The organism is Gallaecimonas xiamenensis 3-C-1 (assembly GCF_000299915.1).
Taxonomy (GTDB): Bacteria; Pseudomonadota; Gammaproteobacteria; order Enterobacterales; family Gallaecimonadaceae; genus Gallaecimonas; species Gallaecimonas xiamenensis.
Window position 1 is genome coordinate 1 of record NZ_AMRI01000015.1, and the last position, 57,671, is coordinate 57,671.

44 protein-coding genes (1 of these 44 running past the window's edge) are annotated in these 57,671 nt (G+C 60.7%); 8 read left to right on the top strand and 36 right to left on the bottom strand.

The features are described from left to right. Positions 1 to 523: 523 nt before the first annotated feature. Positions 524 to 817, top strand: a complete 294-nt coding sequence (locus B3C1_RS11335) for a hypothetical protein (RefSeq protein WP_008484935.1) — start codon at positions 524 to 526, stop codon at positions 815 to 817. An 8-nt stretch (positions 818 to 825) separates the two neighbouring features. Here the strand turns inward: B3C1_RS11335 and B3C1_RS20190 are convergent, their stop codons facing one another. Then, positions 826 to 1,353: a hypothetical protein gene (locus B3C1_RS20190; protein ID WP_156804532.1), complete on the bottom strand. Its 528-nt coding sequence runs from the start codon at positions 1,351 to 1,353 to the stop codon at positions 826 to 828. A gap of 234 nt (positions 1,354 to 1,587) precedes the next feature. Beyond that, a complete protein-coding gene (locus B3C1_RS19415) occupies positions 1,588 to 2,505 on the bottom strand; it encodes an aldo/keto reductase (protein ID WP_008484936.1) in 918 nt (305 codons plus the stop codon). Positions 2,506 to 2,572: 67 nt separating this feature from the next. Here B3C1_RS19415 and B3C1_RS11345 point away from each other — a divergent pair, with 67 nt between their 5' ends. Beyond that, entirely contained in the window at positions 2,573 to 3,202 is a 630-nt protein-coding gene (locus B3C1_RS11345; protein ID WP_008484937.1) for a TetR/AcrR family transcriptional regulator, read from the top strand. A 4-nt stretch (positions 3,203 to 3,206) separates the two neighbouring features. Here the strand turns inward: B3C1_RS11345 and B3C1_RS11350 are convergent, their stop codons facing one another. The 7 genes from B3C1_RS11350 to B3C1_RS11380 form a co-directional block, all read right to left on the bottom strand. Then, positions 3,207 to 6,260: an efflux RND transporter permease subunit gene (locus tag B3C1_RS11350; RefSeq protein ID WP_008484938.1), complete on the bottom strand. Its 3,054-nt coding sequence runs from the start codon at positions 6,258 to 6,260 to the stop codon at positions 3,207 to 3,209. Then, positions 6,257 to 7,333, bottom strand: coding sequence for an efflux RND transporter periplasmic adaptor subunit (locus tag B3C1_RS11355; protein WP_008484939.1), 1,077 nt, complete (start codon positions 7,331 to 7,333; stop codon positions 6,257 to 6,259). The genes B3C1_RS11350 and B3C1_RS11355 overlap by 4 nt, the downstream gene beginning before the upstream one ends. Positions 7,334 to 7,491: 158 nt before the next feature. Further along, positions 7,492 to 8,607, bottom strand: coding sequence for an ABC transporter permease (locus tag B3C1_RS11360; RefSeq protein WP_008484940.1), 1,116 nt, complete (start codon positions 8,605 to 8,607; stop codon positions 7,492 to 7,494). After that, complete coding sequence (locus tag B3C1_RS11365) at positions 8,597 to 9,517, bottom strand: ABC transporter ATP-binding protein (RefSeq protein ID WP_008484941.1); 921 nt, start codon at positions 9,515 to 9,517, stop codon at positions 8,597 to 8,599. Before B3C1_RS11365 ends, B3C1_RS11360 begins: the two co-directional genes overlap by 11 nt. Beyond that, the gene (locus B3C1_RS20750) at positions 9,514 to 10,449 is read right to left on the bottom strand and encodes an HlyD family secretion protein (RefSeq protein ID WP_008484942.1); all 936 of its coding nucleotides are present in this window, start codon (positions 10,447 to 10,449) and stop codon (positions 9,514 to 9,516) included. Before B3C1_RS20750 ends, B3C1_RS11365 begins: the two co-directional genes overlap by 4 nt. After that, entirely contained in the window at positions 10,446 to 11,087 is a 642-nt protein-coding gene (locus B3C1_RS11375; RefSeq protein ID WP_008484943.1) for a TetR/AcrR family transcriptional regulator, read from the bottom strand. Before B3C1_RS11375 ends, B3C1_RS20750 begins: the two co-directional genes overlap by 4 nt. Before the next feature lie 139 nt (positions 11,088 to 11,226). Next, positions 11,227 to 12,795, bottom strand: coding sequence for an esterase-like activity of phytase family protein (locus tag B3C1_RS11380; protein ID WP_008484944.1), 1,569 nt, complete (start codon positions 12,793 to 12,795; stop codon positions 11,227 to 11,229). 150 nt (positions 12,796 to 12,945) lie between these two features. Between B3C1_RS11380 and B3C1_RS11385 the strand changes: the two genes are divergently transcribed. Next, positions 12,946 to 14,946 carry an AAA family ATPase gene (locus B3C1_RS11385; RefSeq protein WP_008484945.1) on the top strand — a complete coding sequence of 667 codons (2,001 nt, stop codon included), beginning with the start codon at positions 12,946 to 12,948 and terminating at the stop codon, positions 14,944 to 14,946. 78 nt (positions 14,947 to 15,024) lie between these two features. Further along, a complete protein-coding gene (gene fabA, locus B3C1_RS11390) occupies positions 15,025 to 15,543 on the top strand; it encodes a 3-hydroxyacyl-[acyl-carrier-protein] dehydratase FabA (protein ID WP_008484947.1) in 519 nt (172 codons plus the stop codon). 46 nt (positions 15,544 to 15,589) lie between these two features. On the opposite strand, the gene rmf is transcribed toward fabA, so the two are convergent. The 6 genes from rmf to B3C1_RS11415 all read right to left on the bottom strand — a co-directional run bounded on the left by rmf (position 15,590) and on the right by B3C1_RS11415 (position 22,750). Then, positions 15,590 to 15,769 carry a ribosome modulation factor gene (rmf, locus tag B3C1_RS19810; protein ID WP_008484948.1) on the bottom strand — a complete coding sequence of 60 codons (180 nt, stop codon included), beginning with the start codon at positions 15,767 to 15,769 and terminating at the stop codon, positions 15,590 to 15,592. Positions 15,770 to 15,960: 191 nt separating this feature from the next. Further along, complete coding sequence (locus B3C1_RS11395) at positions 15,961 to 17,607, bottom strand: DUF3466 family protein (protein WP_008484949.1); 1,647 nt, start codon at positions 17,605 to 17,607, stop codon at positions 15,961 to 15,963. 24 nt (positions 17,608 to 17,631) lie between these two features. Next, on the bottom strand, positions 17,632 to 19,524 hold the full coding sequence (uup, locus tag B3C1_RS11400) for an ATP-binding cassette ATPase Uup (protein ID WP_008484950.1): 1,893 nt from the start codon (positions 19,522 to 19,524) through the stop codon (positions 17,632 to 17,634). Beyond that, a complete protein-coding gene (locus B3C1_RS11405; RefSeq protein WP_008484951.1) occupies positions 19,512 to 19,736 on the bottom strand; it encodes a glutaredoxin family protein in 225 nt (74 codons plus the stop codon). Before B3C1_RS11405 ends, uup begins: the two co-directional genes overlap by 13 nt. Further along, positions 19,733 to 21,856: a bifunctional 23S rRNA (guanine(2069)-N(7))-methyltransferase RlmK/23S rRNA (guanine(2445)-N(2))-methyltransferase RlmL gene (gene rlmKL / locus B3C1_RS11410; protein WP_008484952.1), complete on the bottom strand. Its 2,124-nt coding sequence runs from the start codon at positions 21,854 to 21,856 to the stop codon at positions 19,733 to 19,735. Before rlmKL ends, B3C1_RS11405 begins: the two co-directional genes overlap by 4 nt. A gap of 54 nt (positions 21,857 to 21,910) precedes the next feature. Continuing rightward, positions 21,911 to 22,750 carry a DMT family transporter gene (locus tag B3C1_RS11415; protein ID WP_008484954.1) on the bottom strand — a complete coding sequence of 280 codons (840 nt, stop codon included), beginning with the start codon at positions 22,748 to 22,750 and terminating at the stop codon, positions 21,911 to 21,913. Positions 22,751 to 22,840: 90 nt separating this feature from the next. On the opposite strand from B3C1_RS11415, the gene B3C1_RS11420 reads away from it, so the two are divergent. Beyond that, positions 22,841 to 23,710, top strand: a complete 870-nt coding sequence (locus tag B3C1_RS11420; protein WP_008484955.1) for a LysR family transcriptional regulator — start codon at positions 22,841 to 22,843, stop codon at positions 23,708 to 23,710. Here the strand turns inward: B3C1_RS11420 and B3C1_RS11425 are convergent. The 17 genes from B3C1_RS11425 to B3C1_RS11505 form a co-directional block, all read right to left on the bottom strand. Further along, positions 23,707 to 25,380 (bottom strand): sulfatase family protein, encoded by a 1,674-nt coding sequence (locus B3C1_RS11425; RefSeq protein ID WP_008484956.1) that lies wholly within the window; start codon positions 25,378 to 25,380, stop codon positions 23,707 to 23,709. The genes B3C1_RS11420 and B3C1_RS11425 overlap by 4 nt on opposite strands. Before the next feature lie 117 nt (positions 25,381 to 25,497). After that, positions 25,498 to 26,049 (bottom strand): cell division protein ZapC domain-containing protein, encoded by a 552-nt coding sequence (locus B3C1_RS11430; protein ID WP_008484957.1) that lies wholly within the window; start codon positions 26,047 to 26,049, stop codon positions 25,498 to 25,500. 90 nt (positions 26,050 to 26,139) lie between these two features. Next, positions 26,140 to 27,150, bottom strand: a complete 1,011-nt coding sequence (gene pyrD / locus B3C1_RS11435) for a quinone-dependent dihydroorotate dehydrogenase (protein ID WP_008484958.1) — start codon at positions 27,148 to 27,150, stop codon at positions 26,140 to 26,142. A 56-nt stretch (positions 27,151 to 27,206) separates the two neighbouring features. Beyond that, positions 27,207 to 32,057 (bottom strand): NAD-glutamate dehydrogenase, encoded by a 4,851-nt coding sequence (locus B3C1_RS11440; RefSeq protein ID WP_008484959.1) that lies wholly within the window; start codon positions 32,055 to 32,057, stop codon positions 27,207 to 27,209. 229 nt (positions 32,058 to 32,286) lie between these two features. After that, on the bottom strand, positions 32,287 to 34,605 hold the full coding sequence (locus B3C1_RS11445) for an efflux RND transporter permease subunit (RefSeq protein ID WP_008484960.1): 2,319 nt from the start codon (positions 34,603 to 34,605) through the stop codon (positions 32,287 to 32,289). Continuing rightward, on the bottom strand, positions 34,602 to 35,618 hold the full coding sequence (locus B3C1_RS11450; RefSeq protein ID WP_008484961.1) for a WD40/YVTN/BNR-like repeat-containing protein: 1,017 nt from the start codon (positions 35,616 to 35,618) through the stop codon (positions 34,602 to 34,604). Before B3C1_RS11450 ends, B3C1_RS11445 begins: the two co-directional genes overlap by 4 nt. A 47-nt stretch (positions 35,619 to 35,665) precedes the next feature. Continuing rightward, on the bottom strand, positions 35,666 to 37,030 hold the full coding sequence (locus B3C1_RS11455; protein WP_008484962.1) for a DUF1329 domain-containing protein: 1,365 nt from the start codon (positions 37,028 to 37,030) through the stop codon (positions 35,666 to 35,668). Positions 37,031 to 37,042: 12 nt separating this feature from the next. Beyond that, a complete protein-coding gene (locus tag B3C1_RS11460; RefSeq protein ID WP_008484963.1) occupies positions 37,043 to 39,052 on the bottom strand; it encodes a DUF1302 domain-containing protein in 2,010 nt (669 codons plus the stop codon). 231 nt (positions 39,053 to 39,283) lie between these two features. Next, a complete protein-coding gene (locus B3C1_RS11465; protein WP_008484965.1) occupies positions 39,284 to 39,505 on the bottom strand; it encodes a DUF2835 family protein in 222 nt (73 codons plus the stop codon). A gap of 34 nt (positions 39,506 to 39,539) precedes the next feature. Beyond that, a complete protein-coding gene (gene pepN, locus B3C1_RS11470) occupies positions 39,540 to 42,044 on the bottom strand; it encodes an aminopeptidase N (protein ID WP_008484966.1) in 2,505 nt (834 codons plus the stop codon). Between the two features lie 42 nt (positions 42,045 to 42,086). Further along, positions 42,087 to 43,541 (bottom strand): Na+/H+ antiporter NhaC, encoded by a 1,455-nt coding sequence (nhaC, locus tag B3C1_RS11475; RefSeq protein WP_008484967.1) that lies wholly within the window; start codon positions 43,539 to 43,541, stop codon positions 42,087 to 42,089. A gap of 42 nt (positions 43,542 to 43,583) precedes the next feature. After that, positions 43,584 to 44,960 carry a sodium-dependent transporter gene (locus tag B3C1_RS11480; RefSeq protein ID WP_008484968.1) on the bottom strand — a complete coding sequence of 459 codons (1,377 nt, stop codon included), beginning with the start codon at positions 44,958 to 44,960 and terminating at the stop codon, positions 43,584 to 43,586. Between the two features lie 82 nt (positions 44,961 to 45,042). After that, positions 45,043 to 47,067 carry a carboxy terminal-processing peptidase gene (gene prc, locus B3C1_RS11485; protein ID WP_035481971.1) on the bottom strand — a complete coding sequence of 675 codons (2,025 nt, stop codon included), beginning with the start codon at positions 47,065 to 47,067 and terminating at the stop codon, positions 45,043 to 45,045. A gap of 3 nt (positions 47,068 to 47,070) precedes the next feature. Beyond that, on the bottom strand, positions 47,071 to 47,682 hold the full coding sequence (proQ, locus tag B3C1_RS11490) for an RNA chaperone ProQ (protein ID WP_008484971.1): 612 nt from the start codon (positions 47,680 to 47,682) through the stop codon (positions 47,071 to 47,073). 71 nt (positions 47,683 to 47,753) lie between these two features. Continuing rightward, on the bottom strand, positions 47,754 to 48,227 hold the full coding sequence (locus tag B3C1_RS11495) for a GAF domain-containing protein (protein WP_008484972.1): 474 nt from the start codon (positions 48,225 to 48,227) through the stop codon (positions 47,754 to 47,756). A 112-nt stretch (positions 48,228 to 48,339) separates the two neighbouring features. Continuing rightward, positions 48,340 to 49,005, bottom strand: coding sequence for an SIMPL domain-containing protein (locus tag B3C1_RS11500; RefSeq protein ID WP_008484973.1), 666 nt, complete (start codon positions 49,003 to 49,005; stop codon positions 48,340 to 48,342). Further along, the gene (locus B3C1_RS11505) at positions 49,005 to 49,271 is read right to left on the bottom strand and encodes a YebG family protein (protein ID WP_035481974.1); all 267 of its coding nucleotides are present in this window, start codon (positions 49,269 to 49,271) and stop codon (positions 49,005 to 49,007) included. The genes B3C1_RS11500 and B3C1_RS11505 overlap by 1 nt, the downstream gene beginning before the upstream one ends. A 118-nt stretch (positions 49,272 to 49,389) precedes the next feature. Here B3C1_RS11505 and B3C1_RS11510 point away from each other — a divergent pair, with 118 nt between their 5' ends. After that, positions 49,390 to 50,004 (top strand): DsbA family protein, encoded by a 615-nt coding sequence (locus tag B3C1_RS11510; protein WP_008484975.1) that lies wholly within the window; start codon positions 49,390 to 49,392, stop codon positions 50,002 to 50,004. 24 nt (positions 50,005 to 50,028) lie between these two features. On the opposite strand, the gene prpF is transcribed toward B3C1_RS11510, so the two are convergent. The 4 genes from prpF to prpB all read right to left on the bottom strand — a co-directional run bounded on the left by prpF (position 50,029) and on the right by prpB (position 55,966). Continuing rightward, positions 50,029 to 51,213, bottom strand: a complete 1,185-nt coding sequence (prpF, locus tag B3C1_RS11515; protein WP_008484978.1) for a 2-methylaconitate cis-trans isomerase PrpF — start codon at positions 51,211 to 51,213, stop codon at positions 50,029 to 50,031. A 41-nt stretch (positions 51,214 to 51,254) separates the two neighbouring features. Next, positions 51,255 to 53,846 carry a Fe/S-dependent 2-methylisocitrate dehydratase AcnD gene (acnD, locus tag B3C1_RS11520; RefSeq protein ID WP_008484979.1) on the bottom strand — a complete coding sequence of 864 codons (2,592 nt, stop codon included), beginning with the start codon at positions 53,844 to 53,846 and terminating at the stop codon, positions 51,255 to 51,257. Positions 53,847 to 53,951: 105 nt separating this feature from the next. Beyond that, positions 53,952 to 55,079, bottom strand: a complete 1,128-nt coding sequence (gene prpC, locus B3C1_RS11525; RefSeq protein WP_008484980.1) for a bifunctional 2-methylcitrate synthase/citrate synthase — start codon at positions 55,077 to 55,079, stop codon at positions 53,952 to 53,954. Between the two features lie 14 nt (positions 55,080 to 55,093). After that, a complete protein-coding gene (gene prpB / locus B3C1_RS11530) occupies positions 55,094 to 55,966 on the bottom strand; it encodes a methylisocitrate lyase (protein ID WP_008484981.1) in 873 nt (290 codons plus the stop codon). A 172-nt stretch (positions 55,967 to 56,138) separates the two neighbouring features. Here prpB and B3C1_RS11535 point away from each other — a divergent pair, with 172 nt between their 5' ends. Both B3C1_RS11535 and B3C1_RS11540 read left to right on the top strand, forming a co-directional pair. Further along, positions 56,139 to 57,347: a paraquat-inducible protein A gene (locus B3C1_RS11535; RefSeq protein ID WP_008484982.1), complete on the top strand. Its 1,209-nt coding sequence runs from the start codon at positions 56,139 to 56,141 to the stop codon at positions 57,345 to 57,347. Next, a protein-coding gene (locus B3C1_RS11540) for a PqiB family protein (protein WP_008484983.1) crosses the window boundary here: on the top strand, positions 57,310 to 57,671 show its 5' end (the start). Its footprint extends 2,170 nt past the window's final position; 362 of the gene's 2,532 nt are visible here — the first part of the coding sequence; it begins with the start codon at positions 57,310 to 57,312; its stop codon lies beyond the right edge, outside the window. Before B3C1_RS11535 ends, B3C1_RS11540 begins: the two co-directional genes overlap by 38 nt.

The window sequence follows — 57,671 nt, forward strand, 5'->3', positions numbered from 1 at the left end:
ATACCCGCACCGAAGAGCGCCACCAAAGCGCCCAACACAAGGCCCTGGATCGGCTGCAAGGAGTAGGGGACTGATGGCATAAGTGCCTTAGAAGACGGTACTTCATTGCGCTGTATAGGGCGCAGTCGTAGCGAATAAGGCTGCGGCTGTGGTGACGGCGGTTCTTGTTTGCCTGCACCCATCACGGCCCCGCCATAAAAGAAACCCGATCACCGTTTTTGGTATCCGAGTCTAAGCGGTTTTGGACGATAAATGGCACTCTACATTGGTGCCGATAACGTGATTTATCGGCATTTGCACACATAAACAGTCGAGATAAAGGAGAACCAACTGAGGATGGACAAGGACTCGTATTAGTTCCGAGTTGGAAAAAGTAAAATTTATTTTTTCTATTTATATCAGATGGCTGACACATTAAATGTGAATCAGTCAACTGTTATTTCAATTATTAGAAAAGACTAATTTGCATGCTAGGTATGTGCCATGTAAGCTATTGGTGAAATTGAAAAAATAGGGTGGGTAGATGCTATATAGAGTTGAGATAAAGTTCAAAAAACAGGATGACTCCATATCCGATAGTCTAAAAGAAATGCTGGAGCTAATAGGAGGGAAAGCTATTTCAGGCACTGAGTTAACAGTTGAAACGGAATATAGAAAGATAGCACTTTCAGATAAAGAAGAGTCAAATGGAAATAAGGACTCGTATGAAACTGAACTTTACAACATGCTTTGGTTCAATCTTAACGTAGACGACCGGTTCTCTATATATAAGAAGACCGAGGGTGTGGATGAATTCACACTTGTTCTTCCAAATTAAAAAGCCAATTATTTCGGCTTTTTAATAAATGGAAAACTGAAATTAAACTTTCGCATCATTTTCTCAGATAAAAAGTCATGAACACCACCAGAGTAGCCGAGTAACCTTAACTCAATCTCTACGCAGTCTTTATAAATTTTTGTCTTTTCATCTGGACTCATTTGAGAGTATAAGTCCGATGATTTAATTTCATCTAAATTAAATTTTTCTCGCACATCAATGAAAACGTTATCAACATACTTTCTTACCGATTCATCATTAAAGAAAAATGATGATTTATGTGCCTCTATTTGTAGTTGAGTTAATTCTGAGACACGACCTTTATCATTCGAAGTGCCGATGTTAATAGCAGTTATCAAGCATGGATATAGATTAGCCTTGTAAGGAAGTTGGCTCAGGTAAACTTGCTTCCTTGATATATGAATGGCAAAAACAGAAATGATAAGAGGAAAAACTCCCGTGCAAAATTGATATAAATAATCGAACATAGATGATTGTTCGCTAGGAAATGACAAAATAATAGGCTCAGGAATCATAGAGTTATAGCTCCGTTAAGTAATAGGGCCATAATACTTCTTCACACTCTAACAGGGTAGTGTGCGTTTGGTTCTCCCTGTAGCTTAGGAAGCCCCGAAGCCCCACAGTGAGGAATATACATAACTGCGCATAATGTATATTATGTTAAATGCGATATGGGTAAACCCGAGACCTTAGACCCGCACCTTTCCTTTGGCTACTCAGGCTTCCCCTGCCTTTTCTCTTGTTTGGTATCACGGACCTGATGGCGAAGCGGTGCTTTCCTCTATGGCGCCAGGTTCCGCCTCGGCGCCGCTGTTGTCCATCCTTCCCGGGAACAAGCCCAGCTCTTGCTGGTAGCCGGCGTCCAGTACCGGTAACACTTTGGCCCCGGCCAGTGTCGGCGCTGCCTTGGCAAGAAAAGCGGCCAGCACGGCGGCGCGGCCTTTAAACACCAAGGCGATCCCCAAGGTTTGGCACAAGGCCAACAGCCGTGGGTCCAGCACCACGTCGGCGCTGTGGCCCAGCTGCCATTGCACCGCCGATACCTTCAGTACCGCCTGGGTGCGGCGCAGCTGGTCAAGGCTGGGGGCGCAAAGGCCAAAGGCCGCTACCTTGCCGGCCTGCACCAGGTCGGCGACGGCGCCCGCCACCTTTTCCATGGGGACTTTGGGGTCCTGCTGCTCTTGGTACAAAAGGTCCAGGCGGTTGATGCCCAGGCGGGTCAAGGAGGCTTCCACCACCCCCTGGATATGGTCCGGGCCGCTGTCGGGCCCGGCCAGGCTGCCGTCCTGGCGGATGCGATAGCCAAATTTGGTGGCGATATGGACCCGCTGCCTGACCTTGGCCAGGGCTTCCCCCAGCAGCACTTCCTGGTGAAATGGCCCCTCGGCTTCGGCGGTTTCGAAATAACGCACCCCCAGGCTATAGGCCCGGCGGATAAGGCGTAGTTTATCGTCCCTGGAACCGGCCAAGGCCAAGGTGCCCAGGCCCAGCTGTTTAAGGCTGGGCTGGCAAGGGCAATGGCTAAGGGCCGGCAAGGGCCCTTTGGGGGTATAGATCCCCTGCCCTGGCGCCGCCACCAGGCTTGGCCACCGGGGCGGCGCAACAGCCTGTTCAACCACCGGGCCGGTGCAAAGCACCGGCTGATACTGGTAACCTTGGCTATTCACGGTGCCAACTCCTTTTGTAAAATCCCAAGGCCGGCCGGCCCTTTGGCAATAAACGGATACCCAGCGAATGACCACAGCAAGCAAAACCCCTGCTGCGCCCAAGGCCCGCCGTGGCCGCCCCCAGGGCGACCATGAGGCCCGCAAGAAGGCGGTATTGGCAGCGGCTTTTACCGTGATTGCCGAAGAAGGCTACGCCAGCGTCTCCCTTCGCAAGGTGGCCGCCCAGATGGGGGGCACTACCGGCACCGTCACCTATTACTTTGCCAACAAGGAAGAGCTGCTGGCGGCCTTGGCCAATGATCTGTATGCCCAGTACGACCACCTTATTCAGATGCCGGATGACGCCCCGGTAGACCTGGACGCCCTGGCAAGCAACTGGCTGACCTGGAACTACGACCATTCCCCTGATCTTTGGCGGGTGATAGTGCAGCTGCTGGCCTACGCTCCCCAGGAACCGGCCTTTGCGTCCCTGGTGCAACAATGGACCCACCATTTCCTTGACGCCTTTACCGCCTTGCTGGCCCGTGGCCAGCAAGAAGGAGTGGTGCGCAAGGATATTGAGGCTAGCCTGCTGGCCGATCAGTTCAGCGCCATGGGTGACGGCCTGGTGATGCTGATGGCCACCGATCCCAAGCGTTTTGACCCCGAGCGCCTGCGGGCCCTGACCGCGGCCGCCATTGCCCTGCTCAAGCCCTGAGCGGCTAGCCTTTGGCCCCATGGCCACCCTCCTCTACCGGCGCCTGGTAGGCAATGGCGTAAAACACCGGCAACACCACCATGGTCAGCAAGGTTGCGAACAATAGGCCGCCGATAATGGTGGTGGCCATGGACGCGAAAAAGACGTCAAAGATCAGTGGGATCATGCCAAGGGCCGTGGTCAGGGCGGCCATGGCCACCGGCCGCAAGCGGCTCACTCCCGAGTCCAGGATGGCGTTATAAAGCCCTTTGCCTTCCTGCTGCTCGAGATTGATCTGGTCCACCAGCACTATGGCGTTCTTGATGAGCATGCCCATCAGGCTTAAAAAGCCCAGCAAGGCCATAAAGCCGAAGGGTTGGCCGGTGGCCAGCAGGCCGGCGGTGACGCCAATCACTGCCAAAGGCACGCACAGCCAGATCACCAGGGGCTGGCGCAGGGAATTGAACATCATTATGGTGATAAGGATCATCGCCACCACAAAGGTGGGAATGGTGCCGGCCAGGCCCGCTTCGGCCTTTTGGGCCGCCTCATACTCGCCGCCCCAGGCCAGGCTGTAGCCGGCGGGCAGCGCTATGGCCTCTACCTGGGGTTTGACCCTGGCCAGCAGCGCGCTGGCGCTGCCGGTTTTGGGGTCGGCCAGCACCGTGATGGTGGGTTTGCGGTCGCGGCGCAAAATCAGCTCGTCTTCAAAGACGGTGTCAAAAGACGGCACCACCTGGCGCAGCGGTATCATCTGCTGGGCCACCGGGCTCCAGATCTGCAAGTTGGCCAGGCTGTCGATGTTGTGGCGGGCATGTTGGTCGGCCCGCACCATGATCGGCAGCAGCAGATCCTGTTCCCGGTAGATGCCCGCCGTTACCCCCTGAAAACCTTCCTGCATGGCCTGGGCCACCATGGGCCTGGTAATGCCGTTGAGGTTGGCCTGCTCTTCGGCCAGGTTGGCCCGCACCACTTTGACCTTCTGACGCCAGTCGCTGCGCACCGCCTTGGCGTCCGGGTCTTGCTGGAAAATGTCCTGCACCTGGTCGGCCAGGCGGCGAAGCTCGTGGCTGTCGGGGCCGCTCAGGCGCGCCTGCACCTTGCCGGACACCCCGGTGCCCAGCTCAAAAGGCGAGGCAAAGACCAGGGCATCGGGGAAGCGGCGGGTCAGGTCCTCCTCCACCTTGGGCAAGAGCCCGGCAATCTTTTGATGATCGTCCACGCTCACCAGGAACTGGCCGTAGGCGCTGTTGGGTTGCTGGGGCTGGAAGGTCAGCAGGAACCTCAGCGGCCCTTCACCCAGGGTGCTGGACACATGGGTAACACCGGGCTGGGCCAGCAGGTATTGTTCTATCTGGCCGGCGTCTTCGCGGGTTTTGTCGATGTGGGTGCCTTGGGGCAACCAATAGTCCACCATAAACTGGGGCCGGGTGGCGCTTGGGAAAAAGCTCTGCTCCACAAAGCTAAAACCCCAAACGGCGATGGCAAAGAGGCCGCCGACGGTGGCGCAGCTAAGGTAGCGGTGGCGGATGCAGCGGCGCAGCAGGCCCCGGTAACCTTGATAAAAGGCGCCCTGGTAGGGATCGCCCGCGTCGCCTTTGGGGGCTTTTAGGAACATCACGCACAGCAGCGGCGTCACCGTGACTGCCGTCACCCAGCTCAGCAGCAGTGACACCATCACCACTTGGAACAGGGAGCGGCAATACTCGCCGGTGTCGTCGTTGGAAGTGCCGATGGCGGCAAAGGCCAGGATGGCTATCAAGGTGGCCCCCAGCAGCGGCCAGGCCGACTGCTTGACCACGGTGGCGGCGGCCTGTTCGGCACTTTCCCCTTTTTGCATCCGCACCAGCACCCCGTCCACCACCACTATGGCGTTGTCCACCAGCATGCCAAGGGCAATGATAAGGGCGCCCAGGGACACCCGTTCCAGGGCCACCCCCATGGGGTCAAGAAACAAGAAGGAGCCGGCTATGGTCAGCACCAGCACAAAGCCGATAAGCAGGCCGCTGCGCATCCCCATAAATAGCAGCAGCACCGCCACCACAATAACCACCGCCTCGACCAGGCTGCTGACAAATCCGGCAATGGCTTGGGTAACCGCCTCCGATTGCAAGGATACCATGCCAAACTCGATGCCAAGGGGCCGTTCGCTTTCCAGTTCATGGAGGCGGGCCATGACCGCCTGGCCCATGGTCACCACGTTGCCGCCGGGCTGGGTGGCGATACCCAGGCCAATGCCGCTCTTGCCGTCAAAGCGGATCTCGGCGCTGGACGGCTCCACATAGCCGCGCCGTACCGTGGCGACGTCGCGCAGCAAAAACTGGCGGCCGTCGCTGCCGCTAACCAGCAAAGAGGCCACGTCCGCCACCGACTGCAGGGCGCCGGAGGGGGTCAGGGTCACGAAGGCGTCCCCTACCCTGGCCCGGCCGGCGTCGGCGGCCAGACCTTTTTGGTTCAAGGCATCAAGCAGGCTTGCCGGGGCTATGCCCAGTTGCGACAAGCGGTCACGGTTGAACTCCACAAAGAGGGCTTCCTGGCGCTCGCCAAAGGTGCTGACCTTGCCCACGTCCTTGACCAGCAGCAGCTCCTTTTGCAGGGCGTCCACATAGCCTTTGAGTTCGGCGTAGCTAAAGCCATCACCGGTGACCACCATGAAAATACTGTAAACGTCACCGTAATCGTCCAGCACCATTGACGGGCCAGCACCGGGGGGCAATTGCCCCTGGGCGTCACGGATCTTGCTGCGCAGCTTGTCCCAGACCTGGGGCAGGCTGTCTTTGCCGTAACTGTCCTTGATGGTAACGGTCAGGGTAGACAGGCCCCGCTCGGACTTGGAGGTAACCCTGTGCAGCTCCCCCAGTTGCTGGACGGCCTTTTCCAGCTTTTCGGTGACCTCTTGCTCCACCTCCTGGGCCGAGGCGCCGCCGTAGGGGGTGATCACCAGGGCGTCCTTGATGGTAAATTCCGGGTCTTCCAGGCGGCTCATCTTGTTGTAGACCAGCAGCCCCGCCACCAGCATGACCAGGGTCAGTACCAGGGTGACCACCCTGTTATTGATGGACCAAGTGGCGATGTTCATGGGCGGCTCTCCAAGGGGCGGACCGCCGTGCCTTCACTGAGGCTGTGGATACCGGAAATGGCGATACGCTGGCCGGTGGCCAGGCCGCTGAGCACCCTTAGGCGGTCGCCGCTGGGCTCACCCAAGGTCACCGGGCAGCGATGGGCCAGGCCTTTATCTATGCACCAGACATAGGGGTTACCCTCGGGGCCGGCGACCACGGCGTTGGCCGGTACCCAAAAGCCCTGGCCCTGTTGGGCCGCCGGGGCATGGTAGGCCACGTGGCCGGTCATTCCGGGGCTGATGGCGAGACTCTTAGGGGGCGTAAAGCGCACCTTGACCATAAAGGTGCGGGTGACCGGGTCGGCCACAGTGCTAAAGGCCGACAGCCTGGCCGGGATCGGCTTATCCGGCAAGGCGCTCAGCACCACGCTTATCCCTTGGCGGGCGGCGGCCTGGTCGGCCGAATCCAGGGGGCTTTCCTTTATCCAATCGCTTTCCGGCACCGCCACCCGCATTTCCAGCTCATTGTCGCTTTGCACCAGCAGTACCGGCTGCTTGGCCTGCACGTTGGCAAAGTCTTCCACCAGTTTGCGAGCCACTCGGCCGGCAAAAGGGGCCCGCAGCTGGGTGTCTTCCAAGGCCTTTTCGGCCTGGCGCAGGCCGGCTTCGGTTACCTCGAGGGCACGCTTGGCGCTGTCCAGTTGCTGGGGCGTAATGGCCTTGGCGGCAAAGGCTTTCTGGTAACGGTCAAAGTCGCTCTTGGCGGCGTCCCGCTCGGCCAGGGCCCTGTCCCGCTGGGCCTGGTAGTCCCTGGGGTCGAGGCGGGCCAGCAAGGCGCCGGCCTTGACCCTTTGCCCTTCGGTAATGGCCAGCTGCACTACCCTGCCCGGCACTTCAAAGGCCAGTTGTGACTGCTTCACCGCCGACACGCTGCCGGGAAAGGTGAGGATGGGCCCCTGGCCCTGCTCCCCCAGGGTGAAGGTTTTGACCGGCCGCACCACAGGCGCGGGTGGCTCGGCCTCTGGCTGGCCACAGGCGACCAGCACCAGGGCCAGCGGCAAAGCGGTAAACAGGCGTGAATGGTTCCCCATGGGAGTCTCCGTGCTACTGCCAGGAGGCGCATCAGGCTCCCGACCAAATTAACAAAACGGTCGTTATGATAAATATAAATACGGGACCCAGGAAAGGCTTTTCACCATCGCCTTTGGGGCGCGGCCCGAAAGCCGCTGATAAGTTTTTGTTTTTGCTGTTAATCCAGGCGCTTTCGGAACTTCAAGGTGGCCACCATCAGGCCAAGGGCGGTAAAGCCCAGCAGCCATAGGGCGTCACCGTGCAGCTGGCTGACCTCGGCGTCTCGCAGCACCACAGCCCGGACCATGCGCATGTAATGGGTGGCGGGCAGGCCTTCGGCTATCCACTGGGCGGCCTTGGGCATGGCTTCATAGGGGAACATGAAACCCGACAGCAGGATGGAAGGCAGCAGCACAAAGACGGTCATCTGCATGGCCTGCAGCTGGGTTTTGGCCAGGGTTGAGATCACCAGGCCCAGGGTCAGGCTGGCGAAGATAAACAGCAAGGAAGCCAGGGCCAGGGAGTCCAGGCCGCCCCTGACCGGCACCCCGAACAGCCAATGGCCGGTGCCGAGGATAATGGCCACCTGGATAAAGCCCACCAGGATATAGGGGGCGATCTTACCCAGCATCAGCTCAAGGGGCCTGACCGGGGTGGTGATCAAAAACTCCATATTGCCCTGTTCCCGCTCCCGCACTATGGCGGCGGAGGTAAAGAGCACCATGGTCATGGTAAGGATCACCCCCAACAGCCCCGGCACTATGTTGACCACGGTGCGCTGCTCGGGGTTGAAGTACTGCACCAGCTCCAGGCTGGGGGCGGGCCTGGTAGCCGCCTGCCCTGTGACTTCCTCCAGTGGCATCTGCCGAAGGGCCTTGATGGCGGAGGCCACCAGGGTGTCGGAGCCGTCCACCAGCCACTGGCCAAGGGGCCTTGAAAAAGCGGTGCTCTGTTGCTGGTACTGTAATAGCCGCTGGCCAAAATCGGCAGGCAGATACAGCACAGCCTTGATGTCGCCTCGGGTCAGGGCGGCTTCGGCCTCGGTGGCACTGTAATAGCGTTTGTCAAAGTCCACCACCTGGGTGGCCTCCACCGCCTGGACCAGGGCGCGGCTGTAGCTGGTCTGGCTCATGTCCACCAGCCCGGCCGGCAGGTGGCGCACGTCGGTGTTGATGGCATAGCCAAACAGCATCAGCTGCACCAGGGGGATCATCACTATCATGCCGAAGGTGAGCCTGTCCCTGGCCAGCTGCTTGAGCTCCTTGATAAGGATGGCGCCTATCCTAAGCCACATGGCGGCCTCCGGTGCTGGTGACAAAGACGTCTTCCAGGCTGGGCCTGACTTCGGCCAGGGTTCGCTGCCCTACCCTGGGCTTGAGCCAGGCCAAAGGGTCGCCGATGTCCTGGCTGACCAGCACCCTGAGCCGGCTGCCGATTTGGGCCGCCGACAGCACCTGGGGCAACTCTTGCAGTTGCTGCTTTAACTGCCTTAGCCCTTCCCCTGCCACTTCCACCACCCTGGCGCCCATGGCCGCCATCAGCTGGCCCGGGGCGCCGTCGGCCTTTTTCTGGCCCTTTTCCATGATCGCCAGGCCATGGCAGCGCTCCGCCTCGTCCATGTAATGGGTGGACACCAGTATGGTGGTGCCCTGGGCACAGAGGTCGAACAGCCTTTCCCAAAATTCCCGGCGGTTTTGCGGGTCCACCGCCGAAGTGGGTTCGTCCAGGAACAACAGCTCCGGGCTGTGCAGGGTGACGGCGGCCAGGGCCAGGCGCTGCTTTTGGCCGCCGCTCATGGAGCCGGCCATCTGGCGGCGCTGGCCGGCCAGTTCATAAAGCCCCAGCAGTTCGTCGATGCGGCGCTTGGCCCTTTGGCCGGCCAGGCCATAGATCCGCGCCACAAAGGCCAGGTTTTCGTCGACGCTGAGATTGTCGTAGAGGGAGAACTTCTGGGTCATGTAGCCCATGCGGCGGCGCAGGGGCTCTTCGTTTCCGGCCAGGGGCTGGCCCAGCACCTGGATTTGGCCGCTGCTGGGGCGCAGCAGTCCGGTGAGCATGCGGATGGAGGTGGACTTGCCGCAGCCGTTGGGGCCGAGGAAGCCGTAGATGCTGCCCTTGGGAATGGCCAAGTCCAGCTGGTCGACAGCCACCAGGCTGCCAAAGCGGCGGGTCATGCCCTGGGTGTGGATGGCAAGGTCGGTCATGGCAGCACCACTTCCAGGCTAAGGCCGGTGGCAAGATCTGCCCCCTGTGGCCCAAGGTCGATGTCGGTCAGGTACATCAGGCGGCTGCGGTCACGCTCGTTAAGGGCGTAATAAGGGGTAAAGGCCGGTTCCCCGCGAATGCGCCGCACCGTGCCGTCCAGCAGCCCTTCGCTGCCGTCGATCCGGAGCTTAACCTGGCTGCCGGCCTGAAGCTTGCTAAGCTTGCTGGCCGGCAAGTAGGCCCGCACATAGGGCCTTGCCAGGGCCAGCAGGCTCACCAGTTGGCTGCCGGCATTGACCCTGTCCCCTTTGCGCCAAGGCAGCACATCCACCAGGGCCGCCTGGGCGGCCACCAGGGTCAAGTCTGCCAGGGCTTTTTCGGCCTGGGCCAGCTCGGCGCTGGCCGCCGCCACCTGGGCCTGGCCCTGGGCCAGCTGTTCGGCGCGGGTACCGTTATTGAGGGCCAGCAGCTGTTGCTGGGCCGAGTCCAGGCTGGCCCTGGCGCCATCGCGGGCGGCGGTGGCGCTGTCGAGATCTTGGGCGGTCAGCACCTTGTCGGCCACCAGGCGCCGGGTGCGCTGCCATTGGCGCTCGGCCTGCAACAGGCTGGCCTGGGCCCCGGCCACCCTAGCCTTGGCTTCGTCGATGTTTTCCTGGCGCGGCCCTTTGACCAATTCTGCCAAGGCCGCCTGGCTTTGGGCCAACCTGGCCTGGGCCGCGTCCCGCCTGGCCTTGGCGGCGGTGTCGTCAAGGCGCAGCAACACTTGCCCCGGCTGGACCCTGTCCCCTTCGGCCACCGCCACCTCGGCCACCAGTTCGGCGGCGGGGGCCACCAGGGTCAAGCGGTCGCGTTCGACGGTGCCGTAAATGGCGTCCGGCTCCTGGCTACAGCCTGCCAGGGCCAGCAACAGCACACTCAGCATAGCTTTCATCCGGCACGCTCCTGGGGCAGCAGCAGGCCCTTTTCCATCACCTGCACATTGTGGGCAATAAGATCGGTGAGTCCCTGGGGATTGAGGTCCACCCCGAACAGCCGCACCAGGGGTGTTGGCGCTATCAGGGGAAAGACCATCAGGCTGGCAAAGCTGAACTGGGCCAGCTGCGGCTCCACGTCGGGGCGCAGTCGCCCCGAGGCCATCAGGGCCTGGGTCAGCCACTGGCGCGACAGCTGCATGATCTCGCCAAAGAGCCCCATCACCACCTGGTGCAGGGCCGTGCCCTCTTCTTCCTGCAAGACCCGCAGCACCAGCCTGGGCAGGCCGGGGTTGGGCACCATGATGCTGTAGTAGGTCTGCATCAGGCTGGCCAAATCCAGGGGAAACTGGGGTTTGGGCTGCTGGCGAAAACGCGCCAGCACCGGCGCCAAGGTTTCTCGGAACATCTGTTCGAACAGGCCCAGCTTGCTGCCGAAGTAATAACGGATAAGGGCGGCGTCCACCCCCGCTTCCCGGGCCAACTGGCGGGTAGACACCTTGGCGAAGGATTGATGGCTAAAGCAATGCAAGGCGGCGGCAATGAGCCTGGCCCTGGCGTCAGAGTCCCCTTTGGGGCGGCCTGCAGCGACGGACACGGCGTACTCCTACAAATTCATCACATGATGAGTATGGTAGAAAGCAATGCCTTAGCTCGGCCAGGTGAAAAATTCCGCGTTTTCGCGGCGGTGGAGAAAAGGGGCAAAGAAAAAGCCGGCGGTGTGCCGGCTGTTGAGGTTATTCAAGGCCTAGGTTGAGGTCCTTGACGATATAGAGGGTGTTACCGTCGATGCGGGACTGGGCCTGGTCCAGGTATTTTTGCTCAAGGGCGCCGGCGGCGTCGGCCCAGAGGGCGAAGTCGTCGTCGTTCAGCACGCCGATACGGCTGTTGTCGATGACCCAGAGCCCTTCCATCTTGTCGTGGGGATAAGCCACCTCTGCCACCATGTCCACCAACAAGGTCTTGGCCACCGGCACTATGCCGGCATTGGCCAGGAGGTTCCAACCGGCGCTGCTGTCGTTGCCGGCCAGGTTGTCTTTGACCAGTTGCTCCAGGGTTTGGCCGCCAAGGGTCAGGCCCAGGGCGGGGTCTTGCAGCCGGTCTTGGGTGTTTTCGAGGCTTTCAAGGTTGGTAGCGCCACTGATGTCGATGGCGTAGATGTGCTTCATGGCGCCGGGGTTGTCCTTTAAGAAGGCGCCGTCCCGCTCAATCACCAAAAAGCGGCTGGCACTCAAGGCCTTGATGGCGCTGTTGGAATTTTGCAGTTTCTCCTGGCGATATAGGTATTGGCCAGTGGCACCGGTGTCGAGGTTGATGGTGACGATGCGGGTGAGATCGGTGCGGGTTTTGCCGGGGTTATCTAGGCTCGATTGCATGATCCCCACCAGGGTTTTCTGGTCCGGGGTGACGGTCAGCCCTTCCATGCCCCTGTTGGCCCAGCGGTGGGCAAACTCGGCGGGCAAATTGACGTCGTTGCGGCTGTCGGCACTGAAGGGGTTGATGCGGCCGATTTCCTTGCCGCTGGCATCAAAGTGCACCAGGTGCGGGCCGTATTCGTCGCTGACCCAGAAGCTGCCGTCCTTCATGGCCACCAGGCCTTCGGCGTCCAGGCCGTAGTCGTCGGTGCGGGTGGGGTTGGTGCTGGCGTCATAAGGCTGGGCTGGGTCGACCAGTATGGGGTTGCCGTCGGTGTCGTAGGGGATCTCATTGGTGCCCCCCAGTGCAGCGCTGTTGGGCAGGCCGCTGATGGGATTACCGGCGCGGTCTTTTAGCAGCAGGGTGCTTACCTGGCGCACCGTGCCTGAGGGCTGGATCTCAAAAAGGCCGATGCGCGGCGTGTAGTCCGGGGTGGGGAAAATCTTGCCGGCCCCCAGGCTGCCGGTGAAGCTGGTATTGGGGCCCCGGTCGGTCAGGGCGTAAAAGCGCAGGGGGTTGGCCGGGTCGGCGTCCATGTCGGAGCCGTAACCGCCGTTACGCAGCTCCAGGGTGGAGCCCGGCCTGGCGGCGTTGGCCAGATCGTTGCGCATCACCGAATAAGGCAGGGCCACGCCGCTTGTTGCAAAGTTGTCCGGGTTGCAGACATAGGAGGTGCTGGTAACCTCCCCCGGCTCCAAGGCGCCGTTGCCATTGCTGTCCAGGCCACTGTCTATTTGTACGCCCCCCAGCCAGCACTGGTCGTTGCCGGCGGCAAGGGGGGTCTGGTTGACCAGGCTGTTAAGGCCATTGCTGCCGTTGTCGCCGTCATCGCTACAGCCAGCCAAGGCCGCCAGTGTGGCCAGGGCCACTAGGGTGAAGGTCCTTTTCATCGTTGTTTTCCTGAAGGTTTAAGGCTCGCCACTGTAAGGGGCCAATGCGTCAGCCAGATGACCTTTTGATGTCAGCACCAGGGGCCAACGACACCAGGGCCGGGCTGCCCATGTTATGATTTGCACACTTACCTTCAGTTGACCTTTTCGATGGATCAGACCACCAGTACCGCACCGGCTCCCCTGGCCGCCGACCGCCTCAGCCCCAGCTTGGCCCTGACCGAGCTTGAGTGCCGCTCGCGCTTTTTGCTCGGCCAGGACGCCGGCGTCACCGAGCTGGCCCAAGCCTCCAGTGACCAAAGCCCCCTTGGGCACATCTTTATGAGCGCCCCGCCCTACCTGGACACCATTGCCATGTTCAAGGCGGCGATCCGCCAGTTACCCGAGGGCTCCCGTTGGCACAAGCTGTGGGATTGGTGCTACGCCGAGAACCTGGACGATCCGCGCCGCCCGCTGTGCCTGCGCCTCAAGGCCGGCAGCGGCGACCGCTTTTGCAGCGACATCACGGCGCTGTTGCAGGCCAAACTGGAGGACAAGGACACCGACCAGGCCTTAAAGGACCTGGTGGCCTGCCAGCCCCAGGAAAAGCGCCTGGCAGGCTACCTGGCCACCTTGCTGGCCAGGGTGGCGGCCGGGGAAGACTTTGCCCACCCGGTACTCTTTAACCTGCTGGTTAACCACCAGGACCCGGCCCAGGTGCCTATAGTCCACAACCGGGACCTGTCCGATGTGGGGCTGTTTGGAGAGATCACCTTCGAGACCCAGGAAGGCACCGTCTCTGCCAACCAGCACCTGCTGCGCCCCGGTGACTTGCACAGCGCCAACGGTGGCTACCTGCTGCTAAGCGCGGCAGAGCTTCTGGAAAATCCCGAGCTGTGGACCCGCCTCAAAGAGTCGCTCTTTGCCCAGAGCATCCACTGGACCCAGTACCGGGGCCAGGTGCCCGGCAATCCGCTCTTTATGCCAGACCCCATGCCCCTGGATGTGAAACTGGTGCTCTTCGGTGACCGCCAGGACCACCTGGAGCTGCTGACCCAGGACCGGGACCTGTCCCAGCTCTTTCCCTACTTTGTGGAATGGAGCCCCTTCGTACCGGTGGCGCAGGCAAGCGACCTTGCTGGCCACCTGCTGCGCCAATGCCAAAAGGCCAGCCTCAAGGCGCCGACCACCGAAGCCCTGGCCTGCCTACTGCGCCACGGCTGCCGCTTGTCGGAAGATCAGGAACGCATCGCCCTGGCCCACCACAGGTTCAACGAGCTGCTGACCCGGGCCCATTTTTTTGCCAAGGGCAAAAATATAGAAGTGGCGGATATCCAACAGGCCATCTCGGCCCGGGAAAACGCCCAGGCCCTGGCCCGGCAGCTGAGCCGTGACTCCATGGCCCGTGGCCAGATCCTGATTGAAACCCAGGGCCGGCGCATCGGCCAGGTCAACGGCCTGACGGTTTTGGACATGGGCAGCGTCGAGTTCGGAGAACCGTCACGTATCACTGCTACAGTGCACTATGGCGACGGCGACATCATCGACATCGAACGCAAGGCGGAGCTGGCCGGCAACATCCACGCCAAGGGGGTAATGATCCTCACCGCCTTCCTGGCCAGCCGTTTTGCCCAAGAAGGACCCATGCACCTGTCTGCGTCCCTGGTGTTTGAGCAGTCCTACCATGAGGTGGACGGCGATTCAGCCAGCGCCGGCGAGCTGCTTTGCTTGCTGTCGGCCCTGGCCGAGCTGCCGGTGCGCCAAGGCATTGCCATTACCGGCGCCGTGGACCAGTTCGGTAATGTGCAGGCCATAGGTGGGGTGAACGCCAAGATTGAAGGCTTCTTCGAGGTCTGTAAGGCCAGGGGATTGGACGGTGAGCAAGGGGTGATACTGCCTCTGGCGAACCTTAGCCAACTTAATCTGTCCGACGAGGTGATCGCCGCCGTCGCCGATGGACGTTTCCATCTGTGGAGCGTCGAACACGTGGACCAGGCCGTGGCCCTGATGATGGACGCCACTGCCGGTGAGCCTGACCGCCATGGGAACTACCCGGACGATTCAGTGTACGGGCGTATTCATGCCAGGTTGGCCGCTTTGGTGGAGCTGGAAGAGCCCATAATGACCTTAAGCCGCCGTTTCTGGGGCTGGTTGGGTTTTGGCAAACACTGACTGTCACGCTGGTCTGCGTTGTTTGGCGTACAGTTGTTCGCTAACCTGTCGCCGTTCGCGATATGAAGGAAGACCAGAGTGCTGACAGATAAACACAGTTTCAGTCGAGAAGAGTTGCTGGCCTGCTCCCGTGGAGAGCTTTTCGGGCCAGGTAACAGCCAACTGCCTGCCCCCAACATGTTGATGATGGACCGTATTAGCCACATCCACCTGGAAGGGGGCGAGTTCGGTAAAGGGCAAATCGTTGCCGAACTGGATATCAACCCTGAGCTGTGGTTCTTCCAGTGCCACTTCCCCGGTGACCCCGTTATGCCGGGTTGCCTGGGCCTGGACGCCATGTGGCAGCTGGTGGGCTTTTTCCTCGGTTGGCAAGGGGGCCCCGGCAAGGGCCGCGCCCTGGGGGTAGGTGAAGTGAAATTTACCGGCCAGATCCTGCCCACCGCCAAGAAGGTAACCTACCGCATCAACATCAAGCGCCTGATCAACCGCACCCTGGTGATGGGCATTGCCGACGGTCAGGTGGAAGTGGATGGCCGGGTGATCTATACCGCCCAGGATCTGAAGGTTGGCCTGTTCAAGGACACCTCCAGCTTCTAAGCCTGGCCCCAAAATAGAGAAAGCCCTGCGATGCAGGGCTTTTTCGTTACTTGAGGGACACGCCGTTAATGACTCTGTCTTCTACCGCCGTTCGCCAACCGGAGAACCAGTAGCTGCGGGCATCGAGGTTTTGATAAGGGCACGATTCTCTGGGTTTCCCGCCAATCCCGGCTTGATAACCACGAGATTGTGCCCTTTCCAGACGGTCACGTTTTTGTCTTCTCATTACAGACATCCTTCTTCGACATGATGGCTGAGAACGGGGCAAGCCATGGCCCCGTTACTTCAACCTTTAGGTGAGGACATCTGGGTGATCAAACCGGATCGACAAATATAGCAGTTGACAAAATCCAAGCAGTTGACTTCTTTTTGAATTTTCTTTGACAAAAAAAGCCGCACTGCAGTGCGGCTTTCTTGTCAGCGGCGTCGGCGCCAGCCAAGCAGGCCAAGCAAGCCCAAGCTCAGCAGGCCCATGCTGCCGCTGCCCTTACGCTGATAGGGCTCGTCTTGATCGGTCACGCAGCTGGCCGGCTCCTCGTCGGTAGGCACCAGTTTTACGGCCCGCAGCACGTACTGGGTGGCTCCGTCGTCGTCCAACACCAGGTTGCCGCTGGTGTCACGCAGGGTGGTCACCGCAGTAGCCACGATTTCACCGTTATCGTTAATATCCCTGGCGTACTCCAGGGTCCAGTCTTCACGGGCGGCGCAGGTGTCGCCGTCATAGCGCTGGGTCAGCAGTGAACCGTCGAACTGCAGCAGATCGTTAAGATCCTTGAAGCTGTCGTTGTTCAAGTCATAGACAAAGGCATGCTGGCGGCGGCTGGACGAGGGCGGTACCCGCTCCCAGTCGGCAGCCCCCACCACCAGGCCGCTGTTATTGACGGCATAGGCAATGGAGTTGGCGCTGTCGTAGAAGGAGGCGGGATAAGTGATGGTGTCGTCGTTGGTGTTATAAACAAAAAACTTGGATGTAGAATAGGTGCTTGGGAAAACAGCACGGCCAACGGCAATACCGTCATCGTTGATATCATTAGCGATAGAGCTGCTGATGGTATCGTTCGTCACCGTCAGTGCTTTGAGTGCTTTGCCTTCATTCACATCGAATAAGGTTGCGACGTTACGCAGATATCTGCCGTCCCTAACCACGGATTGCCCTACAGCCAAGCCATGGATGTTGACCGCCTGGGCGCTGGAGGCAAAGTTAGCCGGATCGTCATCGTCTTCAGGTTCAGCCAGCAGGCCTATGGCCTTGGGCGTAGAAGGAACGCCGTCGACCAAAGTCCAGGCCGTCGCTTCTGACTGATAGCTCAAACTTCTCAGGCAAGTACGGATAGGTATGATGGAGTCTTCGTCTTGACAGTTCTCATAGATTGACTCCCCGCCAGTACCTAAGCCAATAGAGCTCTGACCAACTACCCACTGACCAGCCCCACCGTTGGCCAGGGAGACCCCGCCAAAGTGCTCATCAGCATTGAGAACTTCCTGATCACCTCGGCTGGTGGTAGGAATGGTGTAGATAGGCATCAAGGCATGGGACTGGGTTAGGTCCGTGACATAGCCTCGGGTAGTGAAATCTCTGACGTAGTGGGTTTCTTCTTCATCACTGCTGTTGGTGAAGGTCACGGTAGACCAGGGGCCGCTGGAGTACCCGAAATAAAGACCCTCGCTCTCGCCGTTGACGGCTGTATCGACAGTAAGATCTTCATCTTCTGCCCCCAAACCCGGTAGCAGCGTCAACGTTGGCTCGCCAATATAGGCCACATTGGTAGAAAGGCTACGGTAACGACCTGTGGTTTCGTCAACGATATCGTTATACAGGGCGCCGACTGTCTCGTCATCGTAGCGGCCCAGCTCGTCGTGATAGACCACCTCTTCGTCAACCGTCTTGGCAGAAAGGCGGGTGGTAATACCACCGCCGATAGTGCCGTCTGTCGCTATGGTGGTACCCGTGGTCTGGTAAGCCCCCACCGGCTGGTCGATCACTTCCAGGCGATAGCTGGTGGCGGCATGGGCCTGGGTCGTTGCCAGGGCCACGAGGGAGAGGGAGAAAAGGCGTTTAGTCATGAATTCGGTTTTCCTGCACACTGCTTATTGTTGGGCGTCCAATGCTTCCCACCGGGCAAAGGCCGTTTCCAGGGCCTGCTCCAGTTCGGCCAACTTGTCCAGTACTGGCTGGGTTTCGCTGACGGGGCGTGTAAAAAAGTCCGCCTGGTTAATGTGGTTCTGCACTTCGACCATCTGATTTTCCAGTTGTTCAATCAGGCCGGGCAGCGTTTCCAGTTCCCTTTTGTCCTTGTAGGACATCTTGGCGGTGCTGCGGGGCTTGTCGGTGTTCTTCTTGCTTTCATCCTTGGGGGTGGCCGCTTGCGGCGGTGCTACTGCCTGGCGGGCGCGGGCGGCCAGGGCATCATGATAGCCCCCGGCATGTTGTTCTACCTGCCCTGCCCCGTTGAACCACAGCACGCTGGTGACGCTTTGGTCGATAAAGGCCCGGTCGTGGCTGACCAGCAACAGGGTACCCTGGTATTCGGCCAGCATTTCCTCAAGCAATTCAAGGGTCTCAATATCCAGATCGTTGGTTGGTTCGTCAAGGATCAGGAGGTTGGACGGCTTGGCAAAGAGCTTGGCCAACAGCAGCCGGTTGCGCTCGCCGCCGGACAAGGCCTTGACCGGCACCCTGGCCCGAGCCGGGGTAAAGAGGAAGTCCTGCAGGTAACCCAGCACATGGCGGCTCTTGCTGCCAAGGTGCACTTCCTGCTTGCCTTCAGCCACCTGCTCGGCGGCGGAAAGCTCGGGGTTGAGCACGGCGCGGTGCTGGTCAAAATAGGCCACTTCCAGGTTGGTACCCTGGCGCACCTGGCCGCTGTCGGGGGCAAGAGAGCCCATCAGCAGTTTGATAAGGGTGGTCTTACCGCAGCCGTTGGGACCCACCAGGGCCAGGCGGTCGCCCCTTTGCACCACCAGGTCCAGGTGCTGGACTAAGGGTTTGTTTTGGTAGCTGTAACTAAGGTCTTGGACGTCGAAGACCAGCTTGCCGGAACGGTCGGCTTCTTCTACCTGGCCACGGGCCTTGCCGATAACGTTACGGCGCTCGGCATGGGTTTGGCGCAGGGCTTTAAGGGCCCTTACCCGCCCTTCGTTACGGGTGCGGCGGGCCTTGATGCCCTGGCGGATCCAGGTTTCTTCCTGGGCCAGCTTCTTGTCAAAAAGGGCGTTTTGTTCCGCTTCCACCCGCAGATCTTCGGCTTTGGCGTACAGGTAGGCGTCGTAGCTCAGGTCATAGCGGGTCAGCTGGCCACGGTCGAGGTCGAGGATGCCGGTGGCCACCTGGCGGATAAACTGACGGTCGTGGCTGATAAAGAGGATGGCGCCGCTGTAGTTGCGGCAAAACTGCTCAAGCCACTGGATGGAGTCGATATCCAGGTGGTTGGTGGGTTCGTCCAGCAGCAACACCTTGGGGTCGCCGGCCAGGGCCTGGGCCAGGGCCACCCGGCGCAGCCAACCGCCGGACAGGGCGTTGAGCTTCTCTTCGCCGGTCAGCCCGGCCAGTTGCAGGGCCCGTTGAATTTGCGTGTCCAGCTGCCAGCCGTTGCAGGCGTCCAGTTGGCTTTGCAGATCGGCCAGGCGCTTGAGCAGCTTATCGTCGCTGTCATGGGCCAGGGCGGCGGACAGTTCATGGTAGTCCAGCACCAGCTGCCCCACTTCCGCCCTGCCCTGGGCAACAAAGGCGTAGCTGGTCATGTCGTCCCGGGGCGGCGGGTCCTGGGACAGCCTGGCCACACCACCGTCTTGGTGGAACTGCAAGGTGCCGTCATCCAGGTTCATGTCGCCGCTGATGATCTTCATCAGGGTGGACTTGCCGGTGCCGTTACGGCCCACCAGGCAAAGGCGCTCCCCTTCTTGCAGGCTAAAGCCGGTGTTGGCCAGCAGCGGCGCGTCGGAGAAGGACAGGTAGGCGTTGGTAAGGGTCAGGACTGCCATAGGAATGCGTTCAATAGTTCCATGTCGAAGGGCCAGCCCAATTCCTGGCCCTGATGATTCATCAATACGGGGATCCGCTCCCCGTAGCGTGCCACCAACTGCGGGTCGGTGACGATATCCACCAGCGCCGCCTGCACCTGGCAGGCGGCGAGCAAGGCCTGGGCCTCTTCACAGAGGTGACAGCCTTGGGTATGGAAGAGTGTCAGGCTCAAGGCGCAAACACCAGCTTAAAGCACACGTGGATGTGCGGGTTACGCTTGTAGTCTTCAGGCAGGGTGGACTTGGAGATGTCTTCCACGCTAAAGCCCATGGCCTGGACGGCGTCGTTGTCCATCTTGAAGTGGCGCTTGTTGTTGGAAAAGATCACCACGGCGCCAGGCACCAGCACATGGCTGATGTGCTCAAGCAGCTCCACATGGTCGCGCTGCACGTCAAAGCTTGCCTCCATACGCTTGGAGTTGGAGAAGGTGGGCGGGTCCACAAACACCAGGTCGAATTTTTGCTGGCAACGGTTGAGCCAGTCCAGCACATTGGCCTGCACCAGTTCGTGTTGACGGCCGGTAAAGCCGTTGCCGCGCAGGTTCTGCTCGGCCCAGTCCAGGTAGGTGCGGGACATGTCCACCGAGGTGGTGGTCATGGCGCCGCCCTTGGCGGCATGCAAGGTGGCGGTGCCAGTGTAGCAAAACAGGTTCAAAAAGCGTTTGCCCTGGGCCATCTCCCCTACCCGCTTGCGGGTCAGGCGGTGGTCAAGGAAAAGGCCGGTGTCCAGGTAGTCAAAGAGGTTGACCTGGCAACGCACCCCGTATTCTTCCACCCAGAAGTGCTGGCGGCGGCTTTCCAGCTTCTCGTACTGGTTGCTGCCACTTTGCCGGGCCCGGGTCTTGACCGCGATTTTGTCGGCCTTGACCCCGGTGATGGCCACGGTGGCCACGATCAGGTCCTGCAGGCGCCTGGCGGCCTTTTCCGGCTCGATGCTCTTGGGCGGCGCGTATTCCTGGATAACGATGCGGTCGCCATAACGGTCGACGGCGGCGTTGTAGTCCGGCAGATCGGCATCATAGAGGCGATAGGCGTCGATGCCCTCGCGCTTGGCCCATTTTTCCAGGGCCTTGATGTTTTTCTTGAGGCGGTTGGCGTAGGCCTCCACCGGGCCGGTCAGCACCGCCTGGTCGACATTGGCCACCTCGGCCTTGGCCTCACCCTGGCGCTCATCCAGCTCGTAGCTGGCCAGCACCGCTTCAATGGCGCCGTTGTTGAGCTGCCACTGGTTGGATTTGAGGAGCTTGAGCTGGCGCAGGCTTTCGCTGCTACCGGTGTAAACCCCAAGCTTCCAACCCATGAAGTTACGGGCTTTTACACCCAATTCACGGTAAAGGTACAGTACCTCGGCCATGTCCCCCAGGCGTTCGCCGTAGGGAGGGTTACAGAGGATAAGGCCGCGCTCGCCGGGCTTGTCCCCCAGCTCTTTGAGGGGCTGGGTTTCAAAGGTCAGGGCCCGGCCAACACCGGCGGTCTTGGCGTTGTTGCGGGCCTTTTCGATAACCCGCTTGTCGCTGTCGTAACCGAAGAACTTGGCGTCGATGGGCTGGGCAGCGTCGATGGCCGCTTTGACTTCGGCGTTCCACAGGGCCGGGTCATGCTGGTTCCAGTGCACAAAGGCAAAGTCGCGCTTCAGGCCGGGGGCCCTCTTGCCGCGAATAAGGGCCGCTTCAATCACCAGGGTACCGGAACCGCACATGGGGTCTACCAGGTAGTCGAGGCTGGGGTCTTTGTGCCAGCCCATCTTATAGAGAATGGCGGCGGCCAGGGATTCTTTGAGGGGAGCTTCACCGGCTTGGGTACGGTAGCCGCGCTGGTGCAGGGGCCGGCCGACCAGGTCCAGGTAAATGGCCAGGCCTTTTTTGCCCAGGTGGGCATGGACGCGGATGTCGGGGGCCTTGAGGTCCACTTCCGGGCGCTTGCCCCGCTCTTCGCGGAACACGTCCACCACGGCATCCTTGATCTTCATGGCGCCAAACTGGGTGTGGCGCACTTCGCTGTTGGAGCCGGTGAAGTCCACGGCAAAGCGGCAGCCCACGTCAAACAGGGACGGCCACAAAACCTTGGCGGCCAGGTTGTAGACATCGTCGGCGTCCTTGGCTTCCCCCTCAATCAAGGGCCAGAGCACGCGGCTGGCCAGGCGCGACCACAGGCAGATGCGATAGGCATTTTGCAGGGTCGCATCGGCGCGCACACCGCCATGGCCGGGCTTGGCAGCGATGTCCAGGCTGGCCAGTTCGTCCACCAGCAGGTTTTCCATCGCCGGTGCGCAGGTAATAAAGAGTTGAGACATGGGAAGATCCTGACCAAGTTAGCCCGCGATTATAGCGCCTTGGCCCCCCAGACCTCAAAGGCTGCGGTGATGGCGTAGCTGACTCCACAGCATGGGCAGCACAATCAGGGTCGCTCCTGCCAACATCCAGGCGTTGGGTATCTCGGCAAACCACCAGTATCCCAGCAGCAGGCTGTAGAGCAGGCCAGTGTATTCGGCCCCGGCCACCAGGGCCACGGGGGCCCGGCGGTAGGCCACCACCACTGTCCACTGATAGACCAACAACGTCAGGTTGGCCAACAGGGCCAAGGAAAGCAGCTCAAGGTTGGGGCCCTTGCCTTCCCACCAGGCGCCCAGGGCTAAAAACGGTAAGGGCAGCAGGGTCTGCCACCAGAGCGTGTCTTTGCTGGTGGTATCGGCAGGCAGTTTTTTCAGCAGCAGGCTGCCAAGGGCAAAGGCGGTGCCGCTGGCAAAGCCCAGCCAAGCGTCGGCATGTAGGCTACCGGGCCTGACGATAAGGCAAACCCCGGCCAGGCCCAGGAAGGTGGCTATCCACAGGGGCCTTGATGGGCGCTCGCCAAAAAACAGTGCTGCCAGTATCACCATCTGTACCGGCGCCGACAAGAAAAGTGCCATAAAGGTGCCCAGTGGCAGGCTTTGCAAGGCCTGAATAACGGCCAGAGCCCCAAGCAGCGCAACCACGCCCCTGGCCAAGTGAACCTGCATCACCTTTTTGGCCGGTACCTTGACCAACCCTGTCCAAGGCAGCAGTAACCCCAGGGCCAGCAAGTGGCGCCAAAACAGGAATTGCAGCAGGCCCTGGTCACCGTCAATCAACTTGAGGACCAAATCATACAGGGCCGAAAACAGGTTTCCGGCCAACAGCAACAGCCAGGCCGCCAGTACAGGGTTCATCCACACCTCCAATAACGAGGCGCTACTGTACCCAAGGCAATAGTTGTTTAATATTGAGGTTTAAGGACATTAGGTGAGAAAACCTCAACAATGAACGGTATGCCGCTACGGGCCCTTGAGATCTTCATGGCGGTGGTGCGTCTTGGCCATTTCCAACAGGCGGCCGAGGCCCTGAGCCTGACCCCCAGTGCCGTCAGCCATCAGCTCAAGCTGCTCGAGCAGTGGGCCGGGCGGCCACTTTTCCTGCGCCAAGGGCGGCGCAGGGTCCTGACCGAAGACGGAGAACGTCTGCACCAGCAGGTGCAGGGCCCCCTCAAGGAACTGGCCTGGATTGCCAGCCAGTATCAGCCGGTGCAGCGCCAGCAATGGCGTCTGGCGGTGCCCTCGGCCTTTGCGACCAAGTGGCTTATTCCCCGCCTGCCCCAGTTTGAAAGCCAGTACCCGGCCATGATGATGAGCCTGAAGATGCTCGCTGAGGTGCCCCCTATCCGCGACGATGTGGCCGATCTCTTTATCACCTTCGGCCCCGTTCCCGGGCATTGCTACAGCCAGGATCTGCATAGGGAAAGGCTTTGGGCGGTTCAGGCCAGCCATCTTGCCGTCGAGGCTGAAGAACTGCCGTTGCTGGAGGTACTGGAACCCCAAGGGCCGTCGGACTGGGTCAGGTTCACAGAACAGACCGGGATCGACATCAGTGGCAGGGCCCGGCGCCACTACCATCATTTCCTGTTGGCCTATGAGGCGGCGCTGTGCGGCCAGGGCATAGCCCTGGTGCCCGACTTCATGGCTGCCGATGACCTTAAGCTCGGTCGCGTCAAGCGCCTGGATTGGCCTGCTATCCAGACGCCCTTGGTGTTCCGTTTCCTGTGTGACCAGCGTTGGCTCAAGGATCCCCTGGTCAGGGCCCTGGCCAACTGGCTGGCCAAAGAAGCGCAAAAGCCCCTGTCGGTGTTGGGTTAGGCCAACAACGCATCCCATTGCTGGTTCAGGTTTTGCGGCAGGCGCCTCTTGCTGGCCCGTTGCTCCGCCAATAGCCGCCGCAAGTGGTCAAAGGTGTCCTCTGGCAGCTTGTGGCGATGCACCTCGGCCATCAGATTGACCTCTTCAAGGGGGTCGGCGTCCAGGTTGTAGCATTCGAACTGGTCCGGCACGCCGCTTGGCACCTTGAGGCCGTCGGCATTGCCCGGGCCCTGGCTGAAGCGGGGATTGTCGAAGTAACGGGAAAACTTCCAACGCCCCCCAGCCACCTCATTGGTGACGATGGTTTCCAGATGCTTGGGCTGGGTCACCGGCTTATAGGGCTTGTCACTGTGGGCACCGCGCATGTCGGCACCGGTTTCCACCGTGTCGTCGGACATGAAATAGAGGGTGCGAGGCTGGCCATCGTCCCCGTCTCTGAACCAGGGTGACAAGTCCTGGCCGACCAGGGGCGCCGCTTCGGTGTAGCGTGCCTTGAAGCTTTCGGCCAGGGCCTGCTGCTCCTTCTCCCCGGTTCCTGCCAAGCCCAGCAGGGTAGGCAGCAAGTCCAGGTGGCTGGTCAGCCCCTGATGCTCGCCGGGTTTTAGCCGAGCCGGGTAAGAGAGGTAGAAAGGTACATGGAGGGTTTCTTCGTAGGCGTTGTACCACTTCTGGTGCAGGCCGCCATGGGCCCCCAGCATTTCCCCGTGGTCCGAGGTAAAGACCACTATGGTGTCCTCGAAAAAGCTGCACTGCTGCAACTTCTGGTAGACCTTCTCGATATGGCGATCCACTTCGGCAATGAGCCAATAGTAGAACTGGCGATAGCGGGCGATGTCCGGCTGGGGCAGGTAGAACAGCGGATACTGGCTGGCGTAGTCGGCCTGGCAGCTGGGTTTGGTTTTGAGATCTTCCCCGGCAGTGGGAGCGGGATCCACCTTGGGCAGGGCGCCTTCTCCGGCATGGTGGCGAAAATCGTCAAACCAGTTGACGTCGAAAAAGACGATGTCGTGGGGATTGACGAAGCTGGACACCAGTACAAAGGGCTGGTCGTCCCCTGCCCTGGCCTTGGCGTCCAACTCGTCGAGGGTGCGGCAAACCTGTTCGGCAAAGCCCGGGTCGCGGTTGGTACCGTCGTTGGCCTGCAGGGCGCCGTGAGGCTCGGGGCCTATCCAGCCATCCCAGCCGTAAGGTTGGAGCCGGTTGGCGGCCTGGTAATTGCGCATCTTGTCGGGGATAGGTACGCCATGGTCATTGGTGGTCAAAAGGGCGGTGCGGGTACCGGGCACCAGCAAGTCCTCGTCCGACAGATGCCATTTACCCCGGTAATAGGTCTGGTAGCCCAGGGCCTGGAACCAGTGGCCCATGGTGGGCAACGTATCGGCATCCAGCCAGAACATGGCCGGGTCAAAGGAAGACTTGCCCATGCCCGGCGTCTGGCTAACTCCGTGCAGGGACGGATACTGGCCGGTGAAGAGCGTGGCCCTGGCCGGCGAGCAGGCGGTGGCGCCGGTGTAATGGCTGTGGCAGCGGATGCTGTTGCGGGCTATGGCTTCACGGCCAGGGCACTGCTTGAGGCGCCAGGCTTTGGCCTCGGCATTTTCATAAGGGGGTGGGAAACGTTCTTCGTCGGTCATGATGACCAGGATATTGGGGCATTTGGATTGGGTCACGGCTAAGTCCTCCTGACAGGCTGTCCATCAAGGCCGGGTGGCCTGGGTCTGGCAGGGGGAAAGGCGGCCTCCCTGCCACTGCTTAGCCTAGCAGTGGCAAGCGGGGCCTGCCGGGGGTCAGCTGACCCGGCGCAGCGGATCCAGTTGTTGCTGCCACTGAGAGGGCCAGAGGCGATTGTTCATCACCTTGACCACCTGGAAGCATTCCAGGGTCTGGCTGTCCGACAGGCCAAGGGGGCCGTCCAGCAGCATGCACAGGGTAGAATTGGACTCGAAGCACTCGATGGCCAGGCACTGGCCACGGCCAAAGGCGGTTTGCAAGGACACCAGCGCCGGCACGCAACCAAGGCGGTGCTCCTGGGGGTTCTCGGCAAAAAACCAGCTCTTGGGCATGGAAGGCTTGGCAAAGCGGCGAATGGCGCAGGCGTTGAGGGCAATTTGCACCCGCTGCGGATCGGACCACAGCTCCACTTGCTCCAGGGCCGCTATTACCGATTCGTAATAGTTGGCATCGTCCAGGTCAAAAGAGCCACCCAGACGCGCATCGGGAATAAGCCATTTGGAGCCGTAAGGCGTCATAAACAGCAGGTCGCCGCCCAGCCCAATGGCCAGTCGGTCCTCTTGCTGTTCATAATGCCAGGCCCAAAAGGGGGCCGGTTCCAGAATCATGCTACATCTCCCTGAGGTGATGCTAAAAAGTATACAGCATGATCCTGAAATTTAAAGGTTTTTTCTTGACCAGTTGGGATCGTTCAAGGATCAAGCGATCCCGTTCACGATCCTTTTGATCAAGGCCGGCCCCTGGTAGATAAAGCCGGTGTAGATCTGCAGCAGATCGGCACCTGCAGCCAGCTTTTCCTGGGCAGATCCCTGAGAATCGATGCCACCCACCCCGATGATCGGCAGTTCGCCTGCCAGCATGGATTTAAGGTGCTGGACTGTCGCAGTGCTCTTTTGGCGCACCGGCTTGCCGGATAAACCGCCAGCTTCATCGCCATGTTCCAGCTGCTCTACCCCTTCACGGGACAAGGTGGTGTTGGTAGCAATAACCCCATCCATACGGTGGCGGCGCAGGCAATCGGCCACAGATTGCAGCTCTTCAAGGTTCATGTCCGGGGCGATCTTCACCACCACCGGCACATAGCGACCGTGCTGGTCGGCCAGGAGCTGTTGGCGGGCCTTGACCGAGGACAACAGCTCGTCGAAGGCTTCGCCGTACTGCATGCTGCGAAGGCCGGGGGTGTTGGGGGACGAGATGTTTACCGTCACGTAGGAAGCGTGGCCATAGACCTTGTCCAGGCAGATCAGGTAGTCCTCGGTGCCCTGCTCTACCGGCGTGTCTTTGTTCTTGCCGATGTTGATGCCAAGGATGCCCTTGTAGTTTGACGCCTTGACGTTGTTGACCAGGTTGTCGACACCCAGGTTGTTAAACCCCATACGGTTGATAATGGCCTCGGCGCCGGGCAGGCGGAACAGCCTTGGCTTGGGGTTGCCGGCCTGCGGGCGCGGCGTCACCGTGCCCACTTCGATAAAGCCAAAGCCCATAGCGGCAAAGGCATCGATACAGGCGCCGTTCTTGTCCAGGCCTGCCGCCAGGCCCAGGGGGTTTTTGAATGTCAGGCCCATGCATTGAACGGGTTTGTCGGCAATGGACTGGCTGATCAGGCCCTTGAGGGGGCTTTTACCCAACCAGGCCAGCTGGCCCAGGGTCAGATCGTGGGAACGCTCCGGGTCCATCCGAAACAATATGGGCTTGAGCAAGGAATACATGTCACCTCCAAAAAAAACCTCGGCGCCTGGCCGAGGTTTTTCATTATACCAACAACTTAGGCCACGATGGCGGGCTGACAGTGATGGATAAGGATACCCAGTTCACGCAGGGCCACTGAGAACTTGGCGAACTCGTGGGTCTGGCTGGAGCGGAACTCGGACAGCATCTGGTTCCAACGGGTCAGTACCGACTCGTAGCTTTCCAGCCAGCTGTCCACCACGTCGTCCACCGGGCAGCTGTCGTCGCCGCAACCCAGCAATACCGCACCGGTCAGCTGGCGTTGATGCCAATCCAGCTCTTCGCGGTAGGAGGCGCGGGCCAGGGCCTGCCAATGGTTGTTGACCGGCTGGCTGATGATCTGCTCGAGGAACCAGTGCAGACCAAGGCGGGCGCCCAGCTTGTAGTAGCTGTTGGCCACCAGGGCCACGCCTTTGCCTTGCTGCTGGGCCACTTCGGCGATGTCCATGACGCAGAACAGGCTGGACAGCTGCTCCACTTCCAGGGCCAGGGCCTTGGGCACACCGGCTTCCACCAGACGCTCGGCTTCGGCGCGGATGCCGTCGGCTTCCTCTTCCACCATGAAGTCCAGCAGCTTGCCTTTGATGGGCTCGATGGCGCCTTTGTAGAAGGCGATGCCTTCTTCGATGCTCATGGCCTTGTTACGGTGGCGCAGGAACCAGCGGGTGGCACGGCGCACGGTGCGGCGCAGCTCGAACAGCAGTTCGGACTGCACATCGGCGCTGATCAGGTTATCCAGGGCAGTGACTTCGCCCCAAAGGCGGCGCAGGTTGAAGATGGCGGCGGCCATGGCATAGCTGTGGGCGATGTCCACCACTGTGCCACCGGTCTCGTCCATCATGCGGTGTACGAAGTTCAGGCCCATATCGTTGGTGATACGGTTGGCCAACTGGGTAGCGATGATCTCGCCGCGCAGCGGGTGGCTTTCCATGGCATCGCTGAACTTGTCTTGCAGCGGCTGGGGGAAGTTGGCCTTGAGGAGACGGGAATGGTAGGGATCTTCGGTGATCTCTGCCACGTTGAACATCTCTTTAAGGACCATCTTGCCGTAAGCGGTCAGCACCGACAGCTCGGGACGGGTCAGGCCACGGCCCTGGGCGGCGCGCTCGGCCAGCTCGTCTTCGGACGGCAGGAACTCCAGGGCGCGGTCCAGCTTGCCGGCTTTTTCCAGCTCTTGGATAAAGCGGATCTGCTCTTTAAGGGCACTGCCGCCTTTGAGTTCGGTGATGGAGATGGAGTGGGTCTGCTCGTAGCAGTCTTCCAGCACGATGCGGGCCACTTCATCGGTCATCTCATAGAGCAGCTTGTCGCGCTGCTTGAGGGTCATGTCGCCGCTCTGGACCAGGCCGTTGAGCAGGATCTTGATGTTCACTTCGTTATCGGAGCAGTCAACACCGCCGACGTTGTCCACGAAGTCGGTATTGATGCGGCCACCGTTGAGGGCGTATTCGATACGGCCACGCTGGGTACAACCCAGGTTACCGCCCTCGCCCACCACCTTGGCGCGCAGTTCACCGCCGTTGATGCGCACCGCATCGTTGGCACGGTCGCCTACTTCGGCGTTGCTTTCACTGCTGGCCTTGACGTAGGTACCGATGCCGCCGTTCCACAGCAGATCCACTTCCATCTGCAGTATGGCTTTCATCAGCTCGCTGGGGGTCATGCTGACTTTCTTGGTGTCGAGCATGCGCTTCATCTGCGGGGTCAGCTTGATGGCCTTGAGGCTGCGGCTGAAGATGCCACCGCCCTCGGAGATGAGGTCTTTGTTGTAGTCTTCCCAGGTGCTGGTGGGCAGGTCAAAGAGGCGCTGGCGCTCTTCGAAGCTGGCTGCCGCATCCGGATCCGGGTCGATAAAGATGTGCATGTGGTTGAAGGCCGCCAGCAGACGGGTGTGCTTGGACAGCAGCATGCCGTTGCCGAACACGTCGCCAGCCATGTCACCCACGCCCGCCGCCGTGAAGTCGGTGGTCTGGCAGTCGATGCCCATTTCGCGGAAATGGCGCTTGACCGATTCCCAGGCGCCACGGGCGGTAATGCCCATCTTCTTGTGGTCGTAACCGACAGAACCGCCGGAGGCGAAGGCGTCGCCCAGCCAGTGGCCGTACTCTTCGGCAATGCCGTTGGCTATGTCGGAGAAGGTGGCGGTGCCCTTGTCGGCCGCCACTACCAGGTAGGGGTCGTCCTCGTCGTGGCGCACCACGTCAACCGGGGCAACGATGTCGCCGCCCTTGATGTTGTCGGTGATGTCGAGCAGGGCGCGGATAAAGGTGCGGTAGCACTCTTTACCTTCGTTGAGGAAGGCTTCGCGGCCACCGCTGGTGGGCAGCTTTTTACAGACGAAGCCACCTTTGGCACCCACCGGCACGATAACGGTGTTCTTCACCTGCTGGGCTTTGACCAGGCCCAGCACTTCGGTGCGGAAATCTTCGCGACGGTCGGACCAACGCAGGCCGCCACGGGCCACTTTGCCGCCACGCAGGTGCACACCCTCGACGCGGGGGCTGTAGACGAAGATCTCGAAGGCCGGCAGGGGCAGCGGCATGTCGGAGATCATGTCCGGCTTCATCTTGAAGGAGATGTAAGGCTTGTCGCCCCCTTCCTTGCTCTTTTGGAAGAAGTTGGTACGCAGGGTGGCGCAGATCAGCTCCACGTAGGAGCGGATGATGCGATCGTCGTCCAGGTTGGACACCTGCTCCAGCTCGTCGTTGATCTGCAGCACCAGCTTCTCGAGGGTCTTCTCGGCGGCCGGCTTCTTGGGATCGAAACGCTTGTTGAAGAGCTGTACCAGCATCTGGGCGATATGGGGATAGCGCACCAGGGTTTCTTCGATATAGGACTGGCTGAAAGAAGAGCCAATCTGACGCATGTACTTGGCAAAGGCGCGCAGAATAACCACTTCGCGGCCGTTCAGGCCGGCACCCAGTACCAGTTTGTTAAAGCCGTCGTCTTCGAAGTCGCCGCTCCACACCTTGGCAAAGGCGTCCTGGAAGCGGTGCTGGCTTTCTTCGAGGTTCAGCTCCTGGCTGCCGGTGTGCTCCATGTAGAAGTCCAGCACCCAGTACTGTTTGCCGTCGGAGGTATGCACCTCGCAGGGGCGCTCGCCCATGATGCGAAGGCCCATGTTTTCCAGCATCGGCATCACGTCGGACAGGTAAATGGGCTGGTCCTTATGGAACAGCTTCAGTTTGACCAGGCGCGGGTTGCGGAACTCCTGGGGGCGGTAGAACAACATGCCCAGCTGATGGTCGTCGTTCAGGGCTTCCAGTTGGGCAATGTCCACGGCGGAAGTGCTGGGCAGCACCTCTTCCTTATAGGAACGGGGGAAGGCCTGGACGTATTTGCGGGCCAGTTTCTTGCCGGTGGACTCGCCGTGGATGGACAGCAGTGCCGCTTCCAGCTTGTCTTCCCAGCTACGGGCGGCCTCGATGAGGTTGGCTTCGATTTCTTTCACATTGATATCTTTGTCGGCGTCTTTGACTCGCACTATGTAATGGGTGCGGGCCAGCACTGATTCGGAGAAATAGGTGGTGAACTCCACTTCGTCAGCAGAGCCCAGGGCCTGGGCCAGAATGCGCTGGGTGGCGATACGCAGCTGGGTGTTGTAACGCTCCTTGGTCACATACACCATGCAGGAGTAATAGCGACCGAAAACGTCCTTGCGCACAAAAAGGCGGGTCTTGTCGCGCTCTTGCATCTGCAAGACCCCAAGGCCCACTTGCTCCAGTTCATCTTCTTTGGCCTGGATAAGCTCGTCCCGGGGATAGGTTTCCAGGATATTGAGCAGGGCCTTGTACGCATGGCTGCCTTTGGCAAAGCCGGAGCTTTCCATGATCCGTTGCAGTTTCTTGCGGATCATCGGAATTTGCATGGCGGAATTGTTGTAGACGCTGGAGGCGTACAGGCCGATGAAACGGTCTTCACCCAATACATTGCCGTTTTCGTCGAAACGCTTAACGCCGATGTAGTCGATGTAGGCCGGCCTGTGCACCCGGGACTTGGAGTTGGTCTTGGTCAGCACCAAAAGGTGCGGGCTCAGGGCCTCTTCCCAGGCGCTCTCCCCCAGGGCCGACAGGCTGCGTTTGTGCACTTCCTTGGAAGCGCGCATCAGGCCCAGGCTGGAGTCGATATCAGGGCGCAGCTCATAGTCGCCCTTGACCGGCGCAATGGCGTAGTAGCGGTAGCCCATCAGGGTGAAGTTATGGTCGTTGACCCACTTCAAGAAGGCGTCCACTTCGGCGCGCTCTTCTTCTTGGACCGGCAGGGTGGTTTGCTCGATGCGGGCTATCACCTGGTCCAGGCGCTCCTGCATGGGCTGCCAGTCGGTGACCGCCAGGGTCACATCGGCCAGCACCACCCTCAGCTCTTCGGCCAGGGCGTCCATGACGGCCTGTTCGGTTTGGCTGTCCACCTCGATAAGGAAGGCGGTTTCGGCCCTGTCCCCTTTCTGCTGCTCGGACAGGCGGCGAAGGCCGGTGACCTGGTTGTGCTTGTCGCGGCTAAAGGCCAGGGGCACGTGCAGCATCAGGTGGGAGGTAATGCCATGACGGCTCAGTGCCATACGCACCGAGTCCACCAGGAAAGGCATGTCGTCGTGGATGATCTCGATGATGGTATGGCTTGACTGCCAACCATCACGGCTCACTTCCGGGTTAAAGACGCGAATATAGCTCTCGCCGGCCTTTTTCTTTTGTAAGGCGTTCCACAGGCTCAAGGCCGCGCCATAGAGATCCGCGTCGTTGCGACCCTGGAAATCGTCTATGGACATGGTGCCGTAGATTTTTTGGACAAAGGCGGTGATGAGCGGGGCGCGATCGGAAGGAACTTTGGTTTCTATTAATTTGCAGACGTTATCAAGCAGTACGGACGTGTGACCGTCGATCAGTGCCATGAGACTCTCTTCCCTTAGGTACTGCGTAGCGGATTACCGCTTACCCCGTTGTGGTGAGTGAAAAAAGTGCTGCTTTACGCAAGCGTCAATCTCGTGACTCTTGAAAGCAGACACAATTTTATGCCTTTCACAACAAGGTTGCGAGAGGGGAAGGTGAAAATCCCTGTTTCGTCAAGACTGGTGCGACCAGCAGCAATGGCGGGGGCCAGGGGGCCAAGGCCCCCCAACCTCAGCCTCTTCTATTGGGATACAAAACTGCCATTAGTGCGGGTAATACGATAATCGCCCCCAGCATGTTGACCAGAAACATGAACGTCAGTAGCACTCCCATGTCCACTTGGAACTTGAGCGCCGAGAAAAACCAGGTGGAAACCCCTATGGCCAGGGTGACACCGGTGAAGAACACGGCGCTGCCCCTTTCCTTGAGGGCGGCCAGGTAGGCATCAAAGAGCCGGTCACCCTGGCGCAGTCGGTCACTCATGGTGGACAGGATATAGATGCCGTAATCCACCCCTATCCCTACCCCAAGGGCGATCACAGGCAGGGTCGATACGGTCAGGCCTATTTGCAGCTGCACCATCAATGCCTGGGCCAGGGTGGAAACCAGGTACAGGGGCACCACCACGGCAATGGTGGCTTTGATGGAGCGAAAGCTTATCAGGCACAGCACTATCACGGCGCCATAGACATAGAGCAGCATGGGAGTCTGGGCTGCCGCCACCGCTTCGTTGGTGGCGGCCATGACCCCGGCCGGGCCGGAAGCCAATTTAAAGTCCAGGCTGTCCCGGCCCAGTTCGCTGCCATAGGCCTTGGCGGCGGCCACTACCCTTGCCAGGGTCTCGGCCTTGTGGTCGGCCAGGAACAGCATCACCGGCATCACCGAGCAGTTGCCGTTCAAGAGCCCGGAGGTGGTGGGCACCAGGGCGATGGACTGCACCAGGGCCTGGGTGTTGTTGGGCAGCACCCGCCAGCGGGGGTTGCCCTCGTTGTAACCGGCGTTGATGGTCTTGGCCACCGAGGCCAGGCTCACCGCCGACTGCACCCCTTCGACGTTTTCCATGCGCCATTGGAACTGATCGATGGCGGTCATATCCTCGATACGGGTACAGGCCTGGGGTTCGCTTTCCACTATCACCGACATCCAGTCCACCGAGATGGCGAACTTGTCGGTGATGGTGAAGGTGTCCTGGTTGTAGCGGCTGTCTTCATGCAGGGCCGGGGCACCGGCATGAAGATCCCCAATCTGCATCTTGGCACCATACCAATGGCCGAATCCAAACAGCAAAGCGGCTGCCACCAACACCAGGGCCGCCCGGCCCGGGCGCACAAAGCCGGCCACAGCCCGCCACAGCCCTTCCCCGCCCGGCTTGCTGACCTTGGCCAGGTAGCGGGGCGAAAAGCGGGCATAGGACAGCAGCACTGGCAGCAGCACCAGGTTGGTGAGGATGATCACCGCGACCCCCAGGGAGGCGGTGATGGCCAGCTCTCGAATAATGCCGATGTCGATGGCCAGCAGGGTCAGGAAACCGACGGTGTCGGATAGAAGAGCGACCCCACCGGGCACCAGCAGCCGGCGAAAGGCGCTGATGGCGGCGCTTTTACTGTCGGCGCCGGCGGCCACTTCCTTGCCGACGGCATTGATCATCTGCACCCCGTGGGACACGCCGATGGCAAACACCAGGAAAGGCACCAGTATCGACATGGGGTCGATACCAAAACCGATGACGGTGAGCAGGCCCAGCTGCCAGACCACGGCAATAAAGGAACAAGCCAAGGGCAGCAGGGTCAGCAGCCAGGAATGGCTAAACAGGTACACCATCACCGCAGTAATGGCGATGGCGATGGCAAAGAACAGCGCCACGTCCTTGGCGCCGTCGGCCACGTCACCGATCATCTTGGCAAAGCCGATGATGTGGATGTCTATTTCGTCGTTCTGGAACTGCTGGCGAATTTCCTTTTCCAGGCGCTCGGCCAGGGCGATGGTGTCGAGCTTCTCGCCGGTTTCGGGGTCAAAGTCCAGCAACTGGGCGGTGACCATGGCCGAGGAAAAGTCCTCCGACACCAACCGGCCTATGATGCCGGCCTTTTCGATATTGGCCTTGACGGTGGCCATGGCCGCCGGGTTGTGCTCGTCGAAATCGGCGGGAATAACAGGGCCGCCGGCAAAGCCGTCCTCCACCACTTCGGTAAAGCGGGTGGAGGGAGAGTAGAGGGATTTGACCTGGACCCGGTCGATACCGGGAATAAAGAACAGCTGGTCGTGGACCCCTTTCAAGGCGTTAAAGAAAGTCGGGGTGAACATGTCCCCTTTCTTGTCCCGCACCGCGATCAGGATGGAGTTGGCGCCACCGAAGTTCTGCTGGTGCTTGAGGTAGGTCTGCATATAGGGATGCTGCAGGGGAATGTTCTTGGTAAAGGCCGCGTCCATACGCAGCTGGGTCATCATGTACAGGAAAAACAGGGTCAACAGACCGAAGATCACCAGTACCGCCGGGCGGTGCCGGAACACCAGTTTTTCGCCAATGCCCACCAGTCGATTCAGGCTCATCTGTCGTCCTTATTGTTATTGTCCAGGTAATGCAGGCCCTTGTCGGAGGCCACCCAGGTGCCCTGCCCTTGTGGCTCGGCGGCCAGGGTGGCATTGCCGAGGGAGCGGGCCTTGGGCAGGAACAGGTAACCGTCGTGACTCTCGTAGAGGTTGCCGTTATTGGCGGTCAGCAGCAGGCTGCCTCCGGTGCCTGCATCCAGGCCATTGATGGCGGCCTGGCTGTCAAAACGCAGCGCCGTCCAATGGCCGCCGCCGTCACTGGTGCGAAACAGGTGGCCACGCAGCCCGCCAACCAACCAGTTGTCCCTGTCGAGGACGCTAACGGCAAAAAACGACCCCGGGTAGCCGGTGTCCAGGCGCTGCCAATGCTGGCCCTTGTCGGTAGACAGGGCCACCAGGCCCATCTCGCCCCCCAAAAGCAGGGTGTCGCCCTGGCCGGCCAGGGCGTTAAGGTGCGGCTGTGCCGCTTCCAGCTCGGCCTGGTAATCTTCCTCGGAGTCCTCGCGGATCTCTTGGAGATAACTCAAGTCGTCCTCTTTGAGGAAGCCCTCGTGCACTTCTTTTTGCCAGCTTTCACCGCCGTCGCTGGTGCGCAGGAACAATCCGTAGGCGCCCACGGCGATGCCTTCGCTGGCGTTAAAAAAATGCAGGGCCATCAGCGGTTTTTGCAAAGGGGCGTTGCGATAGACGATGCGCCAACTGCGGCCACCGTCCTCGGTTTTGAGCAAGGTGGCATCGTGGCCCGCCACAAAGCCGGTGTCCTTGTCCAAAAAATGCACCTGGGTCAGCAAGGACGATACCGGGCTGACCTGTTGCTGCCATTGACCCTCTTCCAGACGCACTATCATGCCCTGGTCACCCACGGCCACCAGGCTGTCGCCGGCGCGGGCGATGTCGGAAAAGAGCAGCTTGTCGAGGCGCTTGGCGGTAAAGGCCGGTACTTTCAGGGGATCAAGGTCGGCGCCCTGGGCCGGTACAGCCAGTGCCAGGCAGAGTAAAACGGCTTTTTTCATAGGCAATCCACAGCGAGAAAAGCGGCCGCAAGCGGCCGCTGTCAGGATCAACGCAGGCCTTCGCGCCGCAGGGCGGTGGCCGTAAAGTCGTTGTCGTTAAGGTCGGCAGCAAAGTCGTACATGGCTTCCTGGTTATCCAGACCTATGGCCAGGTAGCGGCGGCTTTGCAGGTCGTAGTAGGTCTCCAGGGTCGACCAGAGGGTGGGCACCTCGTAGTAGTTCAAGGCATGGGCCATGGCCACCCGGTAGAGCTGATCGCGGTTATCGTAGATATCGGCGATGGCGATTTGCCAGGAGTCCTCATCGATAAAGAAGACCCGCTTCTTATAGATGTGGCGAAGACCCGGCTTGAGGTTGGCTTCCACCACCCAGACCCGGTGTTTCTCATAGCGCACCAGTTCCGGATTGATGTGACCGGGCTTCAAAATTTGCTCGTAGCTGACCTTGTCCGAATGCAGCTTGTAGCTGTTATAGGGAATGAGCAGCTCACGCTTGCCTTTGAGGGTCCAGTCGTAGCGGTTGGGCGACCCGTTGAACATATCGAAGTCGTCGGTGGTACGCAGGCCGTCCGAGGCGGTGCCCGGGGCGTCATAGGCGACGTTGGGGGCGCGGCGCACCCGGCGCTGGCCGGTATTGTAGGTCCAGGCCTGGCGCGGGGTCTTGACCTGGTCCATGGTCTCGTGGACCAGCAGTGCGGTACCGGCCAGGCGGGCAGGCTCGGTGACCCTTTGCTTGAACTTGAACAGGATGTTGGACTCCTCCAAGGCCGCCGGGGTCACCCCGGGCTCGGAGTACTTAAACATGATCTGCTCGTCGAACTTGATCAGGGTGTAGTCGCCACTGGCAGTCGGGGCCGCCTGGCCACCGTTACGGGTGGCGCCCTTGCCGCGATAGCGCAGGATGTGGTTCCAGATGGCTTCCAGGCCGTTCTTGGGTTCCGGGAAGGGAATGCCCATGGCCACGCCCTTGATGCCGTTGCCCCCTTCCACCAGTTCGGCGCTGGTGGCGTACTGCTTGGTGGCGTCATAGACGGCCTGGGGGAAAGAGGCGCTGCGGCGGGTCGGATAGACCTTCATCTGGAAGGTATCCGGGTAGGTGTCGAACATGGCCACCTGGCCGGGGCTCAACAAGTCCTTGTACTGGGCCAGGTTGGCCTTGGTGATGGTGTAGAGCACCGGATCGTCGGAGAACGGATCCGGGTGATGGTCACCAGGCTTGTAGCCGGCGGGAGCCTTGAGAATGCCGCCATCCCAAGCGGGGATGGAGCCGTCGGCACTGCCGGCACGTTCGGCCCCCAGGGGGGTCAAATCGTTACCCAGGCGTGCCGCTTCCTCTGGGCTGAGTTTGGCCCAGGCCGGGCTGGCGCTTATGGCCAGTGCCACCAGAGACATCATGAGACTGTGCTTTTTCATGATTGGCTTTCCTTAAATCGAGTACTTGACGCTCAGGGAGACGAAGTCCCGGTCATCCAGGCGGTCGGTGGTCCCTACCGCGCCCCAGAATGCCGAGTAGGAGAAATCCACCGACCAGCGGCTTTGGTAGTCGAAATTGACACCGACAGCAGCCTGTTTGCGATCCTCGATAAAGAGGAACATGGGGTCGGGGGTGATCCCTTTGACGTCATGGGAGAAGAAGATCCTCGGCGACACGTTGACCCCGGCGAAGACGTTGGGGTAATCGAACTTGGCCAAGGCGCGATAGCCCCAGGCAAAGTCGTCCGGGAAGGGATTGGTCTCAACGCCGTCTTGCAGCGCCAGGGCCAGGCCTTCCTTACCCGCTATGGGGCCGGAGCGGTCGGTGCCGGGACCGTTGAAGCGCAGTTCGCTCTGGTCCGGCATGTCGTGGATCTTGATACCGCCCACTTCGAACACCAACGCCACGGAGCTGGCACCCAGGGTGGGGCCGAACAGGTGGGTCAGGGTGAACTGGGCCTGGGTGTCGTCCACCAGGCGATAGCCCTGGATGTAGTCCTTAAAGCCGTAATCACCGCCGCCAACAGGGTTAAGCTGACTGATATTGGCCAGTTCCGGGCGGCCCACCTTGGCCAGCTGCTCGGCGTAGGCGGCGTAGATAAGCTCGATGTCATCGACCTGGATAGGCTCGTCCTGGCGGTGGGTTATCTCACCGGAGAAGGCCGTGGTGCCGATGTTGGTGTTGAAACTGAAGCCGTACATCTTGATGTCTTCCGGGTATTCCAGGAAGCCAGTGGTAAAGGACTCCAGATTGTTGATGCTGTCTTCGTTCAAGCCACCACCCAGCGAGGCGATGTAGGCGATGTCAGAACCGATCTTGGTGGGATCGGCGGCGATCGCCGAAATGATCGGCCGGCGGCTGTGGTAGTTCATGAAGTACAGGCCGAACTCGGTGTCGCCCAGTTCCGGGCTGTACCAGTTCAGTTTCAAACCGTATTGGCCGCCGTCATCGGGCTCCCTTTCCCCTGCCCCGCCCTTGGGCTTGAGGGCCACATAGTTGAAGAGGTTGGCCAACTGAGTCGGGTCAGCGTTCAGGGCAGCAGTCAAACCGTCCAGATCCAAGTCGACCCGGCCACCGAAACCGAACTGTACGTTGTTGTAGTAACCACCCTCACCGGCAAAATCGTTGGTGGAGAAATAGGTACCGGGTGAGTCGATATAGATGTGTTCCCAGTCGTACTGGTAGAAGGCCTCGATGCTCCAGTTTTCGTTGATGGCCAGGGACGACCACAACATGCCCACCGGGATATAGGCTTCTTTAAGATCGGCGCCGGGGGCCTTGAGGCGACCCACGTCGATGGGATTGATCTCCGACAGGCCGTGGGGAATAAAGGTGCTCTCGCCCCAGTTCACCACCTGTTGGCCCAAGCGCACACTCAGCACCGTTTCGTCTTCGGCCCCAAAGAACCAGTCGCCGTAGACGTAGGCATCCAGCAGGCGGATGTCCTTACAGGCCAGCTCTTCGGCGTCCTTGTCCCGGCAAGGGTCGGATTTACTACCGGATACCGGGTTTTCCCAGGCAAAATTGCCGTCATTGAGGGCAAAGTCGTAGAAGTACATGCCACGGATAAAGGCGCCGTAGTCCTGGTACTTGATGCTGAGTTCGTGCACCCCTTTGAAAACGGTGCTGAAGTTATCCCACTTGTCGAAGTTCAAGTCGCCGTTGTCGCCGTTGTTGGAATAGGCGCCACGGGACATCCAAACGTCGTTCTGTGGATAGGTGTAAGGCGATGTCCAGCGGAACTGCGGCTGGTTGGCTTTACCGATAAGATCCATGTTGCGATCTTCTGCGCGCCAGCTGGCGCCCAGCGAGAAGGTGGAATCGAATGACACCTCCACCTGATCTTCATCACCCAATGTGAAACTGACGGCCTGGGCCTGCATCGACATCATGCCGAACAAGGCCACCGTCACGCCCATGGCCAGAGGATGTCTGGCAAAGCGTTGAGGCTCCTTTCTCATAACTCTCCCCCTGTATTGCTGCTGGTCAGTTGAATTTGTTGTTTTTAAATGGCGCAGGACCACTACTGCAACATCATCTTTACAACAGCCAAGGCGGGGCTGCAACTAGGCTTTGGCTACAAGATGCTGAATTATGTAGGGGTTTATCGCCGTAATGGCACTGACTTCTGTGCTGCCAAGGCATCATAACAGGTCACACCTCTGACAACAATTGGCAACAATTTTGCGGGATTAAGGCAACGGGTAAAGGCGCTGGATGCGGTTCTGAGAGTCCAGTTCCACGGCAAAACGGCCATGAAGGCCGCTGCCTTGGAGATAGGGCCTGAGGTGGCGAAAGGGAATGGAGAGCAGCTGGCCGCAGCGGGCGCGCACCAGCAAGCGGCTGTCAGGCCGCTGGTAGGCGGCCTCCAGCTCGCTGTAGTCGAAGGCGAAAGAAACGACGAATTGGCGCATGGCAAGGGGCCCGGCTTCAGCCGGGCCTGCTGGGTTAGCCAGCCAGGGCCTTGTCCAGCAATTCTCCCAGGTCGGCCGACAGCGCCGGGTTGGCCTTTAGCCCTTCAAAGAGCTTGCCAAGGGCGGCCTGGCGCTTGGCGTCAAAGCGGCGCCATTGCAGCAAGGGCCCCACCATGCGAGCGGTGGCCTGGGGGTTGATGGCGTCCAGCTTCGGCAGCACCGCCTCCAGCCAGCGGTAACCGGCCGGGCTGTGGCATTCCGGGTTGTGGGCGATAAAGGTGCCGAACAGGGCCCGGGTGCGGTTGGGGTTGGCCCAGTTGAAAGCCCCTTGCTCGGTCAGGGCCGGCATCCGTTTCAAGGCCCCATCCCGCTGGCCTTGCAGCATCAGCCACTTGTCCAGCACCTGGGGGTTGTCTTCGAAACGCTCGGCAAAGTCCTTCAGCAAGCCCTCGGCTTCTTTGAGTTCCCCGGCCACGGCGGCAGTCAGGGCCCCTTGACGTTCGGTCATGTTACGGGCGCTGTGGTAGCGGTCTTCCACCGCCTTGGCCAGGGGCTCTGCCAGCAAGCTGAGCAGGCTGTTGGCCAGGGCCCGGGCGCCTTTTTCCCGCACGTCCTTGACCATCTGGTAACGGCCATGAACTACCGCAAAGAGCTGGTCCTGGACCCGGCTGCGCAGGCGCTGGCGAGCCGCCACCAGACCGTCAAGGTCGATGGTATCGAACCAACCCTGCATGGCGCTAAGGCCTGGTACCTTGAACAATTCACTTTCCAAGAAGGCGTCGGTCAGGGGCTGGGAGGCGATGTTGTGCAGGGCTTCAAGCCAGAGGTAAAGGGCCTGGTGCTCCTCCCCCTTGAGCCAGGCTTCCACCAGCCGCTGCAAGAGGCGCTCGGCGGCGTCCACCCGCACAAAGCCGTCGGAGGCCGAGGTCATCAGTGCGGCCAGTTCCTCGTCCGATTGCTCAAACACCAATTTTACCGGGGCCGAGAAGCCGCACAGGGGCGCCAGCACCGGCTTTTCGTCAAACTGGCCAAGGGCAAAGATCTGCTCGGCGCCGTCCAGCTGCAATACCTGGCGGCCGTGGCCGATAAGCTCGATGGCAAAAGGCAGGGGCAGCGGCCCCTTGGCTTTCTGATCGGCGGTGGCCGGGGTGTGCTGGCTGAGCTTAAGGCCATAGTGGCCCTGCTCCCAGACTTCCTTGACCGCTACCACAGGGGTGCCCGACTGGCTGTACCAGCCTTTGAAGGCACTCAAGTCCACCTGGTTGGCGTCGGCCATGGCGTCTACGAAGTCGTCGCAGGTTACCGCCTGGCCGTCGTGGCGCTTGAAGTAGAGATCCATGCCGGCCCGAAAACCGGCCTTGCCCAACAGGCCGTGGAGCATGCGAATGACTTCGGCGCCCTTGTTGTAGACGGTGACGGTGTAGAAGTTGTTCATCTCCGCTACTGCCTGGGGGCGGATGGGGTGGCTCATGGGGCCAGCGTCTTCGGCAAACTGGATGGAGCGGATCACCTGGGCTTCTTTGATGCGGGTGGCGCTGGAACCGGCCCAGTCGCTGCTGAACTGCTGGTCGCGGAACACCGTCAGCCCCTCTTTGAGGCTGAGCTGGAACCAGTCGCGGCAGGTAACGCGGTTGCCGGTCCAGTTGTGGAAGTATTCGTGGGCGATGATGGCGGCGATGTTGTCGTAGTCCTGGTCGGTGGCAGTGTCGTCATCGGCCAGCACGTACTTGGCATTGAACAGGTTCAGGCCCTTGTTTTCCATGGCCCCCATATTGAAAAAGTCCACCGCCACTATCATGTAGCGGTCCAGATCGTATTCCAGGCCGTAGTTTTGCTCGTCCCAGGTCATGGCGCCCTTGAGGGCGTCCATGGCGTGGCGGGCCTGCAGGCGCCGCCCCTTGTCCACGAAGATCTGCAAAAGCACTTCGCGCCCGCTCTGGGTGGTAAAGCTGTCTTCCAACAGATCAAAGTCCCCCGCCACCAGGGCAAAGAGGTAACAGGGCTTGGGGTGGGGGTCGTGCCAGGTGGCAAAGTGGCGGCCGTCTGCCAAGGCGCCGCTTTCCACCAGGTTGCCGTTGGACAGCAACTGCGGGAACGCGGCCTGCTCGGCAATCACCTTGGTGGTGTAGACCGCCAGGACGTCGGGCCTGTCCTGGAAGTAGGTGATGCGGCGAAAGCCTTCGGCCTCGCATTGGGTGCAAAAGGCGCCGCCGGACTTGTACAGGCCCTCGAGGGCGGTGTTGGCCTCGGGGTTGATCAGGGTCACCACTTCCAGCACGGCGCTGTCAGCACTGATGTCCACCAACAGTTGGCCGTCTTCAAAGCGCGGATCAACGGCCTTGCCGTCCAGGGTCAACGACACCAGCTCCAGATGCTCGCCGTCCAGGCGCAGCAGGGTGTCTTGCCCTGCCCTTTTCAGGGTGCTGGTGGCGGTGACCTTGGTCTGGGTGTCGTGGAGCTCAAAGCACAGATCCAGGGTTTCGACGGTAAAAGCCGGGGCACGATAATCCGACAGGCGTTTTACAGGCTTCTTGGCCATGGGGACTCCTTGCGCGAAGAGCCCGGCGTTGCCGGGCTCATGCTATGGGTTGCTGTCCTGCTGTGGTGGGGTTAACCGCAGGATCTTGACCCCGAGGTAGGCGTATATTACCGCCAACACCGGGTTGATGAGATTGAAGAAAGCATAAAGGAAGTAGTCCGCCGGGGAAACCAGCAACACCGAATGCATGTAGGCGCCGCAGGTATTCCAGGGCACCAGGGGCGAGGTGATGGTGCCGCCGTCTTCCAATGCCCGGGACAGGTTGACCGGCGCCAGCCCCCGGCGCTCAAACTCTTCTTTGAACATGCGCCCCGGCATGACGATGGCCATGTACTGGTCGGCGGTCAGCAGGTTGGCGCCGATACAGGTGCCGATGGTGGCCATGATCAGGCTGCCTGCGCTCTTGGCGGCCCCCAGTAATCCCTGGATCAGCCGGCGCAGCAAACCGGTGCGCTCCATCACCGCCCCAAAAGACATGGCGCACATGATAAGCCAGACGGTATTGAGCATGGCGCTCATGCCGCCGCCGGAGAGCAGCTCGTCCAAGGTGACGTTGCCGGTTTGGACGCTGATGCCGCCATAAAGGGTGCGCCACACCAGTTTTAGGGCGGCCAGCAGGCTGTCGTCCCCGGCCAGCTTGGCCACCAGCGGGCCTTGAAAGACAAGGGCCCAAAGTCCCCCCAGCAAGGCGCCGATAAAGACCGCCGGGAAGGCCGGCATCTTGCGGATGGCCAGCACCAGCAGCACCGCCAGTGGCGTCAGGTGCCAGACGGCAATGTCAAAGGTGCCGGACAGCCCCGCCAAAATGGCGCTGATCCGGGCCTGGTCGGCCTGGCCATGGATACCAAGGCCCAGCACCAGGAACAGAATAAGGGCCAGTACGAAGGACGGCACAGTGGTCCACAGCATGTAACGGATATGGGAAAACAGCTCAGACCCCGCCACCGCCGGCGACAGGTTGGTGGTTTCCGACAGGGGGGATAACTTGTCGCCAAAATAGGCGCCGGACACTATGGCGCCGGCGGTAATAGGCAAGGACAGCTCCAGCCCCCCCGCCACCCCCATCAGCGCCACCCCTATGGTAGCGGCCGTGGTCCAGCTGGAACCGATGGACAAGGACACCACGGCGCAGATCAGGCAACTGGCGGCATAGAAGAGCCCGGGGCTTAACAGTTGCAGGCCAAAGTAGATAAGGCTGGGCACGGTGCCGGCCAACAGCCAGGTGCCGATCAGGGCGCCGACGGCCAGCAGGATCAACAAGGCCCCCAGGGAAATACTGATGCCCTTGATGATGCCCTTCTCGATATCCCGCCAGCGGTGGCCGTTTTTCAGGGCAATCACCGCCGCCGCCATGGCGGCCAGCAGCAGGGCTATCTGGTTGGGCCCATAGGAGGAGTCGTCATGAAACAGGTTCACGGACGCCGCCAACAGGGCAACGAGAATGGCCACCGGAATAAGGGCGTCAAGGAGTGACGGGGCGCGGGGTTCAGTGCTCATCAGAATCTCTTGGCGGGCGGCTTGGCGCCGCCCGCTGCCGGGTTAAAGTTGGATGATGCCGGTCAGTTGCAGGAACACCAGCAGTATGGCCAAAGGCGCCAGGAACTTGATAACGGGATGCCAAAGCCTGAACACCGCCTTGGCGTCAATCAGCTCGGCCATTAACCCCTTGTTGGCCACCCAACCGGTGAACAGCGCGATCAGCAGGCCGCCGATGGGCAAGGCGATATTGGCGGTGAAGTAGTCGAGCATGGTGAAAAAGTCGCTCTTGCCCCAGGGCATGGCAAATTGGCTGATGGGCAGCTCGGCCACCGAAGCGATGGTGCCAAGGGACAATAGCCAGATACCGAAGCCGGCGGCAAAGGCGGCGCCCCAACGGCTAAAGCCGCGCTTTTCCACCAGCCAAGCTACAGAGGACTCAATCAGCGCCAGGGCCGAGGTAAAGGCGGCAAATACCAGCATGATAAAGAACAGGGTGCCGACAATGCGCCCTCCCGGCATCTGCCCGAAGGCGATGGGCAGGGTCTGGAAGATAAGGCCGGGACCGGCCCCGGGCTCGAGGCCGTTGGCAAAGACGATGGGGTAGATGGCCAAGCCAGCAATGAGCGCCACCAGGGTGTCGAAGAAAGCGATCCACAGGGAGCTTTTGGCAATGGACACCCCTTCGGGCAGGTAGGCGCCGTACATGATCATGATCCCCGAGGCCAGGCTCAGGGTGAAGAAGGAATGGCCAAGGGCCACCACCACGCCATTGATGCTGAGCTTGGAGAAGTCCGGGTCGAACATGAAATGGAAGGCCGCGCCAAAGTCCCCTTCGCTGGCGGCGTAACCGGCGAGGATCAAAAGGATCACGAACAGCAGCGGCATCAGCGCCGACACCGCCCGCTCCAGCCCCGCCTTGACCCCTTTGCCGATCACCAGCACTGTGGCCAGGATCACGGTGCTGGTCCAGCCCAGCAGGGCCCAGCCGTTGCCGGTCAAGCCGGCAAAAAGATTCGCCACCGCCTTGGGATCGCCGCTGCCAAACTGCCCTGCCCCGGCCTTAAAGATGTAGGCCAGGGCCCAGCCGGCGATCACCACGTAAAAGGACAGGATCAAATAACCGCTGATCACCCCCATCCAGCCCACAAAGCCCCACCAGGCAGGCTTGCCTGAGGCCTTGGCCACGTCGCTGACCGAGTGGCCAGGGGTATGGCGGCCCTGCTTGCCGATGGCCACTTCCGCCATCATCACAGGAACACCGATAAAGACGATACAGAGCAGATAAACGAGGACGAAGGCGCCGCCGCCGTTCTCGCCCATGATGTAGGGGAATTTCCAGATGTTGCCCAGGCCCACGGCTGCCCCGGTGGCCGCCAGTATGTAGGCGAAACGGTTTGACCAGCGGGTGGAACCTTTCTTGGCGTTGGCTTGCTGCATGTGCCTTCCTTGTTGTTATTGTTCTGTTAAACCCTAACAGAGCATGCAGCATGAAAAAAGGCCCCAAAATCGGGGCCTTATCTCATTTCTTGGCCAATTGGCCCAGTTTGATGTAATCGAGGGTGATCCGTGCCGCTTCGGCAAGATCCACATCCGGTAGCTCGAATTCCTTGGGTACGTCGTCCAGGGTCTTGAACGGCGCCTTGCCTTCAAACTGGGCCCAGCTGTTGATGCGGGCTAGGCGTTTGGCGTCGTTGTCTTCCCGTTCTTTCTCACGGGCGGCCTTGTTCAAAGAGACTGTCTTGTCGGCCTTGTGGGCGTTGTACTCTTTGATGTCGTCCAGGATGTAAGCGTAACGCGGATCGCCGGTCATGCGGGTCTGGTGCAGCTTGTTGAGCTGTTCCAGGTTACCCACCATGCCCAGGGTCTGGTAGTCGGCCCTGTCGATGTGGTCCCAGGGCAGCGCGTTGGACTCGGTGCTCTCCCCGACCTTCTCCGGATCGATCTCTTCGGGCAGCAACACGTCGGGCTTAACGCCCTTATGCTGGGTGCTGCCACCGTCGATGCGGTAGAACTTGGCGATGGTGTACTGCACATGGCCCAGGGGCTTGTCGAACAGGTCGTAGAGGCGGCCCAGGCTGCGATGCTGCTGCACAGTGCCCTTGCCGTAAGAGTTCTGGCCGATGATAAGGGCACGGCCGTAGTCTTGCAGGGCGGCAGAGAAGATCTCGGAGGCCGAGGCGCTGTAGCGGTCAATCAGCACGGTCAGGGGACCGTCGTAGCTGGTCTTGCCGTCGTCGTCGCCGTTCACTTCCACCCGGCCGCTGGCGGTGCGTACCTGCACTACCGGGCCTTCGTCGATAAAGAGGCCGGTCAGGGCAGAGGCTTCGGTGAGGGCCCCGCCGCCGTTACCGCGAAGATCCATGACGATGGAGCTGACGCCCTGCTCCTTGAGCTTGGCCAGTTCCTTTTTCACGTCTTCAGACAGGCCCACGTAGAAGCTGGGCACGTTAATCACGCCCACCGTCTGGCCTTTGTATTCGCCGTAGGGAATGGAGTAGACCTCGCCCTTGGCGGCGCGGTCTTCCAGGCGCACCTTGTCACGCTCTATGGTCACCACCTTGGGCTTGGCGGACACAGAGCCGCCGGGCAGCACTTCCAGGCGCACCTTGGAGCCTTTGGGCCCTTTGATAAGCTCTACCACGTCGTCCAGGCGCATGCCGACGATGTCCACGAAATCGCCCTTGTCCTGGGCGACGGCGATGATCTTGTCTTCGACCTTCAGCTCACCGGATTTGTCGGCGGGGCCGCCGGTGACCAGGGAGGCGATGACGGTGTAGTCGTCAACCGATTGCAACACGGCACCGATACCTTCGAGCTGGAGGTTCATCTCCATCTGGAAGCGCTCGGCATTGCGGGGCGACAGGTAGCTGGTGTGGGGTTCAACCTGCTGGGCAAAGGCGTTCATGGCCAACTGGTAGACGTCTTCGCTCTGGGACTGGGTCAGGCGCTTGATGGCGTTGTTGTAACGCTTGGACAGGGTCTCTTTGATCTCGTCCCAGCTCTTGCCGGCCATGTTGAGGTTGAGGGCGTCGTATTTGACCCGCTCATGCCAGATGGCATTGAGCTCGTTTTCGTCCTTGGCCCAGGCCGCTTCTGTCCTGTCGTAGGTGTAGGACTCGTCCTTGGTGAAATCCATGGGTTGGTCCAGCAGCGACAAGGCGTAGGCAAAGCGCTGGTAGCGGCGCTTTAAGGCCACCTGGTAAATATCGTAGGCAAACTGGGTGTCGCCCTGGATAAGGGCGTCATCGATACCGGTGCGGTACTTTTGGAAGCTGTCGATATCGCTTTGCAGGAAAACGCTGCGGTTGTAGTCGAGGTTTTCCAAGAAGCGGTCGAAGATCTCCCCGGACAGGGTGTCGTCCAGGGAGAAATGCTTGTAGTGGGAGCGCCGCAGCAAGGTGGTGATCCGTTTGGTAGCGGTGGCGTGCTGGGCTTCGGGGGCCAACTTGGGCAATTCCCCTATGCCCTGGCTGGGCTCGACGCCATAACTGAGCGCCGATACAACGGCTGCCGCCAGCGCGGCCATTCGAATCACCTTAACCATGCGTTACTCCCCCTTGGCGGCAATCAGGTGCTCGCCTTTAACGTGCATGACCATGCCGGTCACCAGTTGTACTTGCACTGAATCCTTGTCCACGGCCACAACGGTACCGGGCAGCGGCCTTTGGCCACCTACCACGCGCACGGCATCGCCTATTTTCAGGCCGTTGATGTCCAGGCGCGGCGCTTTGCCTTTAGGTTTGACCCTAGCGGCCGGGTTTGGTTTACGGGCACCTTTTTCAGCCGGTTTTTTGTAAGGCTTCTTGTCAGGGTCAACGCCAGCCTTGCGCATGGACTCATGCAGGTTGGTCTTGGCGTGTTCGGCTTCGCCGTCGCTGACCACGGAGCTTTCGCCGCCGTCCAGGTCGACACGGGCCACACCGGCCTTGACCGAACGCAGGTAGCGCCAGGCATTGGTGTAGTGGCGCAGGGCCACCCGCAGTTGGGTCTTGGAGACCCGCTCGTCAGCGTCCAGACGCGCAGCCAGATCCTGGAAGATACCGATTTTCAGCGGCTTAGCTTCACCTTCCTGGGTAAAGCAAGCGGGAAAGGTTTCAACCAGGAAGGCGATCACGGCCTTAGTGTCGGGAAGTTTGATCGAGCTTTCAGTTTGTTCCATGAGAATTCCTTTGCCAGATACACGGGCCTTGGGGCCTGCGCGTAGAGGCGTATTTTAAAAGGACTGGCGGCTTATTTGCCAGTCTTGCCGAGGGCTTGGCCCAGGGCAGCTACCAGGGCATCGAGACCCGCTTCGTCTTCGGCGTCAAAGCGGTTGAACGACGGCGAGTCGATATCCAAGACGCCGATGATATCGCCGTCCACCACCAGGGGCACTACTATCTCGGAATTGGAGGCGCCATCGCAGGCGATATGGCCGGGAAATGCGTGGACATCGGCAACCCTCTGGGTGGCCTTTTCGGCCACGGCCGTGCCGCAGACCCCTTTACCCACGGGAATGCGCACACAAGCCGCCTTACCCTGGAAGGGGCCCAACACCAGAGTGTCGCCCTGCAACAGGTAAAAACCCACCCAGTTGAGGTCGGTCAATTGTTCATTGAGAAGGGCGCTGATGTTGGCGAGGTTGGCGATCCGGTCCGGCTCGCCTGCGATAAGCCCTAGGCTCATCTGGGTCAGTTCGGCGTAAAACGCAGCTTTATTGCTCATAGATCTTCAGTGTTTGCCTGACGGCCATTGTAAAGGTGTCGGTATAACTTACCGGCTAAGGCCCTGTCCAGCATTGCGTTGCCGGACAGAGGCCCAAATGCGACAACAGCCGTCAGTCCTTGAGGGCAAATCGGGCCGAGATACTGGCCCGCACGTCCATCTCGCCGGCGGTTTGCACCGCCGCCCCTTTGGCTTCCAGGGTCTGGGTGCGCATGTACATTACAGGGGGCTGGTATCCGCCCTGCTCGTCCACGCTCACCAGTTTACCCAGTTCGGCGTCCCCTGCTTCGGCCAGCAATTTGGCCTTGGTACGGGCATGGCGCACGGCGTCGGCCAACAGTTCCTGGTAGAGCTGGTCCTGCTGGGAATAACCCAGTTGGCCCTGGCCCACCTGGTCGGCCTTGGCTTCAACGGCGGCCTTGAGCACCTTGGGATAAAGGGCAAAGCCGTGGACAGTGATCTGATAGCGCTGCTGGGCACGCAGGCCTGTCATCTTGTCCTTGTCGTAGCGAGGAAATACCTCAAAGCGATGGCCCTGAATGTCCTTGTCGGCGATACCCAGGGCGCCAAGCTTGGCCAAAAAGGGCGCCGCCTTGGTTTCAATTTCCTTGAGCAGCTGGTCGGCGTCCTGCCCTTCGGCGCTAAAGGCCACCGAAAAGCTGACCTGGTCCGGTACCACACTGCGGGTCGCTTCCCCTTGCACAGACACATACCTGTCCATGGCCATGCCCAGGGGGCTGGCCGCTGCCAACATCAATGCCAACGCTTTGATTTTCATTAGGTCTCCTTTTTGGCCTTAGGCGCTTTGGGCGCTGTTGCCTTGCCTTTGAGGGCCGCCATCAGGGCGTCCTTCTCGGTGGCCAGGAACAGGCCCAATTGCTCCCTGGCTTCCTCATCCAGATTGACCGGGGCTTGTTCCAGCAAGGTGGCCAAGGCTTCGGCGCTGTCGAGCAGCTTGTCGTAAGCATCGGCTTCCTGTTTGCTGGTGAAGGTCATTTTCTCTATCCCCTTTCGTACCACGACGTATTGAATAACGACGGCCATGATGACTCCTGATTGACTGTACGCTTATACAGTATCCTATCCAGTAGTCGAGGTCACGTCCTCAATGGGTGGCCCATAAAGGGTAAGATGCAGTATCACATGGCTTTATGAGGCACAAATGAACAAACCCCGACTCTGGTATGGCTACGATCCCATGTGTAGCTGGTGCTGGGCCTTCAGGCCGGCCTTAGCCGAGCTGGAAGCTGCCCTGGCGGCCTTGGATGTGCAGCTGACCCCTATCCTAGGCGGCCTGGCGCCGGACAGCGACCAGCCCATGGCAGAGGCCATGGCCCAGCATCTGCAACAGATCTGGCGCCACATCCAGGGGCAGCTGGGCACCGAGTTCAATTTTGCCTTCTGGCAAGACTGCCAACCCAGGCGCTCTACCTACCCCGCTTGCCGCGCTGCCCTCTTGGCCAGGGACCAGGGCCTGGAAGCCCAGATGACCCTGGCCATCCAAAAGGCCTATTACCTGGAGGCGAAAAACCCCTCGGACACCGAGGTGCTGGCCGCCTTGGCAGCCGCCCTTGGCATGGATAAAGGCGCCTTTATCGGCGCCCTTGACAGCGAAGCCACTCGCCAACGGCTGTTGGCAGAAATTGCCAAGGCCCGCCACCTTGGGATCAGCGGCTTTCCGTCCCTGATCCTTGAATCCCATGGTGTTTTTACACCGATCGCCGTGGATCACCGGGCCGCCGGTCCCATGCTGGCTGCCATCAGGCAGCAACTGTAAAAAAGCCGCCCAAGGGCGGCTTTTTCATGCTTCTAAGGCTTCCTGGGGAACCCGTACCCAGCCTTCCATCAGGATGCGGGCGCTGCGGCTCATCACCGCCTGGGTCACCGTCCATTGGCCGTCCAGGTACTGGGCACCGGCCCCCACCCGCAAGGTGCCGGAGGGGTGGCCAAAACGCACCGCCTGGCGCTCACCGCCACCGGCCGCCTCGCTGACCAGGGTGCCGGGAATGGCCGCCGCCGTGGCGATGGCCACCGCCGCCGTCCCCATCATGGCGTGGTGCAATTTGCCCATGCTCATGGCCCGTACCAAGAGATCGATATCCGCTGCGGCAACCTGCTTGCCGCTGGAGGCCTGGTAACTGGCCGGCGGCGCCACAAAGGCCAGCTTCGGGGTGTGCTGGCGCTGGGCCGCTTCGGCCAGGTTTTGGATTAGGCCCATCTGCAAGGCGCCCTGGGCGCGAATGGCCTCGAGCCGGGCCAAGGCCTCGGCGTCAGTATTGATGGCCTCTTGCAGCTCGGTGCCGCTGTAACCTATGTCGCCGGCCCGTACAAAGACGGTGGGGATGCCGGCATTGATAAGGGTGGCCTCCAGGGTGCCGACCCCCGGCACCTCCAACTGGTCGACGAGGCGCCCGCTGGGAAACAGGGCCCCTTCCCCGTCTGCCGGGTCCACAAAGGCCAGTTCGATTTCGGCGGCCGGAAAAGTGACCCCGTCCAGCTCAAAGTCGCCGGTTTCCTGCACCTGGCCGTCGGTGATGGGCACCTTGGCGATGATGGCTTTTTGGATATTGGCCTGCCAGATACGCACCTCGGCCAAGCCGTTGCTGGGCAGCCGGGCCGGGTCGACCAGGCCAGCGTGGATGGCAAAGGCCCCCACCGCCGCCGACAGGTTGCCGCAGTTGCCGCTCCAGTCCACAAAGGCCTTGTCGATGCTGACCTGGCCAAAGAGGTAATCCACGTCAAAACCGCTGCGGCTGGCCTTGGCCAGGATCACCGCCTTGGAGGTGGAGGAGCTGGCATTGCCCAGGCCGTCGATCTGTTTGCCGTAGGGATCGGGACTGCCAAGCACCCTTAGCAGCAGGGCGTCACGAAACGGGCCCGGTTGCTGGGCCGCAGCGGGTAAATCCGCCAGGTTGAAAAAGATCCCCTTGCTGGTGCCGCCGCGCATATAAGTAGCGGGCACCCGAAGTTGCGCAAGATACGCCATGAAAACTCCCCAAAGGCCGGCCCTGGGCCGGCCTGCTGATATTAGCTACGGCTGTCGGCCAGGAAATCCTGGGCAAAGCGCTGCAGCACGCCGCCGGCCTGATAGATGGCCACCTCTTCGGCGGTATCCAGGCGGCACTGCACCGCCACCTCCAGCACCTCGCCGCTGCGGCGGTGTACCACCAGGGTCAGCTGGGCGCCGGGGGTGGGCTGGCCGGTGACATCAAAGGTCTCGGTGCCGTCCAGGGCCAGGCTGTGGCGGTCGCTGCCAGCCAAGAATTGCAGGGGCAGAACCCCCATGCCGATGAGGTTGGTGCGGTGAATACGCTCGAAGCCCTCGGCCACTATGGCCTCCACCCCGGCCAGACGCACCCCTTTGGCGGCCCAGTCACGGCTGGAGCCCTGGCCGTAGTCGGCCCCGGCGATGATGCACAGGGGCTGCTTGCGGTCCATGTAGGTTTCGATGGCTTCCCACATGCGCATTACCTTGCCGTCCGGCTCGACCCGGGCCAGGGAGCCTTGCTGCACCTTGCCGTCCACCACCGCCATTTCGTTGATGAGTTTGGGGTTGGCAAAGGTGGCCCGCTGGGCGGTGAGGTGATCGCCCCTGTGGGTGGCGTAGGAGTTAAAGTCCTCTTCAGGCAGGCCCATCTTGGCCAGGTATTCGCCGGCGGCGCTGCTGGCCAGGATGGCGTTGGACGGCGATAAGTGGTCGGTGGTGATGTTGTCACCCAACAGCGCCAGGGGCCGCATACCCTTGAGGCTGCGCTCTCCGGCCAGGGCCCCTTCCCAATAAGGGGGGCGGCGGATATAGGTGCTCATGGGGCGCCAGTCGTACAGTGGCTTTACAGCTTGGCCGTAGTCCACTTTCAGGTCGAACATGGGCTGATACACGGCATTGAACTGCTCTGGCTTTACACTGGCCTTGATGATGGCGTCTATCTCGGCGTCGTCCGGCCAGATGTCCTTCAAGGTCACCGGTTGGCCGTCCGGGCCTGTGCCCAGCACGTCCTTTTCGATATCAAAACGCACGGTACCGGCAATGGCGTAGGCCACCACCAGCGGCGGCGAGGCCAGGAAAGCCTGCTTGGCGTAGGGATGGATGCGCCCGTCAAAGTTACGGTTACCGGACAGCACCGCAGTGGCGTAGAGGTCGCGGTCGATGATCTCCTGCTGGATAACCGGGTCCAGGGCGCCGCTCATGCCATTACAGGTGGTGCAGGCAAAGGCGACGATGCCAAAGCCCAGCTGTTCCAGGTACGGCAGCAAGCCGGACTCTTTCAGGTAGAGCTGCACCGCCTTGGAGCCGGGGGCCAGGGAGCTTTTCACCCAGGGCTTGCGCACCAGGCCCTTTTCGACGGCGTTTTTCGCCAACAGGCCGGCGGCGATGACGTTACGGGGGTTGGAGGTATTGGTGCAGCTGGTGATGGCGGCGATGATCACGGCGCCGTCGGGCATCTTGCCCTCTTCTTCTACCCAGCTGCCGGCAATGCCCTGGGCCGCCAAGTCGGCAGTGGCCACCCTTTTATGGGGGTTGGAGGGGCCGGCGATGTTGCGCACCACGCTGGAGAGGTCAAAACGCAGCACCCGCTCGAACTGCACCTCGTTAAGGTCGTCACTCCACAGCCCCGCCGTCTTGGCATAGGTTTCCACCAAGGCTACCTGGCTTTCCTCGCGGCCGGTCAGGCGCAGGTAGTCCAGGGTTTGCTGGTCGATGGAGAACATGGCGGCGGTGGCGCCGTATTCGGGGGTCATATTGGAGATGGTGGCCCTGTCGCCCAGGGTCAGGTGGGCAGCGCCTTGGCCGAAAAACTCCAGGTAGGCGCCGACCACTTTTTCATTGCGTAAAAATTCGGTGATGGCCAGCACTATGTCGGTGGCGGTAATGCCGGGGGCCGGTTTACCCAGCAGCTCTACCCCGACGATGTCCGGCAGGCGCATCCAGGAGGCGCGGCCCAGCATCACGCTTTCGGCCTCCAGGCCCCCTACCCCTACCGCTATTACCCCCAGGGCATCTACGTGGGGGGTGTGGCTGTCGGTACCCACCAGGGTGTCGGGGAAGGCGACACCGTCCCTGGCCTGAACCACCGGAGACATCTTCTCCAAATTGATCTGGTGCATGATGCCGTTACCCGGGGGGATCACGTCGACGTTTTTAAAGGCGGTCTTGCACCAGTTGATGAAATGGAAGCGGTCTTCGTTGCGCCTGTCTTCGATGGCGCGGTTTTTCTCGAAGGCGTCCTTTTCAAAGCCGGCGTGTTCCACCGCCAGGCTGTGGTCGACGATGAGCTGGGTCGGCACCACAGGGTTGACCTTGGCCGGGTCGCCCCCTTCTTGGGCGATGGCGTCCCTAAGGCCAGCCAGGTCCACCAGGGCGGTCTGGCCGAGGATGTCGTGGCAGACCACCCGGGCCGGGAACCAGGGGAAGTCGAGGTCGCGCTTGCGGCCGATGATCTGCCCCAAGAAGGCGTCCAGCTTGGCCGGATCGGCGCGGCGCACCAGGTTTTCGGCCAGGACCCTGGCGGTATAGGGCAAGGTGGCATAGGCGCCGGGGGCCAGGGCCTCGACGGCGGCGCGGGTGTCGAAATAATCAAGAGCGGTGCCCGGTAGGGCTTTGCGGTACTGGCTGTTCATGCCGAAGGTCCATCACCAAGAATGCATTGAAGCTGGGCGGGGCTTGGGCCCCTGTCAAGAGCCACCCGCCCAAGGGGATAAAGGCGGCCCTTGGGCCGCCTGTGGTTAACCGCGCTCAGCCAGGGGCACAAAGTCCCTGGGGGCCGGCCCGGTGTAGTCGGCCGAGGGGCGGATGATGCGGTTGTTGGCCCGCTGTTCCATGACGTGGGCGGTCCAGCCGGACACCCTGGAGCACACGAAGATGGGGGTGAACAGCTTGGTGGGAATGCCCATGTAGTGGTAGGCGCTGGCATGGAAGAAGTCGGCGTTGGGGAACAGTTTTTTCTGGTCCCACATAAACTGCTCTGTGGCCACCGACACCCGATAGAGGCGGTCGTCGCCGAATTGGTCGGCCAGGGCCTTGGACCATTCCTTGATCACGGCGTTGCGCGGGTCTTTGGTGCGGTACACCGCATGGCCAAAGCCCATGATCTTTTCCTTGCTGGCCAGCATGGCGCTGAGCCTGTCCACCGCTTCGGCTTCGGACTGCCAGTTTTCGATCATGGCCATGGCCATTTCGTTGGCGCCGCCGTGCAGCGGGCCGCGCAGGGAGCCGATGGCGGCGGTGACGCACGAATGCATGTCCGACAACGTGGAAGCGCAGACCCGGGCGGTGAAGGTGGAGGCGTTGAACTCGTGCTCGGCGTAGAGAATGAGGGACACGTTCATCACCTGCTCGTGCAGGGCGCTGGGCAGCTTGCCGTGCAGGGTGGCCAGGAAGTGGCCGCCGATGCTGTCGGCGTTGGAGTCGGTGTCGATGCGCACGCCATCATGGCTAAAGCGGTACCAGTAGTTGATGATGCCGGGGAAGCAGGCCAGCATGCGGTCGGCCACGTCCATCTCCTGGCTAAAATCCCCTTCCTGTTCCAGGTTGCCCAGCACCGAACAGCCGCTGCGCAGCACATCCATGGGGTGGGCGTCGGCAGGGATCTTCTCCAGCACCTCGCACAATACCTGGGGCAGCTTGCGCTGGCCCTTGAGCTTGGCCTTGTAGGCAGCCAGTTGGCCCTGGCTGGGCAGTTCGCCCCGCAGCAGCAGGTAGGCCACTTCTTCAAAGCAGGCCTTGGCGGCCAGGGTTTCGATGTCGTAACCGCGATAATGCAGGCCATTGCCGGCGGTACCGACGGTACAGATGCTGGTTTGTCCGGCGACCTGGCCCCGCAGGCCTGCGCCACCCAAAGCTTTATCGACCATGATGTGCGTCCTTTTTATTTGTCTTTGGCGAAGAGGGCGTCGAGCTTCTGCTCGTAGCTGTGGTAGTTGAGGAACTCGTAGAGCTCGCTGCGGGTTTGCATGGTGTCCACCACGGCGTTCTGGTGGCCATCGCGCAGCAGCGCCTCGAATACCTTGAAGGCGGCGGCATTAGCGGCGCGAAACGCCGACAAGGGATAGAGCACCATGTCTACGCCGTGCTGGGCTAAGAGATCCTTGTGAAAGAGTTCGGTCTGGCCAAACTCGGTCATGTTGGCCAATACCGGCACCCCCACGGCAGCTTTGATCTGGTCGTAATGGCTCAGATCGGTCATGGCTTCGGCAAAGATCATGTCGGCGCCGGCTTCCACGTAGGCCGCAGCCCGGTCGATGGCGGCATTGAGGCCTTCTACGGCCAGGGCGTCGGTGCGGGCCATTACCACGAAGTTGCTGTCCTGGCGGGCGTCAACGGCGGCCTTGATGCGATCCTGCATCTCGGCGGTGGACACCACCTCTTTACCGGGCCTGTGGCCACAGCGCTTCTGGCTCACTTGATCTTCCATGTGCACCGCTGCTACCCCTGCCCTTTCCATGGCCTTGACGGTGCGAGCAATGTTGAAGGCGCCGCCCCAACCCACATCGATATCCACCAGCAGTGGCAGGTCGACGGCGCCGGTAATGCGCTCGGCGTCGGTCACGACATCGTTAAGGGTGGTGATGGCCAAGTCTGGTAGGCCAAAGCTGGCGTTGGCCACGCCGGCGCCGGACAGGTAAAGGGCTTTAAAACCGGCGGTTTTGGCCATCAGCGCCATGTAGGCGTTGATGGTGCCGGCGATTTGCAGGGGCTGCTCTGTGGCAACCAGCTCGCGAAAGCGGCGTCCCTGAGACATGACAAACCTCGTATCCTGGGTTAACTGCCCCCAGGCTAAATCCCCTTTACGTTAACGTCAACCTATACCAAGGGCCTATGAAGACAGTCTGTCTCACCCCAGCACTTGAGGGGGATGCGCTGAGCAGATAGCATGGGCCTAATGTCGCGGGTAGCGACGTCTAGGCCCTTCCATGTCCGAACCCCAATTGGTCTGCCCTTATTGCCAGCTGCAAATGAGCGGCTGCGTGCTCGATACCAGCCACAACGCCTGGTGCCCCCGTTGCAACAGTGCCATTGCCGAAGGCCCACACCTGGCGGTGCCCTGGATGGTGTCCTTGGCCTTGGTGTTGCTGACGGCCAGTCTGGGCCTGCTGGCCCTGCCCCTGGTGGATTTTGAAGTGCTGGGCATAGAAACCAAGGCCACCCTGCTGGGGGGCATCATTACCCTGGCCCAGGAGGGCCAGTGGATCCCCAGCCTGATGGTGTTTTTCTGCGCCCTGGCCGCCCCGGTGCTGCTGTCTGTGTTGCTGCTGTTCGTGATTTTCGGACCGGACGGTTACATGCGCCGCCAGAGCCTGGTGGCCCTGGGGTATCTCAAAGAATGGTGCATGCTGGATATCCTGCTGGTGGGGCTTTGTGTGTCCATGGTCAAACTGGCCGAGCTTGGGGACCTGGAACTGGGGGCCGGTATGGCCTGCCTGACCTTGGGGCAACTGGCCATGGCCGCCCTGGTGCAGGGCGTTCGGCCGGTGGTGCTGTGGCAGAGCATTGCCGAACAGCCCATGACCCCCATCAAGGGGCTGCGCGCCTGCCCCCGCTGCCATGCTTTAAGTGTCGCCAGCGCCCACCACTGTTGGCGCTGTCACAAGGTACTGGAAAGCCGGCCAACCTCCGGCAGGCGCTTTTGCTGGGTGCTGCTGCTGGCCTCCACCATCTTGCTGGTGCCGGCCAACGTGCTGCCCATCACCTATACCACCTCTTTTGGCTCCACCAGCCCCGACACCATCTTCTCGGGGGTCGTCACCCTCTACAGTGCCGGCAGCCCGGTGATCGCCGCCATCGTCTTCCTGGCCTCGGTGGTGGTGCCCATCGGCAAGATCATCATGATGGGACAGATCCTCTATTGGAGCCGCAGCAGCACCATGGATGCCAAGCGGGCCCATAAACTGTTTCGCCTGGTGCATTTCATCGGCCGCTGGTCGATGTTGGATATTTTCGTGATCGCCATTATGGTTACCCTTGTGGATCAAGGACTTTTGTCCCAGTTCCAGGTGGGGCCGGCGGCCACGCCTTTTGCGCTTGTAGTGGTGCTGACCATGGTCGCTGCCATGCGCTTCGATACCCGTTGGTTATGGATCCAAGATGAAAAAAACCGCCGTCAAACTGATGGACAAACCTGACGTCCGCAAGGTCAAGCGCCTTTCCCTGGTGTGGGTGGTGCCCTTGGTGGCCCTGGCCCTGGCGGGTTACCTCATCTATCAGCAGTTTGTGGAGCGGGGCCTGTCCTTGACCCTGGCTTTCCCCGAAGCCAAAGGTCTGGTGCCGGGTAAGACCGAACTGCGCTACCAGGGCTTTAAGGTGGGGGTGGTAAGCCACCTGAGTTTTGACGCCCAAAGTGGCCAGTTCAACGCCCACATCAGCGCCATGCGCGACTTGGAACCCCTGTTAAAGGAAAACACCCAGTTCTGGCTGGTTAAGCCCAAGGCCAGTCTGTTGGGGGTATC

Coding starts and splice junctions, on each gene's coding strand:
- B3C1_RS11505 (WP_035481974.1), bottom strand. CDS start 49,271: ATGGCCGTCGTTATTCAATACGTCGTGGTACGAAAGGGGATAGAGAAA.
- B3C1_RS11335 (WP_008484935.1), top strand. CDS start 524: ATGCTATATAGAGTTGAGATAAAGTTCAAAAAACAGGATGACTCCATA.
- B3C1_RS11430 (WP_008484957.1), bottom strand. CDS start 26,049: ATGATTCTGGAACCGGCCCCCTTTTGGGCCTGGCATTATGAACAGCAA.
- B3C1_RS11480 (WP_008484968.1), bottom strand. CDS start 44,960: ATGCAGCAAGCCAACGCCAAGAAAGGTTCCACCCGCTGGTCAAACCGT.
- pepN (WP_008484966.1), bottom strand. CDS start 42,044: ATGGCCAAGAAGCCTGTAAAACGCCTGTCGGATTATCGTGCCCCGGCT.
- B3C1_RS11495 (WP_008484972.1), bottom strand. CDS start 48,227: ATGAGCAATAAAGCTGCGTTTTACGCCGAACTGACCCAGATGAGCCTA.
- B3C1_RS11365 (WP_008484941.1), bottom strand. CDS start 9,517: ATGACCGACCTTGCCATCCACACCCAGGGCATGACCCGCCGCTTTGGC.
- B3C1_RS11445 (WP_008484960.1), bottom strand. CDS start 34,605: ATGAGCCTGAATCGACTGGTGGGCATTGGCGAAAAACTGGTGTTCCGG.
- B3C1_RS11345 (WP_008484937.1), top strand. CDS start 2,573: ATGACCACAGCAAGCAAAACCCCTGCTGCGCCCAAGGCCCGCCGTGGC.
- B3C1_RS11350 (WP_008484938.1), bottom strand. CDS start 6,260: ATGAACATCGCCACTTGGTCCATCAATAACAGGGTGGTCACCCTGGTA.
- prpF (WP_008484978.1), bottom strand. CDS start 51,213: ATGGCGTATCTTGCGCAACTTCGGGTGCCCGCTACTTATATGCGCGGC.
- B3C1_RS11460 (WP_008484963.1), bottom strand. CDS start 39,052: ATGAGAAAGGAGCCTCAACGCTTTGCCAGACATCCTCTGGCCATGGGC.
- B3C1_RS11355 (WP_008484939.1), bottom strand. CDS start 7,333: ATGGGGAACCATTCACGCCTGTTTACCGCTTTGCCGCTGGCCCTGGTG.
- B3C1_RS20190 (WP_156804532.1), bottom strand. CDS start 1,353: ATGATTCCTGAGCCTATTATTTTGTCATTTCCTAGCGAACAATCATCT.
- B3C1_RS11535 (WP_008484982.1), top strand. CDS start 56,139: ATGTCCGAACCCCAATTGGTCTGCCCTTATTGCCAGCTGCAAATGAGC.
- acnD (WP_008484979.1), bottom strand. CDS start 53,846: ATGAACAGCCAGTACCGCAAAGCCCTACCGGGCACCGCTCTTGATTAT.
- prpC (WP_008484980.1), bottom strand. CDS start 55,079: ATGGTCGATAAAGCTTTGGGTGGCGCAGGCCTGCGGGGCCAGGTCGCC.
- B3C1_RS11510 (WP_008484975.1), top strand. CDS start 49,390: ATGAACAAACCCCGACTCTGGTATGGCTACGATCCCATGTGTAGCTGG.
- B3C1_RS11395 (WP_008484949.1), bottom strand. CDS start 17,607: ATGACTAAACGCCTTTTCTCCCTCTCCCTCGTGGCCCTGGCAACGACC.
- B3C1_RS11380 (WP_008484944.1), bottom strand. CDS start 12,795: ATGAAAAGGACCTTCACCCTAGTGGCCCTGGCCACACTGGCGGCCTTG.
- prc (WP_035481971.1), bottom strand. CDS start 47,067: ATGGTTAAGGTGATTCGAATGGCCGCGCTGGCGGCAGCCGTTGTATCG.
- B3C1_RS11465 (WP_008484965.1), bottom strand. CDS start 39,505: ATGCGCCAATTCGTCGTTTCTTTCGCCTTCGACTACAGCGAGCTGGAG.
- B3C1_RS11500 (WP_008484973.1), bottom strand. CDS start 49,005: ATGAAAATCAAAGCGTTGGCATTGATGTTGGCAGCGGCCAGCCCCCTG.
- B3C1_RS11420 (WP_008484955.1), top strand. CDS start 22,841: ATGAACGGTATGCCGCTACGGGCCCTTGAGATCTTCATGGCGGTGGTG.
- proQ (WP_008484971.1), bottom strand. CDS start 47,682: ATGGAACAAACTGAAAGCTCGATCAAACTTCCCGACACTAAGGCCGTG.
- rlmKL (WP_008484952.1), bottom strand. CDS start 21,856: ATGTCTCAACTCTTTATTACCTGCGCACCGGCGATGGAAAACCTGCTG.
- B3C1_RS11440 (WP_008484959.1), bottom strand. CDS start 32,057: ATGGCACTGATCGACGGTCACACGTCCGTACTGCTTGATAACGTCTGC.
- pyrD (WP_008484958.1), bottom strand. CDS start 27,150: ATGTATTCCTTGCTCAAGCCCATATTGTTTCGGATGGACCCGGAGCGT.
- B3C1_RS11360 (WP_008484940.1), bottom strand. CDS start 8,607: ATGTGGCTTAGGATAGGCGCCATCCTTATCAAGGAGCTCAAGCAGCTG.
- B3C1_RS11385 (WP_008484945.1), top strand. CDS start 12,946: ATGGATCAGACCACCAGTACCGCACCGGCTCCCCTGGCCGCCGACCGC.
- B3C1_RS11415 (WP_008484954.1), bottom strand. CDS start 22,750: ATGAACCCTGTACTGGCGGCCTGGCTGTTGCTGTTGGCCGGAAACCTG.
- nhaC (WP_008484967.1), bottom strand. CDS start 43,541: ATGAGCACTGAACCCCGCGCCCCGTCACTCCTTGACGCCCTTATTCCG.
- prpB (WP_008484981.1), bottom strand. CDS start 55,966: ATGTCTCAGGGACGCCGCTTTCGCGAGCTGGTTGCCACAGAGCAGCCC.
- B3C1_RS11455 (WP_008484962.1), bottom strand. CDS start 37,030: ATGAAAAAGCACAGTCTCATGATGTCTCTGGTGGCACTGGCCATAAGC.
- rmf (WP_008484948.1), bottom strand. CDS start 15,769: ATGAGAAGACAAAAACGTGACCGTCTGGAAAGGGCACAATCTCGTGGT.
- B3C1_RS20750 (WP_008484942.1), bottom strand. CDS start 10,449: ATGAAAGCTATGCTGAGTGTGCTGTTGCTGGCCCTGGCAGGCTGTAGC.
- B3C1_RS11450 (WP_008484961.1), bottom strand. CDS start 35,618: ATGAAAAAAGCCGTTTTACTCTGCCTGGCACTGGCTGTACCGGCCCAG.
- uup (WP_008484950.1), bottom strand. CDS start 19,524: ATGGCAGTCCTGACCCTTACCAACGCCTACCTGTCCTTCTCCGACGCG.